We start from the raw sequence: 49,257 nt of genomic DNA, 5'->3' as shown, positions 1-49,257 counted from the left end.
GCGGCTACACAAACAATGTCCGCCTCCGCGGACTAATGAAGCCCCGGCGATTGAAATCGCGGCTACACAAACAATGTCCGCCTCCGCGGACTAATGAAGTTCTATAGTTACAGGGCTCTGCCTATCAGTGATACCAAATCTGGCTAGAATACCCCTTTTATTTCTTAGTCTGCGGAGGCAGACTTCGTTTGTGTAGTAGCGGTTTCAACCGCCGAATCATCTTTTATTTCTTAGTCTGCGGAGGCAGACTTCGTTTGTGTAGTAGCGGTTTCAACCGCCGAATCTTAATGCAAAACGCAACCGAGAACGAGTTATTTCCAATCACCAACTCACACTTATTATGGCAGAAGGATTGATTGCAGGTTTAGTGGTGTTTACCCTAGCATCGTTTGTGGGATTTGAAGTTATTAACAAAGTCCCACCGACGCTACATACACCTTTGATGTCGGGTTCTAATGCGATTTCAGGAATTGCGGTTTTAGGGGCGATTCTAATTTCAGGCCAAGGTAATGTGACTGTTACTTCGATTTTGGGGACGATCGCGATCGCCCTTGCCACAATTAACGTTGTTGCCGGTTTCTTAGTTACCGATCGAATGCTACAAATGTTCAAGAAAAAAGAGGTTAAAGCGTGAGTGATTTTCTGCCAAGTGCCATTCAACTAGGTTATTTAGTTGCCGCATCTTTGTTTATTGTCGGTTTGAAACAGTTGGGATCGCCCGCAACTGCGCGTCAAGGAAATGTGTTAGCTGCGATCGGGATGTTAATTGCGATCGTTGGTACATTACTAGAAAAGCAAGTAGTCAGCTACGAATTAATTGTAGTCGGAATTATCATTGGTTCGATCGCCGGAACAATCATGGCGAAAACCGTGGCGATGACGGATATGCCGCAGATGGTAGGTTTGCTTAACGGCTTTGGGGGCGCGGCTTCTGCCCTCGTTGCTGTGGGGGAATTCTGGCGCTATCTCAGCATCCCGGAATCGCCGGCACCTGATGCGACAATCACGATCCTTTTGGGCGTGTTGATTGGCGGAATCACTTTCACTGGAAGCCTTGTGGCGTTTGCGAAGCTGCAAGAATTGCTACCAGGTGCGCCGATGACGTTTCCGCTACAACAGCCGTTTAATGCCATGCTGGCGATCGCGCTTTTAGCCGGCAGCGGTTATATGCTGGCGAATCCCGAAAATGTCCCGGTATTCCTCGGTTTGGTGGCGATTTCCAATATCCTGGGAATCATGTTTGTGCTCCCGATTGGTGGCGGTGATATGCCCGTGGTGGTGTCGCTACTTAACTCTTATTCGGGGATTGCGGCGAGTGTGGCTGGGTTCATTTTGATGAACAATATGCTGATTATCGCTGGTGCACTTGTTGGCGCGTCGGGGATTATTTTGACGCAAATTATGTGCAAGGGGATGAATCGATCGCTTTCTAGCGTGCTGTTTAGCGCCTTTGGTAGTGGTGGCGGAAGTGCTGCGGCTGCTGGGGCTGCTGCTGGGGCGATCGACAAAACTGTTCGCAGCATTAATCTCGAAGAAAGTGCGATGATGTTAGGCTATGCGCGATCGGTTGTGATCATTCCGGGTTACGGGATGGCTGTAGCGCAAGCACAGCACGCGGTACGCGAGTTAGCCGACGGTTTGGAAAAAATGGGTGTTGACGTGAAATACGCGATTCACCCGGTGGCTGGGCGGATGCCGGGGCACATGAATGTGTTGCTGGCGGAAGCAAACGTGCCTTATCCGCAGTTGTACGATATGGATGACATCAATCCGCAGTTTGAAGAGACGGATGTGGCGTTGGTGATTGGTGCGAATGATGTGGTGAATCCGGCGGCGCGTCACGATACCGCTAGCCCGATTTATGGGATGCCGATTTTGGAGGTTGATAAGGCTAAACATACGATCGTAATTAAGCGCGGAATGAGTGCTGGTTTTTCGGGTGTTGACAATGAGTTGTTTTATAAGGATAAGACGATGATGTTGTTTGGTAGCGCTAAGGATGTGGTTGCGAAGTTGGTTGCTGAGGTGAAGCAGTTGTAGGATTTTGCAACCGCAGATTAAGGCGGATTAACGCTGATTAACGCTGATGATTAAACCCGGTTTCTCCAATAAACCGGGTTTTTGTTTTGAGTTTGTAGAGATGCTAATCTAGGCTACTCGTTCACTTCAAAAAGATATCGAGGTAATCCTGACTGCCGAATAATAGACTGCAAAGTGCCAATTTTGATTTCTGAATAATTTGGTACAGGAACCGTTACAGTTGTATTGGGTAGTCGCTGCTGCATAATAATATGACTGCCACGCTGTCGGACTTGAACAAAGTCATATTGTTCTAAAATCTGACAAACCTGAGCCGCTGATAAAACTCGCAGTTTACCCAACGCTCACCTCTACACGAGTCACAAAAAATTCACTATGCAGTCGATTCTTGACTTCAGAAGGATCTGCTGTCTCAAAAAATAGTTCCAACGCTTCGATTAGATTTTGTCGCGCTTCTTCTATATTGTCACCTTGGCTGGCAATATCAAGTTCTGGGCAAAGGGATATATATCCGTCGCCTTCTCGTTCAATAATTGCTGTAAACTGTTGTGTTGACTTCATAATTTGAAGTGGCGGACTGCCAAGCTCAAACAATTATAGTTTTACTTGATATTATATCGCATCTTTTGCACTTTTGTTCGGTGTGTGTGAAAAGCCTTGTTCTTTGGCTTTTTGAAACCAGTGATCTGCTTCAGTGCGATCGGCTGCTACGCCATCAGCACCGCACAGATAAATGCCTGCTAAGTTGTTTGAGGCAACACCATAGCCCTGCTCAGCGGATTTGATGTACCATTTAATTGCTTCTAATATCATCCTTTCTCGACCTAATCCTAAATGGTACATATTCGCAATGATGCACTGGGATTCGGCATTTCCTTGTTCTGCTAGTGGTTTTAACAAGCTAAAGGCTTGGGTATAATCTTGGGTATTAAAGGTGGCTATCCCTTTTTCTAAGTCAGACATTAACGATGATTAATAAATTCTATATATTATAATAGCATTAAACGAATTCAGGAAACATTTCCATGAACAAGCCAAAAATACTCCTAGATCCAATTGAGCAAGATATGACTGTTGAAGCAACTGCAAGTTTGCTGAATGTGTCGCCAGAATTTGTGGTCAAATTACTCGATAACGGGGAAATTCCCTATGGAAAAGTAGGAAGCCAGCGGCGGATTAGCTTGGCAAGTGCGATCGCATATAAACAGCAGCGTACTGTTCAGCGCCGTGAAATTCTCAAGGAATTAGCTGAGTTTAGCCAGGAAGAGGAGTTGCATGAGACTAGAGTATACAGCTAGCAAGTTGATTCCTTATCCTGTTGTTTTGGATTCCATCGTAAAAAACCCGGTTTCTTGGAGAAACCGGGTTTTTGTTTTGGGGATTTATATCTATCTAGCGGTTCTTATCCTCGTAGTCCTTAATTAAATAGTAAACAGTCATTGGGCTGATAGTAGTGAGTAGAGTTGTGAACCATACGACACCTATAACAGCTATTTCATTTTGTCTTCCCGGTAGTATAAACTTGTAGTTTCCAGCAAGTGATGTAACGAAGTCAAAAACAACGCAGAGAAACCAAAGTCCTGCTAATGTCCATTGTCCCTCACGAGCTTCATTCCAGACATTTTTAGTAATGAGGTTGAAGCAAAAGACTATAACTGTACCAACAAAAGCTATTCCGTAGACTCCAAAAGTATTAGTATCAATGTTCTTCAGAGAAATAGAAAAATTCGGTCCCGCAAGTAGATATACTACTCCTAAAAATGTTGTTATAAAGTCCCATAGCATCCCACAACCAAACCCAAAAATTAAGATTTCTGATATTCCTTTATCTCTCATATATTCCTCAATTACGAATCAGTAGTAGGGTAGCAATCACGATTCCAAGCACTAATAAACAGGTTGCAAGAATGGCAAACTTAGTATCTGGAGACATATCCGGTAGTCTCATCCTCAAACTAAATCTGAATAAATTTGGCTTTTTTGGTTTGACCGGATAAACCTTTGGGTCTACGAACTGCGCCAATTCAAAGATAGTTTGTCTCCATACTGATAGCCAACTATCTCTCAAGCTATCTTGGTCATTTGCACTAGCAAGATGGTTGAGAGCATCAAACATCTTTATCACTACATCTTGATGTTGCAAAACTAGCTGCGAATGACTTGTTAACTGTTGCGGCTTACTGGTTTCTAGACTCTGGAGAAGAGCTTGATGCTGATATGACCAAACTTCAAAAGCTATTTTGTACAGTGGGTATAAGCTAAAGTTTGTAAAGCTTCTGTCATTGCGGTAACTATCGTCAATCTTCTTGACCACTTTCAAACCATCTGCAACTATGCGACATAGTTTAGACCTAGCCCATTCGCTTTTTCTAATTCTTCCCAATAGTTGAGCTAGATCACCCTCAAAAGTGTCTCCGCTATCAATATCTTGTCTAGCTTGTTGATTCATAAAACCACACTGCAAGTCTCACTATTTAGAATGTTGCCCTGTGCTACTAGGATGATGTAGTCGCTTACCTTTGCCGAACATTTATTTTCTTGCCAGATAGCTTTATCCATTGCTTCCTTCCCATAAAAAGCAGGTGTTACCACCAACTATCACTACTGCTAGAGCTACTATCAGATCCGCCACTATCGCCATAATCTCCACTTCCAGAATCACTATTTCCAGAATCGGAACCGTAGCTTGAGTCTGAATCGGAACTATAACTTGAGTCTGAGTCGGAACTATAGCTTGAGTCTGAATCGGAACTGTAGCTTGAGTCTGAATCACTGCCGCTGCAATCATAACTATCACTTGATTCGGAGTCAGAGCTACCGCCGAACAAATCCCAAGAGCCGCCACTATCTCCATAATCACTACTTCCAGAATCGGAACTATAGCTGGAGCCAGAGTCGGAACTGTAACTTGAGTCAGAGTCACTACTGCTGCAATCAGAACTATCATTTGATTCGGAGTCAGAGCTATCCCCAAACAAACCACCGAACCAAGAATTGTCACTATCGCCAGAATCACTGTTATTGGAATCAGAATTATCACTAGATTCGGAGTCAGAGCTATCACGGAACAAATTACCGAACCAAGAGCCGTCACTATCGCCAGAATAACTGCTATTGGAATCAGAAGTATCACTTGATTCAGAGTCTGGACTGCTCCCAAAAAACCCAACAAATGATGAAATAAAGCCACCAAGTAAGGATTCTCCTCCACCATCACTCGATGATGATTCTCCTCCACTGTCACTACTGTTGCTATTCCAGTGAGGTTTAATTTCAGGAGGAAGTCCCAGTGTAATGCCATTTTCTTTGACATCAGATGGATCGGCAAAGAAGATATTATCGGGAGAGATTACGAAGCACTGAGTTTCATTCAACACTTCTTTGACACGAGATCCGAAGCAGTCGGTAGTACCATCAGGAGTAGAAAAGATGAGGGGTATTCCTCTCTCATTTGCTACATGAACTAGCCGTTTAGCTTGATCTACAGCCTCGTCATTATTCCATTTAGATGTATAAGATTTGCACTCTATTATTGCTACTTCGTTGTCATTATTGTCATCAATGGTGACATCGACTTGAGTAGGTCTACCGTACTGTTCAAATGTCTCATTGTAAAGGAAGTTACGAGGAACCTGAACAGCATTAAATCCAAATATTGCGAGTTTTTCCTCTGTGTCTTCCTCAAATTTTTCTCCCTTTTCATAACTAGCTCTACCTATTTCTTGACTTCTGCTAGTGGTTGTTGCCTGTGCCTCCCCTAAGTTACTACCAGCAGCATCATCAGAACCGAAGGCTTCAGCGATCTCAGACCCTATCTCAGCAATCACTTCGCCAACCCAATCGAAGAGTCCTCCACTCATAGCTACTTTCTCCTGCCAAGCTACGTTTCATAACTTTACCCTCCATATAGTAGAGTTTTCTCTCACAATCTGAAAAGCGGAAAAAGACGGATCTTTTCTAACCTTTGATGTGCAAGTCGGATCTGGACGGATATAGACGGATAAAGTCGGGTATAATAACGCCAGTTCTCTCACATCTATGCTGATGGACATTCACCAGGTATTGGAATTTGTAGATAAAGTTGTCTATGCCAAGACAGGCAAACGTCTAAATGACTTGCAGCGTGGAATTATCGAGGGAACACTGAAGCAACAGAAGTATACTGAGATTGCAGATACTTATCGTCTTACACAAGGTCACGTTAAAGATGTGGGTTACGAACTTTTACAAATGTTATCTGACACCTTTGATGAACCTGTGGATAAAGGTAATCTTAAATCTGTTCTTGCTCGGCAAGACAATCTGAATATTAGTTTTGGTAATAGCAACATAATTGGCTATATCAACGTTTGTTCCGATCGCCCCACGGCTACCCCAGATCAAAATCAGCCTAAAACTCCTGACTTTCAGCAGGCAAAGGATGAAGCCAAGATTGAAAAAATTGGTAAGTTGCGGCAGTTTGGATTGAGCGACGAGCAAATCGCAGAGGTGCTGGGACTAACCTTGGAAGAGGTGAAGCAAGTGGATAAAGCGTTATAATTTAGCTAGGATATTCTATCTGTAAAAATGGGATAGTAAATAATGACACTCACCGAATTAAAAATCGATCTAGCATCCTTAAATTCAGCCGATAAAGCAGCGGCTATAGAAATTTTACTTCAAACCTTAAGCACTGGTGCTATAGGCATTAAAAAGACTCCCGGTGTCTGTGGCGGCGATGCTTGTGTTGGCAATACTCGCATACAAGTTTGGGTACTTGTGGGTTATCGCCGTCTCGGATGCAGCGATGCTGAACTTTTTAAGTGCTATCCCCATTTGACTGCTGCTGATTTAGTCAATGCTTGGGCTTATGCTGATGCTTACCCAGAAGAAATTGAACAAGCAATTAAAGAAAATGAGGAAGCCTAAAACATGGCGCGAATTTATGCAGATGAACAATATCCGTTGCCAGTAGTTGAGTTTCTTCGACCTTTAGGTTACGATATTTTAACAGTTCAAGAAGCCGGAAACGCAGGATCAGGAATTCCTGATGAGGATGTATTGGCTTTTGCAGTGATTAATGAGCGAGCAGTTTTGACTCTCAATCGAGGTGATTTTATTCGACTGCATCGCTCACAACCAGACCATGCTGGTATTATCATTTGTACTCAAGATAGCAACTGGGAAAGACAGGCGACCCGAATTAATGACGCTATTTCTGCTGAAGAAACATTGAGTGGCAAATTGATTCGAGTTAATCGTCCTTCAATGTAAAGAAAGCCAACCATATAAAATGATTGAGATTGTAAAAAATGGCACTGAAAGAATTAAAAAAACAACTCCTTGCCTTAACTCCCATTGAAAAAACTCAAGCAATACAGCTATTAGTTCAAAGTTTAAGCAATACTTGGCAAGGAATTGAAAAAACTCCGGGCGTATGTGGTGGCGATGCTAGAATTACCAAGACTCGCATACCTATTTGGTCGATCGCAAATTATCGCCTTCTGGGTGCAAATGATGTGCGGATTTTGCAAGACTTTCCTCATTTGAGTGCAGCGGATTTGGCGAATGCTAGGGCTTACACTGAGGCACACCCAGAAGAGATTGAAGCTGCGATCAGAGAAAATGAGGAAGCCTAAAACATGGCACAAATTTCTGCGATCGAAGATTTTAAATATAATAAAATCCTAAAGAATTAATCGAACTGCCAAAGTTGTACTAACCTTAGATCTAAAGTCAATTAAATTCAAAAAAAATCAACTATGTCAGATAAACCTTTTAACATCCGCCAACTAGACGGCCTAGACTATGACGAAGCAGAACCCCTCCTGGAAGATTATCAGGAAACTCTAATCGAGTTATTTGTCAATTCTCCCGAAGGAGAAGAATACGGTAAAACTTATCCAGACGTTGGATCTTGGATATCGCAGTTCATTTATTACGCTTTCAGCTATGAAGGTTTTACACTACCTTGCATGAAAGTGGCAGATGTGGAAACTGTAATCGAAGACTTATTTCCCAGGAAAGTGACTTTGCTTTCGCCGGAAGACGGTGAAAATGCTATCCCGGAATTATTGGCGTTATGGCAATTTTTGAAACGAGAATTTAAACTGCAAAATGCCACTTCAATTATCAAATACCTGCGGGATATTGAGCCGGAATTTCAGGAGATTATGGAAGATTCTTCTAAATTCGGATTTGCCAAATCCTTTGTAACGCTCGGTCATCAAGCAGGGTTTGATATGAGTACGGAGGAAGGTCTAAAACAATTTCAGCAGATATATAATGCTAAAATTGCCCCTACGCTTGCATCTGAAAACTCCGATCTATTTGGATGGTCAAGCAAACCGATCGGTGGTAGTCCTGTCAATGGCTCTAAGGCAAGTAAAGCAAAGCAAAAAAAAGCAAAAAATATGGCGGCTGAATCGAGAAAACGCAACCGCACTAAGAAAAAATAAGGGTTTAGCAAGTATCTATCCTCACTTCACTCTTCTTCTGATTCTTCTCGCCATCTTGCTCGCTGCTTCCCGCCCGCGAAACTTCCAAACTAACAAAAAATCCGGTTGATAAAGCTAAACTCATCAGCATCCTAACTCAAACTTTAACCAACGGTTCTCTAGGCGTTAAAAAAACTCCCGGCGTGTGTGGCGGCGATGCCTGTGTTGGCAATACTCGCATACAAGTTTGGGTACTTGTCGGGTATCGCCGTCTCGGATGCAGCGATGCTGAACTTTTGAAGTGCTATCCCCATTTGACTGCGGCTGATTTAGTCAATGCTTGGGCTTATGCTGATGCTTACCCAGACGAAATTGAAGCAGCAATAGTTAGAAATGAAGCAGCATAAAACATGGCGCAATTACCCATAACAGAAATTACCGACTCCGACAAAGAAACCGGGTTTTTTACAACAATACTTCGTTACTACCGACAGATTAGGTAAAAAACCCGGTTTCTGAACCCCATCCAAAAATCTTACAACTAAATCCCCCATTGAACCCAATATTAGGTAAAATCATCTGGGTGTCTGAGGATTAACTATATGCGCTGGGTTCGATATGTGGCGATCGCGATCGTCAATGCTTTCGGTGTCGTCATCGGTATAATTTGGGTTGCCATCCCTACGACAGTGGCTCAACCTACTCTAAACTACAAACTCGCACTCTCGGCGCGACAACCCGACGGCGACACTCCGCAATCCCTCCCGGAACTCTACAAATTGCGCGATCGCCTCAAGGTACGATTAGATAAACTTGCCCAAACTCCCGACAGCAGTCTGTTTTCTCCCGAATATTGGCAACCAGAAAGCCCCCGCAACCAATCCCAAACTCTTACGCAGCAACTCCAAAACCTTCAAAATCAGATTGAAATAGAAAAACAAGCCAAAAATAACTGGGACGAAGCTGCTAGATTAGCCTCCCAAGCCGTCGTCATTGGACGCACTTCTAAAGCCGATCCCGCTACTTGGGAACAGTCGCAACGCTTTTGGCAATTGGCTATCAATAACCTCCGGCTCATTCCCCACGGTTCTTTTTTGGCTGAACGGGCGATCGACAAAACCATCGAATATCAAGGAAACCTCACTCTCGCCACCTACGAATGGCAAGTAGCACGGTCTACACAGAAAATTAGAGCCGAGGAAGAACAGGTAAGAGAAATTGCCAGAAAAGAACAAGAGAAGATAGAATTTGCTCGCCGCGAAATAGAGAGACAAGAACAAGAGAAAAAAGAACTCGCCCGCAGAGAAATAGAAAGACAAGAATTTGCAAGGCAAGAATTAGTCCGCAAAGAACAAGAAAAACAAGAACTCGCCCGCCAAGCAAAAGAAAGGGAAGAATTAGCACTAAAAGAACTCACAAGACAAGAATTAGAAAAGCAAGAACTCGCCCTAAAAGAACAACAAAGACAACAATTAGAACTCAATCAACAACCAACTCCTCAACCAACTCCCGAGTCAACCGCAACACCAACTCCCGAATCAACCGCAACCGCAACTCCCACCCCAGTTACGCCCGCAACCTCAGCGACCAACTTCTTCTTTGCCGGAGATACTAACAGAGACGGCAAAATTAATCAGGTAGACGAAGCCGGAAAAGAACAATGGTCATTGTCCAGCGGCGCGCTGATTGTGTATAACGATCGCAATAACGATCGCCGCAGCAAAATACCGACTTGGCAAGAAACCAAGGTTAGCGTCCCTCGCCGCGCAGCAATGCTTTCTCAAGTTAACTTAATCCTGTCGGAAAAATTCAAAAATTCTCAATTATTTATCACCGCTGACAGCATTGGCAGCCCTTACGTCAGCGTTTTTCAGAAAACTGCCGGCGGCTGGCTACCTGTAGATATATCCGGTACTAAACCCATAATTTTCAGCACCAATATTGTTTTAGGAGTGGAAGCCAAACAATTTGCCGATCGCAATTGGAACGGCACTGTTAATCTCAAAGCAACCGCCGAAAATAACGGTCAACAAATCGCCGCCGCGACCATCCAAATGGGCGTTAGTCCTTGGATGATAGCACCAAATACAGCACCAGTAACAGAAGTTCAGGTCAGCGATCGAGGCTCGGCTAACAGTGAATTCATCTCCCAACTCAAACAAGCCGTAGAACCCACGGGCGCTCAAGTAAAAATCATCCAGGGTGATAATGCTTGGATGCAAGACAGTCATAAAAATGGCTACGTTCAAGTTCCAGAAAAATCCGATATGCGTCAAGTTAATGTCGCGATTAAAAGCCCTAGCAATCCAGCACTCGACAAGCCGGCTAAGTCAAATCAAGAGCGGGATTTGAGAGTATTTAAAATTGGCAAACCTCGCTCTTTAGACCCTGTGAATCAGTGGTCTGATGGATACGGAAATTTGCAGGTGACGCCGCCGATTCCCGGACATCCAATGGGTCGAGTTTATTACGGAAATTCGGGGAATGCTGGTTTTAATTCTGAGGTACTTGATTTTATTCAAGCTCAAAGAATTCAAGGCCCAGCGGTGGATATTGACACTTCTTGGCTTTTGACTCGCCAAGTCGATGAAATTATCAATTTTATTCCCACTCAAACTCCCGGGAAGTATATAATGGCGATCGCCAGTCCAGAAGCCGGAGTTAGGCTGTTGGAAGAATTGGCGGGAAAAGGTTATGGTGATGTTACAATCAATCGCGGCTTGAGCACCGAAACTACAGTCAGGGCTGCATTGAATAATCCTGCTTTAATTCAACACAATCTCAATCTGCAAAAGCAGAAAATCTATCCGATTTTAGAGAAGTTGAAAAGAGAGTTTTCCCTCGCAGACGACCAAATCGTTCAGGTTCCAGCGATGTTTGGCTACAGCGGTTATGCTTGGTGGCCGAATATGGTCAATTCGGTGCCTGTTAACGGTAAGTTGTTAGTCTCAAATCCGCGCGGCCCGATAATTGATGGTCTAGATTACACTCAAGAAAGATTGCGCCAATTGCTGCTTCCTGCTGGTGTTAGCATGAGTTTTCTGGACGATAGATATTATCAAGAATTGAAAGGAAATGTACAGTCGGCGACGAATACTGTGAGGAAGCCTGAACCCCGGCCTTTTTGGCAATCTTTGCCTAATAATTGAGTATCTTGTAGGGGCTGGTTCGCCAAAAATTCCCGCCAAAAACCCACAATCTCAAAAACCCGCCCCCACCCAACGATAAATTCAAATGTACCAATTTTGTAGTCAAAGTAGGGTACGTCGCTACGATAATCTAGGTAATTTACGACAATATATGAGCGACGCACCCGCGCCGCGAGTGATATCGTTTCCGGTTGTATGGAAATGATTTAACCGCAGAGGGCGCAGAGGACACAGAGAGAGAATAGAGAGATTAATAATTCCTATGCAACGGGATTTGATATGAAAGTAGGGTGTGTCGCTGCGATAATCTCGGTAATTGACGACAATATATGAGCGACGCACCCGCGCCGCTGTTACAAACGAACGGGCAGTTTTGACACTAAATCGTATCGATTTTATTCGACTGCACGCTTCACAGCCTAACCATGCTGGTATCATTGTCTGTAAAGACGACCAACAGGACAGACAGAGGATGGCTACACGAATTTCGGAGGCTATTTCTAATGTGGAAACATTGACAGGGAGGCTCCTTAGAGTCAATCGTCCATCTCGATAAATATCAGAGGTTTTAAAAGTTGGTAAATTTGCGATCGCCCCAGCCGACAAATTTCTCATAAAATTGGCTTGTAGTGAGGACTTCAGTCCTAAGTGCGAAGGGGACGCTCGCGCCCTCAGCATCATTCGACCATCACCAGATTTAATATAACGTAAAATGTCTAAAAGCAGTATTTGTACAAAAAATTTAGTCCCATGAGTAACGAACAGGAAAAAAATCAAATTTTGACTCAGCAACCGGAAACAATTGCTACTGACAGCGATGAGTTCGCGAATACTGTCATTACCAATCCCCATACAACCTCCGAACCCGCAGAAACTCTCGCTGAAATCCCCCCAATTGAAGATGCTTTAGCAGCAACTTCCGAACCCCCAGAAACTCCTACAGAAAATCTCCCCAGTGAAAATGTTTTAGCAGCAACTTCCGAACCCCCAGAAACTCCTACAGAAAATCTCCCCAGTGAAAATGTTTTAACAGCAACTTCCCAACCCCCAGAAACTTCCGATGAAATTGCCGCACCCGAAAATATTTTAACGGCAATAGACGAAACAGAAACAATTCCAATTTCCGCCGAAAATGCCCCGGAAACCAGTCAAAATATCGGTGATTTACCTGTTACAAATTACACCGCAAATCCCGATCGCAAACCAAGTCGAATCTGGCAAATATTGGCAATTTTTCTGAGCGGAATGTTAGTCGGTTCCACGATAAGTCTCGGCAGTTTGCTCGCGTGGAGAATGTATCAAGAAAGAGCGAACCTTCAAATCAGATTGCCTTCCGACGTACCCCTACCGGAAAGCGCTCCCCCTGTTCCAACAGCGCGCGCCTACCGCCAGCCCGGAGTGCCCCCAGCACCCCAGCAGACACTGCCCGCCAACAGCGCACCATCGCCGAATCCGACTCAAGTACCATCGCTCTCAGGCGTTCCGCAACTTGCTTCCCCGTCACCGTTACCTTCTCCGGCGGCGTCTCCCGCTGCGGTGGAAACCCCTGTAACTGAGCGAGTTAGCTTTCCAGCAGGTGCTACCGGAACTACTCTCAGCAATAGTTTGCCAGCCAACAAATCGAAGCGCTACTTGCTAGAATGCAATAGCGGCCAAAGCATGACAGTAAAGGTTCAAGAAGGTCAAGTTAGTGCAGATATTATTGCTCCTAACGGTGAAAAAGTAGGTACTGTTGATAGCACAGGTCAGTGGCAAGGTCAACTAGCCAGCAGCGGCGATTATACTATTGAAATTTCGGGCGATCGCCAAGCAAACTACGGAGTGAAAATTGAAGTCAAATAGCCAGTATAATTGTATCAGGGGGTAGTTGCACAATAGATCGACCCGCCCTGGTTGCCAATGGGAGCATCTCAGTTTTGTAAAAAGCATTTTTTTTATTGTAGTGCGAGCGTCCCCGCTCGCGTATTGTACAATACGCGAGCGGGGACGCTCGCACTGTAAATGCAAAAGTGAGATGCTCCCGTTGCCAATTACCCATTACCAATTACTAATTACCAATGGTCGCACAAGTATCTCCAAGCATCTACGAAGCAAAGACTCAGGAAATTGCTAAAGAAATCCTTAAGGCAACTCAAGACAAAAAGCGATCGTTTTTCGGTCAATTGCAAGACCAAATGCGTTGGGACGATAAACTGATGGATTGGGCAATGGCTAGCCCCGGACTGCGCGTGCAATTGTTTCGATTTATTGACTGTTTACCCGCACTCCGCAGCAAGCCGGAAATTGCCCGCCACTTGCAAGAATACCTGACTGTGGAAGAGGTAGAATTGCCGGAAGCTTTGAAAAAATTGCTAAGTTTTACTAACGCTGATTCGATTCCTGGACAATTGGCGGCGACGACGGTTGCACCTGCTGTAGAAACTTTGGCGCACAAGTATATTTCTGGGGAAAATATCAAGCAGGTAATTAAAACCTTAGAACGACTTCGCAAAGATAAAATGGGTTTTACAGTTGACCTTTTGGGCGAAGCTGTGATTACTGAAACTGAGGCGGAAGTTTATCTGAATCGCTATTTGGAATTGATGACCGAATTGAGCAGTGCAGCTAAGAATTGGTCGCAGGTAGATGCGATTGATAAGGCTGACGGCGAAACTCTGCCGCGAGTGCAAGTATCTGTCAAGTTAACGGCTTTTTATTCTCAGTTCGATCCGCTGGATGCGAAAGGCAGCGAGGAAAAAGTTAGCGAGAGAATTCGCCTGTTATTGCGGCGCGCTAAAGAGTTGGGTGCGGCTGTTCACTTCGACATGGAACAGTACGAATATAAGAGTTTAACTCTCAGCATTCTCAAAGACTTATTGTTAGAGGAAGAGTTCCGCAGTCGCACAGATGTCGGAATTACAATGCAGGCATATTTGCGTGATAGCAAACAAGATTTGCAAGGCATTATTGCTTGGGCGAAAAAACGCGGAAATCCGGTAACGGTGCGTGTGGTGAAAGGCGCTTACTGGGATCAGGAAACTATCAAGGCGATGCAGAAGGATTGGCCGCAGCCTGTCTACAATGACAAGGTTGCTACGGATGCAAATTTTGAGCAGATGACTCAGTTACTGCTGGAAAATCACGAATATTTGTATGCTGCGATCGCAAGTCACAACGTCCGATCGCAAGCCAGGGCGATCGCGATTGCCGAGACTCTCAATATACCGCGCCGCCGCTTTGAGATGCAAGTGCTGTACGGTATGGGCGACAAACTGGCTAAGCTTTTAGTCGATCGCGGTTATCGCGTCCGAGTATACTGTCCCTACGGCGATTTGCTCCCAGGAATGGCTTATTTGATCCGCCGATTGCTGGAAAATACCGCCAACAGTTCGTTTATACGGCAAAGTTCCGAAGAAATGCCGATCGAACAATTATTAGCCGCACCAGTCGCTAATGGCAACGACCAGATAGCTTACAGCAAAGTATTTCCCAACGTCGCCGATACCGACTACGCCAATACCAAATTGCGGCAACAAGCAGAAGCAGCCATCAAATCAGTGCGCGCCAACCTAGGTAAAACTTATTTACCCCTAATCGATGGCGAGTACCAAAACACCGAAACAACAGTTAATTCCCTCAACCCTTCCAATCCCGCAGAAGTAGTCGGAAAAATCGGATTGCTGTCTGAAGAACAAGCCAAACAAGCCCTAGAAGCAGCCAAAGCAGCCTCCACAAGTTGGCGCAAAACCCCCGTTCGCCAGCGCGCCGGAGTCCTCCGCAAAGCAGCCGAATTGATGGAACAGCGGCGCCACGAACTGTCAGCTTGGATGGTGTTTGAAGTCGGCAAACCAGTTAGAGAATGCGATGCCGAAGTTTCCGAAGCCATTGATTTTTGTCGCTACTACGCCGACGAAATGGAACGGTTGGAACAAGGGCAAAATTACGACATCCCCGGAGAAAACAACCGCTATACCTATCAACCGCGCGGCATTTCTCTGATTATTTCACCTTGGAATTTTCCCCTGGCAATTCCCGTCGGGATGACAGTTGCATCGCTAGTTGCAGGTAACTGTACCTTACTCAAGCCTGCGGAATTTTCCACAGTAATTGCTGCAAAGATAGCTGAAATTTTGCTAGAAGCTGGCATCCCCAAAGGCGTATTTCAATACGTACCTTGCAAAGGTTCAACCGTCGGCGCTTACATGGTGAAACATCCCGACGTTCACATGATTACCTTCACAGGTTCTCAGGAAGTTGGCTGTCAGATTTATGCCCAAGCTGCGATTTTGCAACCGGGACAAAAACACCTGAAGCGAGTAATTGCGGAAATGGGTGGCAAGAATGGAATTATTGTCGATGAAAGTGCGGATTTAGACCAAGCAGTTGCTGGCGTAGTTTATTCTGCCTTTGGATATAGCGGTCAAAAATGTTCCGCTTGTTCGCGAGTAATTGTGGTCGAGTCGGTGTACGATGCTTTTGTGGAAAGATTGGTAGAAGCAGCGCGATCGCTCAATGTCGGCCCTGCTGAAAATCCCGGCACTCAAGTCGGGCCTGTCATCGATGCTACGGCGCAGTCGCGCATCCGCGAATACATCGAAAAAGGTCGCGCTGAAGCTAAGATAGCCTTAGAAATGGCCGCGCCCCAAACCGGTTATTTTGTCGGCCCAGTGATTGTGACGGAAGTCGCGCCGACTGCAACTCTCGCCCAAGAAGAAATTTTCGGCCCAGTTTTGTCGGTGATTCGGGCTCATAATTTCGATGAGGCGATCGCAATTGCTAACGGTACAAATTTCGCTTTAACTGGCGGATTGTATTCTCGCACGCCTTCGCATATCGATCGCGCCAAAGCCGATTTTGAAGTCGGAAATCTGTACATCAATCGCGGAACCACCGGCGCTGTGGTATCGCGCCAACCCTTCGGAGGATTCAAACTTTCGGGAGTTGGTTCCAAAGCGGGCGGCCCGGATTATTTGCTGCAATTCCTCGAACCTCGTACTATAACTGAAAATATTCAGCGCCAAGGTTTTGCACCTATTGAAGGAGTAGACGATTAATCAGTTGACAGTTGACAGTTGACAGTTGACAGTTGACGATTTGTAGGGGCGAAGCATTTCGGCAGTAAATCTCTGATTCTCACTCATAAGTTATGTGCCGAAATGCTTCGCCCTCTGCAAAAACCAGATGCACCTGTCCTCACTACAAACCATGTTGTCTGTAAGGACTTCAGTCCTCTCTCTGGCTATTAAGAAAGAAAGAAGCACTAATACCATTTTTTTAAAGTTATGACAGACTTTAGAAAACAGGGAAAGGGGATCATCCCGATTGTACAAACATATCCGCAAGGGCGAAGCATTCGCGCCTGTATCCTATCGACTATAGGAGAGATTGTCAGCGCGAATGCTTCGCCCCTACAAAAACGGGATGCTCTGAGCGTGAAAGTGGATTAATTACAATGTCTTGTCGTCCTCGATCTCTATCGGATCTTTAGACAGAAGGACTAAAGTCCTCACTACGAACCGTGTTGTCTGTGGGTGACATCAAAAAAGTTCTGCGAGATTAGCTAGTTAAAAAATGGAATATACTAAAAATCGCGATCGACTAAATTCTCACAACCCTCCACTTGAGAAGTGGTTGCGATTTTTAATTATAGCCGTATTGGCGATCGGCATTTTATTTCGATTTGTCAATCTCGATCGCAAATTCTACTGGATCGACGAAAACTATACTTCCTTAAGAGTTTCCGGCTACACCGAAGCCGAAATTATCAAACAAATTTCATACCAGAAAATAACTTCGCCCTCGGATTTACAAAAATACCAGCAGATCAACTCCCAAAAAACTTTAAGCAATACCCTCAATTCCTTAACAACCGAAGACCCCCAACACCCGCCACTCTATTACATACTAGCGCGATTTTGGGCGCAATGGTTCGGCAGTTCCGTGGCAACAATGAGAAGTTTGGCCGCCGTCATTAGCTTGCTAGTATTTCCCGCCATTTATTGGCTGGCTTGGGAGTTATTTGAATCCTCTGCTGTGGCTTGGATGGCGATCGCAATTCTCGCCATTTCTCCCTACCACATTTTGTTTGCCCAAGAAGCCAGACAGTACAGTTTGTGGACATTAACTACCATTTTATCCAGTGCAGCCTTATTGCGAGCAATGCGCCCGGATGTCAATCAAAATCCAATGTTGCTGATTTATCACTGGACACTATACGCAGTCACAGCAGCAATGGGATTGTACACCCACTTATTATTTATCTGCGTAGCCGCAGCCCACGCAATCTACGTCGCAGTTATTGCCAACTGGCGCGATGTTAAAACATTTATTGCCTATTATGCAGCAGCAATGGTCGCCTTAATTGGCTTCATGCCTTCCCTCGTAAATATTGTCGAAAACTTCAATCAAGTTAGAAGTACCACAGTATGGGCAGAACAAACAAATCTCTTCAGATTAGTCAGCAGGTGGGTGGGTTCCATCAGCATAGGATTTTTTGATATTGGGATTGATGGCACTGCCAACGCCGCACAACTAGCCTTGGTAATTCCCGTTGGCATCCTGATTCTAGCTTTAGTCGGCTATTCCCTTTATTTTCTATGCCGGCAAACACCAAAACGGGTTTGGTTGTTGATATTATTGTTAATTGCCACAACTGCCTTATTTTTGGCAGTGCCCGATATACTTAAAGGCGGGAGGCGATCGGCAAATCCGCGATATTTAGTTCCTTGTTATGTGGGAATTCAGCTAGCAGTTGCTTACCTGCTGTCTGCGAAAATTAGCAACAATTTTGATAACTCAAAACTGCAAAGACTGTGGAAAATAGTTATAGTTGCACTGTTTTGTGCAGGCATCATCTCCGGTGGAGTTAGTTCTCAAGCCGATAGTTGGTGGAATAAAGGCAGCGGTTGGTTGCGTGCGGAATTAGAAGTCGCAGCGACTGTCAATTCTGCAAGCAATCCCTTAATTATCAGCGATGCGAATATCGCATACATCATGCCTTTAAGTTATCGCCTGCAACCAAAAGTCAAACTGCTAATCCAACCCCGCTGTTACACTTCTTGTTACACAAATCGAGAGTTGGCACGAAAAAAACCAGAACCTCCGAAAATTCCCAGCGGTTTGGGCGAGTTGTTTTTATACAGGCCTTCCTCAGATTTGCGATCGGCAATTGAACAGCAAAACTATCAAATAGATCCGGTTGGCGGTAATGTCGAACTCAATCTGTGGAAACTCACCAAAAAATAATTTATAGCGGTTCTCAAAAAAGTGAGGTACGTTGTTGGGATGGGAGCCCTCTTATATTTATTATATAGTAAGCGAGGTCGCATAAAAAACTCCATTTATAGTCATACCTCATCTTTCTGAGAAAGGCTATAAAAACATTAACTAATCAAAATCTGGTTTGCCGGGAAATACTGCCCAGAAACCTGGTTTTTGGAACTATGTCGCAAGTATAATAGAACATAATTACTTTTTGCGGTAAGCTATGATTTAAGAATCACAAACATAACATCAAAAATCTAAAATGACAGTAACTGAAACCTCCAATATTCGCAGACTGCTGTGCGATCCAGATTTAGGGCTAATCCCTCATCTAGAAAAGTGCCTGCAAGATTTGCACTCTTCCTCGATCGCCAATGGAGAGAAATTTAAGCTAGAACCTTACGATATCGAACTCAACAACTGCCACACTCAGAAGCATCCCAACGACCAAAAACCCCTTGTCACTCAGTCAGTGTTAATGAAAATTCCCCTGACTGGGAAAGTTCAAGACAAGATGCACCTGTATCTGATCGCAAGTGAGTTGCAGAACCAAATCGATATCAAAATTATCGACTGGAGTGCCTTAGAACGCCGCCAATACGACATTCACGGCATCCCCTTAAAGCAGCCGATTACCAAAATAGATGGCGAGATGAATTACGAGTTAGTATTCGATCGACCAGGCTACTGCTGCATCACCCTGTGCCGTCAATTTGACTTGACTTACGCCGCCAATTATTAAGTTTTTAGGTACGTTGTTGCGCTTGAGCGCTCTTATAGCGGTTATCAGAAAGATGAGGTATGTTGTTGGGCTTCAGCCCTCTTGGTTTAAGGGTTATATAAGCTGTCAGTTATACCTCATCTTTTTGAGAAAGGGTATATATATTTAGGCGCTCTGATATATATATTGAAAGAGCGCTGAAGCGCAACTACGTACCTTTGAAAGAGCGCTGAAGCGCAACTACGTACCTTTGAAAGAGCGCTTAAGCGCAACAACGTACCTTTTTAAACCGATCGACTCGCCGTTTCCGCCAGAATCTGCTTAATTTGAGCAGGAGTCAGACTGGGATTGGCTTGCAACATCAAAGCTATCACCCCGGATACGTGCGGCACTCCCATGGAAGTACCCGCAAAATATCGATAGGGAACCCCCGGTTGAGAAAGCGACACCGTTGAATAAACGTCCCCAGCATCAGCCCTGCCGCCGTCGCCACCCGGAGCGACAAAATAACTAATTGTGTTAGATCCCGCCCGGTTAGAATAATCGGTAAACAAGCCATTCCGGTTAACTCCACCGACAGTAATGCCTACCTCAGTTGCAAACCTACCCGGATAATCTACATCCGGGCGAGCATCATTTCCTGCCGCCGAAATCACCACCACGCCCTTAGCTTCCGCCGCTTGAATCGCGCTCAACTCTTGCTCGTTGAACTGTTGACCGCCAAAACTTACATTAATTATCTTTGCCCCATTTGCCACCGCATAATTAATCGCATTAATTTCATCCCTAATTTTGCCTACTCCTGTGCTGTTGAGTATTTTCAAAGGCATAATCTTGGCAGTCGGAGCCGTTCCAGTTATTCCCACCCCATCCTTTTTCGCCGCAACTAAACCCGAGATATGAGTGCCATGATTGTTATCATCCATTGGATCGTTATCGTTGTTGGCAAAATCCCATCCCCGGAAATCATCTACAAAGCCATTGCCATCATCATCTACGCCGTTGCTAGCTTTATTTCTACCTGTGGCATCAACGCCATTTTCCCCTCCATTGCTCCAAACATTCCCTGTTAAATCCGGGTGATTGTAGTCAATGCCGCTGTCGATAACTGCTACGATAATGCCATCTCCAGTCAAACCCTTCGCCCAAACTTCTGGAGCTTTAATTAAGTCTCTGCCCCACTCATCGCCGCCCAAGTCGGGAACATCAGGAAAAGTTGGCACACCTTGAGCTTTAGCAACTGCCGCCGCTGCATTCACCAAACCGAACCCAAAACGAGAGTCAAAACCCGGTGAGTTGCTGGGATTGTCAGGAACAATAGTTGCAGGAGTTGCAGATAAATTTAGGGTAAAATTTGTATTACCTTGGTTTTGATAAACTCGGACAAAGTATGTTCCGGCTGCCAAATTTTTGAGATCGATAGACTCTGGCGATAAACCGGGTTCTTTAGCAGAAGCAATAATATCGGTAAAGTCAATAGAATTGTCGCCGTTAATATCTTTAATCACAGCCACGTCAACATCGGCACTAAAACCGCTGACAGTTAATTTAAAGTCGTTATTTGCAGGCAAAGTAAAGCGATAAAGGTTGTCTGGGCGGGCGTTGCTAACCGAGTCAGCGATGGTTTGAGTGCTGCTCAAAACACCTAAATCTCGGGCTTGGCTGAGTTGGTTGCCCAATACGGTATTTGCAGAGATGAACTTACCGCTGAGGTTTTGTGGTGATGTGTTGGCGACTAAGCCTAAAATAGCACCGGATTGGCGAATTTTAATTACTGTATTGGGAGTGCCGGAAACTGTTTCTAAAGTGAGGTCTGCTTCGGTAAGATTGTCAGTTAGTCCGATCGCATCCTCAAAACTGTTAAAGTCAGCGATCGCGTCTGCAACAGCCGGATCAGAGACTGGGGAGTTGCTGCGAAGGACAAAGGTATCTGCGCCCAAACCCCCTGTCAGCGTATCTTTGCCTCCATCGCCCATTAAAACGTCGCTACCGTTGCCGCCGTTGAGGCTATCATCTCCCCTACCTCCTTGCAAGGTATCGCTGCCCTTACCGCCAAATAGGAAGTCATTGCCGGCACCGCCGTTAAGCAAGTCATTCCCGACACCACCGAAGAGAGTATCGGAATTGCCACCGCCGAGGAGTCTGTCGTTACCATTATCACCGCTGAGGCGATCGGCATCCGAGGCACCGACAATAAAATCATTACCTCCGAGGGCAAAAAGTCCGTTACGATAAGGAGTCAAAAAGCCCGGAGTTAATGCGAAACTATTGGCGCTATCATCTAAAAGATAGGAAAATCCGTCGGGGCTCGGGCCGGCCATAAAAATTTACTCCTTAAATTGCGATCGATCTAAATTTTAGATTTCAAACATGAAATTGTCCTTAATAAATCTACCATCCCAAATTCATTAATCAGGATCGGAAAATGGGAAAACAACACTTGCATCGAATTCAGAATTTTTTCAACCTTGCGAAATCACGTTTAAAGCCTTATTTGCGCTATGTGATTTTGGGCGGCACGTTTTTATTTATTGCCAAAGCTTTTGTAACTCACTGGCGAGAAGTGGCTAATATCCGAATTCGAGCCGAAAGTTTTCCGTTATTGGCGATCGCGCTTGGTGTCACGTTACTGTCTCTAATTTTTGTCGGCTGGGTGTGGATGTTGATTTTGCGCGAATTCCGCCAATCTGTCAATGCCGCGTGGGCGATTCAAGTTTTTCTCAAGACTAATATTGCCAAGTATTTACCGGGGAATATTTGGCATTTTTGGGGTCGCATCTTGGAGGCCAAAAAGGCAGGCATTGCGCCGAAAGCTGCTACTCTCAGCGTCTTGCTGGAACCGTTGCTGATGGCTTCTGCGGGCGTGCTGATTGGGTTGATTTGTTTTGAGGGCGCCGATGGCTATTTGCGAATTGTCGGCTGTGCTGCTATTTTAATAGCCATTCATCCCCGAATTTTAAATCCGATCGTCCTATTTGTAGAGCGGTTGAAGTTATCCAAGAACAAGGGGGAAAATTCAGAGGTTGGGGATGCTGCGGGCGATCGACTAATTTCGCCTTTAGAGTCTAGCTCCAATCTAGCTAAAAAAATATCTAATGTCAAGTCCGAGCGCCAAAATAATTTGCCAATTAAACGCTATCCTTTAGTGCCGTTAATCGGACAAATCTGTTTTATCGGATTGCGGGGCAGCGGTTTTTTGCTAACGGTAATGGCTTTAAATCCGGTAAATTTTATCGATATTCCCAACTTGTTCGGTGCTTTTGCTTTGGCGTTTGTTGTGGGTTTGGTTGTACCGGGTGCGCCTGGAGGGATGGGAGTATTTGAAGCAACGGCGATCGCCCTGCTTGGCGATCGCTTTTCTGTGGGTATAATTTTGAGTGCGGTCGCTTTGTATCGGATTATCAGCATTCTGGCGGATGTTTCCGGTGCTGTTTTGGCGAAAATTGATCGGAGGCGCGATCGGTTTATGTAGGGGCAGTGGATGGTGCGTGTCCGCCCAGTTTTTGTATAAAAGCGATCGCTGTTTCGGATGAAAGGGCGATCGCTGAGTACGATCTGAAGTTGTTGGTATACGACCCTACTAATGAGGTGATTTTGGAATGGATCGATTAGCTAAATATCGGCAGATTGTTCGCACTTTCCTGATGGAATATAGTAAGACTAAACCCATCAATGGCGACATTGAAGTTCAGGTATTATTTGACACCGAACATGACCATTATCAGATATTAGATTTAGGTTGGGACGGTCATAATCGGATTTATAGTTGCCCGATTCACTTAGACATCCGCAATGAAAAAGTCTGGATTCAACGCAATCAAACTGATGAACTGATTGCTGAGGAGTTAGTGCTGATGGGTGTGGCGCGGGAGGATATTGTTTTGGGGCTTCAGCCTCCCTATGCAAGACCATTTACGAGCTATGGAGTTGCTTAGGCTGTTTGGAAAATGCTGTTTTACTCTCGATCGCGCGATCGGCTATAATCAAACAAGATTGCACAATGTGCTTCCTTTTTTCAACTTAACTATTTAGGGATTTTAGTTTGGGATGTAATTATGCTATCGATCGAGCAACTGATGAAAGAAGCTTTATCTTTGCCAAATGCGTTGAGAGCGCAGTTAGCAGAGAGGCTAGTTGAGAGTCTTGAATTTGATATAGACGGAACAGTTCAAAAGTTGTGGACTGCGGAAGCTAAGCAGCGTCGCGATGAAATCCGAAGCGGTATGGTTGAGCCAATTCCAGGAGAAGAAGCGTTAGCTCAGATTAGGCAGATTATAGCACAATGATAGAATTAATCAGATCGCCCTTCAATTAGATTAGTTTGTATAGGGGCGATCGTCTGAATCTATATCTTCTGTTCTTTGGTATTCTGAAAATGATGGAAGTGATACCCGAATGTTGATATCAATTGTTCCTGTATTAGTATCAAAACATATATTTCCGATCTTTACTAATAGCTCATTCGGCAAATAATTCCTTGAGTCAGATTGAACAGATGACTTAGTTTTATATCCTTCTTCCTCTAGCCAGTTAGGAATATTTCTCCAGTTGCCTACTGTTTCATTAGGCACATCTTTAATTTTTTTAAAGTATTGATATAAAGTTTTAGAGACATAGACCTCAACACCCTTGCGACTTTGATGTACTTGGTTAGCTATTTCAGCCGGACTGTAGCCACACAGCAAACCGCGCAAAAAAAGCTTTTCCCGTTCTGTGAGTCCCTTTCTGGCACGAGGAGATACTTGCCACTTGGCTTCTGCCATAGCTTTGTAGAGCCTTTCCAAGTCCCAGTTATTCGCGGCATCGGCAAAAATATCGTCGTTAGATGTCATCGCAGGGCATTGTGGTAAGTTGATAGCTAGAGCCTAACCAAAATTTATAGCTATGGCTAGTTGCTAGCTGGGTATAGCTAGTTTATCATCGTATTAGCTACTCAGATTTAGCTTATTTGGACTAACAAGGCATTATACCCACCCAAAGCTTTGCTAAATCATGCTTTCAGGCTATGTACGGTTAAAAAAATTCAGGGTAAAAGAGGAATTGAGAAATCGTTAGCTTGACAGAGTAAGCTTTTAGAGTTCTTGCTAATTTGCAATAACTTCAGAATTTGTTACTTAAGTAAGTAAGTCAAGATTAATTGCTCCCTTTGCCCGAATGACTAAGTTAGGAGTAGCTAAAGCTGTTTTTCACGGGTTAATCAAATGCCAAATGATTTTGACGATATAGTCGATGGAATTACGGAAGGAGTAATTAGTGCTGCTGCTAGAGGCGTTGGCAGATCAATTGCAAATATGGCAGAAAGAGCCTTTAACGCTCAAGAAGAAGATGAGTTTGTAGAAATCGATTCAGATGGTGTAGTTCGTCCACTCGAACCCAATCAATCTCCAAAAGGAGTGGCACTGCGCGATCCAAAAGGTGAGTATTAGTTGCCTAACCTCAAAAGTAGTTATTAAACAATAATAAATAATGACAAATATTGCGATTAATCGTGGACTTATATTTCTCGAAAATGATTTATCTAGAGATAGGATGGCTGTTGAGAGTGAGAAAATTAAGCGCTACTATCCACAGTTTAATTTTAAAGCATCTAAAGGCTCTATCAAGGCTGTAGAGGGGTATTTAAAGACAGCGGACGAAAACTATTACCGAGTTAGAATAGAAATTCCTTCAAACTATCCTTACAATATGCCATTGATTAAGTTGCTTGAAAGAACCATTGAACCTGATTGTCCTCACAGGTATTCGAGTGGCAATTTATGTGTGATGAAGCCAGAGCAATGGACTTCAAACTATTCATTGGCATATATGGTATCTAAGGCTGCAATCTGGGTTAACAAATATGATGTTTGGCAACGTACTAAAAATTGGCCAGGAAAAGAGCAAGCACATTAATCAATAAAGTCATGTCCACCCCTGACTTGCATTTAATTCGACTTTTTCATGATCCTTAGCCTGTAAAGCTTGTAGTATCGTTCCAAGAACTGTCCGGAGTATTGTTAATGAAAGATCAAAATTATTCACTTGAGTTTGATAGAATTAGCTATCTACTTAATCCAGAGATTTTTTCAGATAAGCGGATCACTGTTGTTGGTTTAGGTAGCGGTGGTACACCAGCTTGCGATCACCTTGTAATGAATGGTATTCGGATTTGGGAACTTTACGATCCAGATACTCTAGAACCTGAAAATCTTGTCAAGCATCCTAGAATGCGTAAAGATTTAGGACGACTCAAAGTAGACATACAAAAGGAGTGGATAGAAGACAGAAATCCTGATGTAGAAGTTAAAACTTTTGCAGAGGATGTGATGCAATCTCCGAACTTTATTGAGTCGGTTCGTCGCTCCGATCTCGTTCTTTCTTGTTCAGATAAAAAGAGTGTCAGAGAGTTTGTCAGTGACCAGTGTGTGGCAGCAAAAGTTCCTTTTGTAACAGCATCCGTGTTTCGGACAGGCATAGGAGGTGAAGTTTTTGGCTACATTCCAACTCTGACTGGTTGTTACAAGTGTTTACAACTTTTCTCCGAACTCAATCAACTTGACTTATCAGACGAGGTTTTGGGACTTACGGAAGATGAAGAAAGTAGAATTTATGGTCTTGATGAAAAAGAATTTCGTGCATCAGGACTCTCAATTGATATCCAAATGATTGCATTGATTCAAGTTAGGATGGCTCTCTCTATTTTGCTTAGAGAGTCAACTCAGTCCATGCCTACATTAAAAAGTAACTGGATTGTGTATGGAAATAGACCAGCCCCAGGAATATTCCGCAGTCATTTTGAAGCAAAGCAAATGCTTTTAAAACCTCAAAAAGTATGCTACTGCACTAATGTCAATCATCAAATGGAGGATTAATATGTCGGGAGTTTTATCTTGGTTTGGAATAGGTAGATCAGATTATAGGCCTTCTAATCTAGACGTATCAGTTGAAATTTTTGAGACTGTCATTGCCAGAATAAGTCATGCAGTATCAGTTTCTAACCGTGAGGAAGGTGGAAAGTTTATTGGAAAAATTAGTCAAAATGGCAATCATATAAAAATCCGAGTAGAAACTTATATAGACTCTGGGCCTCGTGTCAATAACTCAGTAGGTCACTTGATGCCAGATGGTGAGTATCAAGAAGCAATGTTTCGCGTGTTGGAGACATTTGACCAAGATATTAATTACCTGGGTTCTTGGCATACTCATCACTGCAATGGACTAGCAGAATTGAGTCAAGGTGACATTAGGGGTTATACAGAAACTGTGAATAGCCGTCAATATGATTTGGACTATTTCTTTGCTCTATTGATTACAGATTTGTGTGGCTCGGAACTTCGGAAGCGTTACTACTTATTTGTCAGAAGTCAAGGCTCTGCGGAAATCCCTGATTCTGCCGTACATATTATTAAAGGATCATCACCTTTAGAGCAAATTTTGAAAAGTGCCGAAGAAGCTGCATTTGCTCATCGTAGAAGTCAAGCAAATTTCTATAGAGGTGCTTCTGAACATAGACCTCAGATGGAGGTAGCCACAGATTTTATGCAAAAAATACGGAGTGAAGATAGAGGATGGATTTTGAATAACTTTCCTGCGGCACAGACACTCGAAGCCAAAAGGGATGGAGCTATATATTGGAGGTGGTTAATACCTTTAGATAATGGTGAACTTAACGTTCGTTATCAATATCCTATCTATTCTTCTTCTAAGCCAGCACATTTAGAAATTATCTATGACAGCGAGGAAGTTATCTCAGAAAATATACTATTAAATTCTTCTCGGTTTGAGCAAATTGATAAATATTTAGCTCTGGCAATGAAGAATGCGAAGTCAATAGCATCAAGAAACACAAAATGAAAAAAATAGGGTAGAAGATGAGTTATCTGTTATGTCCCAAATTGTCAAAAGTGCGATCGCCCTTTTCCCCCAAACAACAAAAAGTGCGATCGCCTTACAATCATGTCAAATATATTCAATCCTCCCGATCATTTCTTCAGGTGCATACACTTCATAAATTAAAATCAAACTACGGATAATCTCGCCCACAGAACGAGAATTAGGAGGACAATAGACAATACCCGGATAATCGGTGGTATCGCTTGCCATAATTAAAAAATCGTCATCGTGAGTTACTATCACGCGCTGCTCAAAGCGAATAAATTCCAGGTGTGACTCATCGCTTTTTGTACGCAATCCTGCATCAACTGTTGTTGTAATATCTATGCCGTAACGACGCAAACCGCGCGCAATGTTAGAGTCAATATGTTCGTCTCAATGAAAACGAATTTGCTCACTCACCTCTAATTGCTCTCAATTTTTCTTGTAACGGAGATGGTGGACTCTTGCGCTTTAATTCTTCCACAATAGCTCGACTTTCAGCAGTGCGACGATCGATTTCTTCTCTCCGATCGTAATAATAGGTCATTGCTGCATGAACCGAGGCAAGTTGCAAATCATACTTGCCCGCGATTTCTTCTATAGACATCCCCATTTTCAGATACATTTCGGCGATGTGTGCTACAGCAATTCGATGGCCCGCAATGCGTGGCTTACCACCAAGTACCCCAGGCGTAATTTCGATATGTTCTGTGATGACTGATTCCTTAGACATCTTAGTTAAAGGCTCTTAATCAGTAATGTTTAAGCTCTTTAATCTTAGCACAAAAGGTTTTTGCAGTAATTTGAGTATGCCGTCAAGCTTATGCTGATCGAGAGTCATAGCTACCTTCGATCGGCATCTATTCTGGTTTTAACCAGAAATCACTCGTTGTCGAAATTCCTTAACTGCTGCGAGCGAATTCGGATATCGGACATATTCCGCCAACAATTCTATATCTAAATCAGGGAGAATTTCGCTCCGATAGATTTGCTCATAACCGCAGGTTTGGACAAATTGAACTGGAATTTCTTCTCTCAGGTAGTAGAGGCTAAAACGTTCATTTTGCCAAAACCAAACCTCTTTAACATTTAACCTTCTGTAAACTTCCAATTTGTTCAGACCACCACTGGTAACAACAACCTCAATTGCCAAATCGGGAAATTCTTTGTCTGTACCAATGCAGTAAGCTTCATCGGGTTCCGTCCCGCCTCTTTTTTCCTCTTGCCGCAGGGTGGTAGAACCAAAGGGAAAATAGTCGATATCTGCTTCTAAAAAGTAGATTTCCAAGAGATTTCCAATGCGAGTTTTTCTGTTTTCATGGCGACGGGAAGGTGACATAATTTCTAAGGCTCCATCTAAATAAGTGACTCGATATGCCGAACTATCCCCATTTCTGGTGAGCAAGGTTTCATATTGCTCCCAGTTAACGCGATCGGTAATATAGCGACATTCGGAATCTTGGCGTTGGAGTGCTTGTTGGTCAAGTAGAGCATTGAGATCGCTTGTCAACATAGTATTACCTCCTTTAGGTTGTCTTGATTATAATGAGAGTTAATGCGATAAATCTTGTTAAAAAAATTTGCCTTAAAAAAGAAGTATTACCTATTGACTAGGCTAGAATTACTGTGGTATATTTTAGATAATGGGAGTGGTAACTTAAATTTTAAAATTGCCACTATTTCCATTATCTAATTGTACTTCCTTTGCTGCCAGGAGTCAAGCATTTAACCCGAAAAAAAAGGGCGATTTTTTTTAATTCACGCAACTAAAATTAATCGATGCTCATTACCAATTCCCCGTTACCGTCAATAACTTCGCCGATCGCAAACGCACCAATTCCCTGAGACTCAAACCACTTCACAGCCTGCTCAACTTCCCGGCGATCGAGCAACAGCACAAAGCCAATACCCATATTAAAAGTATTGAACATATCGGCAGTCGCCACAGAGCCAGCCTCAGCAATCCAGTCAAAAATTGGCAAACTCGGCCAGCTATTACTGTCAATTTTCACAGATTGATTGGCTCCCAAACAGCGGGGCAAATTTTCCGGCAAACCGCCGCCAGTAATGTGAGCCATACCGTGAATTTCTAAACCGCTCTTAAGGGCTTCGAGGACTGGTTTCACATAAATTGTAGTCGGAGTCAGCAGCACTTCTCCTAAACTTTGACCGCCCAATCTTTCCGGTTGGGAATTCCAATCAAAACCTAGATCGCCGGCAATTTTTCGCACCAAACTAAAACCGTTGCTGTGCACCCCGGAACTAGCCAGCCCCACAGCGATATCTCCCACCCGTACCTGGGAAGCGTCGAGCAATTTGCTCTTTTCGACAATTCCCACGCAAAAACCAGCCAAATCGTACTCACCCGCTTGGTAAAAACCGGGCATTTCTGCGGTTTCCCCTCCGAGCAAAGCACAGCCCGCTTGTTTGCAACCGTCAGCAATTCCTGTCACCACCCCAGCTAATTGTTCGGAGTTTAACTTTCCGGTTGCTAAATAATCGAGAAAAAAGAGGGGCTCGGCGCCGGATGTCAGCACGTCGTTGACGCACATCGCCACCAAGTCGATACCTACCGTGTCGTGCCGATCGAGATCGTGGGCCAATTTCAACTTAGTTCCCACGCCGTCAGTGCCCGAAACCATCACTGGCTCTTTTAAACCCTCCGGAACGCTGAAAAACCCGCTAAATCCGCCGAATCCGCCCAAAACTCCCGATCGGTGGGTGCTTTTGACTGTATTTTTGATGCGATCGACAAAAGCTCTGCCCGCCTCAACATCCACACCTGCTGCTCGATAATCCATAAGTCCCCCAAATCCATTTGTAAGTTTTAGTTTATTCCCAAGAGTCAGCCGATTTTGGATTTTGGATTTTGGATTTTGGATTGGGGATTGGGGATTGAGAATTGGGCATTGGGCATTGGGCATTGGGCATTGGGCATTGGGCATTGGGCATTGGGCATTGCGGATTTTGGATTGAGGATTGGGGATTTTGGATTGAGGATTGGGGATTTTGGATTGAGGATTGGGGATTGCCGATTGCGGATTGAGGATTGCCGATTGCGGATTGGGGATTGGGGATTGCCGATTGCGGATTTTAGGCTTCCAGGTAAGCGCCAAGGTTGAACGAGCTCTGGAGCTGGGATCTCGAACAGAAGTATAAAATTTTGCGATCGCAGCAAGTATCCATTTGGGGGCGAACTCAACATTTAATACTTGACAAACAGATTTTTTCAGGCTAATCCTTCGGCAGCCATAAAATACACGAATTTTTTGTAAATTTTTGTAAAAATTTCTGGAATTCTGAAAATGGCTGTAACCACTGCAATTAAAGGACTTTATTAGACAGAGTTCTGAGAAAATTTGAGCAATATTGCTCAAATGTATCGAAACAGCGATCCCCAAGCGCAAAAGTTTGTGGTAGTCTGTTGCAGTTCGTTACCAAAACACAAATTGCAGATCGAGTATTGAGTTGTCAAAGATCGGGGAAGTTTCAGCCAAAATTTTTTTTTCGCTGAAGCATTACAGCAAAAACGCACCCGGATACTTTGCTTTGACTCACGGGGGAATAGCGAAGGGATCGAGAAAAATCCTTGACGCCTGCCGCCAAATGGCCAATCCTCCAATCTCGGTTGGCAATGGCTCTTCACAAAAATGGACGTATGAAGGAAAAATTTGTTGGTGGTTTACTCGCTGTCCTGTTAGTTCCTGTGGTAGGAACGGCCTCTTCTTGTCACGCACAAGCGACAGACGCTCTGAAGCCAGACTCTCAGGGCTCCAAGCAGCAAGTAATTGCCACCCAACCGTCCCCGCAGTTAAACGCAACTCGGGCCGAAGCACAAAAAGTTGGACAGTATCAGTACCAAGCAAGAGCTGACATTGACCAAGACTCGATCGTCAAAATTCAGCCCCACGACTTGGAGGGGCGACAAGCAGTGACAGTCTACGTGCGAAACATTCCAGTCATCACCTTTCTGAACCCAAGCCAGGAAACCAACACCAAAATTGGAGAAACTGGCGATCGCAAAGCCAGTGGTAGCAGTCAGTCAAAAGTAGCCGGCACAAAAGAAAATCCCAAAGCCGGAAACACTGCCAGCAATTCCACCAATCAAGAACCAGATCCAATGTGGCGGGCATCTAGCTTAGCAGCAAGACTCAACCAGCTAAACCGCAACAACATCGATCCCAACAGCATTACCGTTAAGTGGGAAAAAGGCGATCGCTACATAATCCAGGCAAACGGCGAGGATTTGGTAAGCATCAACGCTCAAAACATCCTCCCCGACACCACGAGCAACTTCAGCCGAGATGCTCTGCAAGTAACCAATCGCCTCCGCCGACTCCTGGGCAACGCCCCACCCTTGGAAGCAGTCGCAGGCCAACCCCAACCCGAACCAGAAGCCCCCGTGCTATCTTTGGGCCCACTTCAAGTGCGGCTCAGCGGCTTGGCTTCCTGGTACGGCCCCGGATTTGATGGCAACCTCAGCGCCAGCGGCGAGCGTTTTAACCAAAATGCCTTGACTGCTGCACACCGCCACTTGCCCTTCGGCACTCTAGTCATGGTGCGAAATCTTGACAACGGCCGCTCCGTCGTCGTTCGGATTAACGATCGCGGCCCCTACGTGGGCGATCGGCTGATTGACTTGTCGGCCGGCGCAGCCAACGTGCTCGGAATGATGAGCAGCGGCGTTGCGAGAGTGGAAATCCAAGTAATCGAACCGAAAAAGTAAACAACAGTTGACAGTTGACAGTTGACAGTTGACAGTTGACAGTTGACAGTTGACAGTTGACAGTTGACAGCTTGAGGGCGACCTCTACCGACCTCTTGCAAAAATCGGAAAACACCCTGAAATCATCTGCGTTTATCTGTGTTTATCTGTCTGACATCTGCGGTTGAAGGATCGCTCAAAGACTTATGCAAGAAGTCTAATGAATAGTCTGCTTTTAATTTCTCCCTACAAGGGTTGCGGCTTTAAACCAATTCTTTCTGGTAAGGCAGAATACAAAAGTTATCCGAACTGTAGAAAGCAGAAACTAGAATAAAACTTGTCCGGGCTTGAAGTATCTGACATCTTGCACTCGTCGCCATAGTCTCGCGCCCCACCATAGTTTATTTGTTGTGGAACTCGCACGCGAGGCAAGTTGCTAACATTGGTGCCAGATGTCCGATCGAACAAATTCAGACAAATAAATTCTGCATTCTGCCGAATGCCTTGAGGAGATTGTATCGGTGCAACTGTTTACTAGCATTGCAGCACTTCGCTGCTACTTAAATTCACAAAAGTCTGCTGCACCTCACGTGACAGTCGGTTTGGTGCCGACGATGGGAGCTTTGCACGCCGGACATCTCAGCTTGATCCAGCGGGCAAGACAAGACAATGCGATCGTCCTAGTCAGCATTTTTGTCAACCCGCTGCAATTTGGGCCGACAGAAGATTTTCAAGATTATCCCCGGAATTTGGATCGAGACCGGCTGCTGTGCGAACAAGCTGGCGTTGATGCCATTTTTGCTCCCCCAGCAACAGAAATGTTTGGGAACCCAGGGGGCGATCGCACAGCAACCGACAAAACCGCCCAAACACAAAATCAACTTTCATCCTTAACTCAAGTAGTGCCGCCACCCGCGATGACATCGGTGTTGTGCGGCAAGTCTCGGCCCGGTCATTTTCAGGGCGTCGCGACAATTGTTACCAAACTTTTGAGTTTGGTGCAGCCGACAAAAGCTTATTTTGGTCAGAAAGACGCCCAGCAGCTAGCAATTATCCGCAAGCTCGCCTGGGATTTTAACTTGCCTGTAGAGATTGTTGCTTGCCCGATCGTCCGCGAAGAATCAGGACTAGCAATGAGTTCTCGAAATCAGTATTTAACAACAGAGCAAAAACAGCAAGCCTGCGCCCTCTACCGCGCGCTGCAACAAGCCTCAAAAACTTTTGCTTCAGGCGACCGCACCTGGGCCGCCACACTCGCTGCCGCGCGCGCCGAAGTCGCTGGAGAACCCGAAGTTAAGCTCGAATACGCCGAACTCGTCGATCCCGACACTCTGATGCCGTTGGAGGTGGTGGAAACAGCGGGACTTTTAGCGGTAGCAGCCAGAGTTGGCTCTACTCGCTTGATTGATAATATAATTCTCAGGAACCGCAGGCCAATTGTGGCGATCGACGGCCCGGCGGGCGCTGGCAAATCTACCGTAACTCGCCAAGCAGCAAAAGCTTTGGGCTTGTTTTATCTCGATACTGGCGCGATGTACCGGGCGCTGACTTGGCTGGCTTTGAAAACAAACACGCCGATGTCGGATGAATGTGCGATCGCCGAATTAATTAGTTACAGCTATTTGGAATACAATCTCGATCCGGCATCTTTCATGCTGAAGATTAACGGCGAAGACATAACCGAGGCAATTCGCAGTTTGGAAGTGACATCTCGCGTCTCGGAAATGGCGGCAATTCCCGCTGTGCGCCAGTTTCTAGTAGATGAACAGCGGCGCTGCGGTACAAAAGGTGGGATTGTGGCAGAAGGCCGCGATATAGGAACTAATGTTTTTCCCGATGCGGAATTGAAGATTTATTTGACGGCTTCGGTACAAGAGCGATCGCGCCGGCGGATGTTAGAACTTAAAGACGCCGATCGGGCTAATATTAGTTTGGCCCAGTTAGAACAAGACATCGCTCTGCGGGACTCCAAGGACAGCACTCGCCTGATAGCACCTTTACGGAAAGCTGCTGATGCTGTGGAAATTCAAACAGATAATCTGACTGTTGACGAAGTTATCGATCGGATTGTCGGCTTGTATCAAGAAAGAATCGGCCCTAAAAGTTAATTTGAAGACGCTGGGGCGGGCGATCGGCCCGTAGTGTCAGTTAGCGGCCCGGCTTTTTGGGTCTGAGCCCCTAACTATATAGAATAGAACGTGCAATTAACGGGATTTAACTACCTTCCGGAAGATTGCCACTATTCCCCGTTTTGATCGGTTAGGGGAACTCTCGGTGAAAATTCTTAAACTTGTTAATCCTGCCGGACTTCCCCGCGATCGGTCATTTGCAGTAACATTTCTATGGACAATCGCATTTAATACGATCGTCCTGAGTGGATTAACTTGATATCAAAATAAAATCTAGAATTAATTTTCCAAGGTGTGAAGGAGATAATGACGTGACAAATATGAAACGGCTTTTGAGGCGGCAAAAAAAATTAATCGTTGCTTTTCTGGCCGCCGCAGGAAGTTTTTTGCTGGGTGTGACGTTACCAATGAACTTGCGGGCCAATCAACCAGCGCCACCGATGCAGCCACAAGTCTTGGCTGTATCCTCGCCAGAACCAAAACTGATATCTAATGTTAGTGGGATCGCAGGAGCGATCGCCCATCGAGTAGAAGTTTCCCAAAAAGCTCTAGCTCAACAGCAGGAAACTCGTTTTCAATCATCCCTACCATCCCAGTTTAAAGGTACCATGCTGCGTCAGGCAAAACTGGACCAGCAGCACAAGGCGATCGCCCTAACATTTGACGACGGGCCCTGGCCGACAACTACTAGACAAATCCTAGAGATTCTCAAGAAAAACAATATTAAGGCTACATTTTTTTGGGTAGGAAGATACCTGCAAACATATCCCGAACTTGGCAAACAAGTTGCGTCAGCCGGTCACGCGATCGGCAACCACACTTGGAACCACCAATACATTAAATATAACGAAGACGGTGCGGCTCGCGAGATCGATCGCACGTCATCATTAATTGAGGAAGTAACCGGGGTAAAAACATCACTGTTTCGGCCACCAGGAGGCATTTTAAACAATGGCTTGGCAGCCTACGCACAGAAGAAAAATTATGCAGTTATCATGTGGTCTGCTGATTCTTTAGATTGGCGGACTGCGACGCAATCGTTGATGGACAACGTGATGCGGCAGGCAAATTCTGGCGGCATTGTGTTGATGCACGACGGCGGTGGCAATCGATCGAGAACTGTACAAGCTTTGCCGGATATTATTGCTAAACTGAGAAAAGAAGGGTACAAATTTGTAACAGTTCCAGAGTTATTGCAGATGCAAGAACAAGCTTTGAAAAAGCAGGAGACAGCACAAAAATAAAAAATGGGGAAAGTGGCAATTTACACCATTTCCCAGGTTTTTGTAAGTCATATCAATTCCGGCTGCGCCGGAATGATATAGAGGACACTCAAGATGCCGTTTCCCTACCGCGATCAATTGTAGGGACTAAGGCACTCGCGGTATCCTCCGTTTATATGATTCCGATGAAGAGCGGATTTGATATCATTCGATCTATTTTTTAGAGCAATAGCTGAATGAATAACGAAGAAGTAGCAACCACGCCCGGTTCCACCGGATGTTCTTTTGCTAAAATCATTGCTTTAATTGCCTTCTTCCTCTGCACAAATCGATCGACAATCGCTATGCTGTGGTAATAGAGCATCAGTCCGATCGCTAGGTCGATCGCGTACCAGTCATGACCCAAAGTCTCAGTACGACAGGCTTACCCCCCGCCTTCCCGGATCACACGCAACTCCCCGAATCTGATGGCACTTTTGTGAAAAATTTCCAAGAGCATCCCCAAAGCATCTTGCTCACAGACTCCCTAGAAATCACACTGCAAAGGCTTCACCCCGACGGACAATATGCGATCGGGCAAGATTGTGGCATCTACTGGCGCGAAACCGACCCACCAGAAAAGGGTGCCGAAGCGCCTGACTGGTTCTACGTCCCCAACGTTGGGCCCCTCGTGGACGGCGAAATTCGTCGCTCTTACGTGATTTGGCGCGAGTATATGGTGCCAATAATTGCGATCGAGTTTGCCAGCGGAAATGGTTCTGAAGAACGTGACAACACGCCTTTATCCCGTTTGCCAGAAGGCACTACTCAGAAACCAGGGAAGTTTTGGGTATACGAACAGATTATCCGCATTCCCTACTACGCCATTTATGTAATTAAAACCAGCCAACTGGAAGTCTACAACTGGGTGAATGGTTGCTATTGCCGATTGGAACCGAACGATCGCGGACATTACCCGATCGACCGTATGGGCATAGAATTAGGCCTATGGGAAGGCAGCTATCAAAATCAGACACAGCGGTGGTTGCGCTGGTGGGATAACCAGGGAAATTTGTTGCTCACCGGAAGCGAGCAAGCTCGACTCGAACGCCTCCATACCGAACAGGAACGCCAGCGGGCGGAAGCTGAGAGTCAGCGGGCGGAAGCTGAAAGCCAGCGGGCGGAAGCTGAAAGCCAGCGGGCCGAAGCTGAGAGTCAACGGGCCGATCGCGCACAGCAAACACAACAAGATGCGATTCCGCAACTGCTGGCAATGGGTTTGACTGTCGAACAAGTCGCTCAGGCGCTTTCGCTGTCGGTGGAGGAGGTGCAGCGTTTGGGATAAAGGGCGATCGGGCTGAGGATATTACCAATTTAGACTGGAATCTAACGGCAAATTTTGCAACTGAGAATTCACCCAATTAGCCGCCGCTAAGCCCGATCGCAAAGCAGCTTCTATTTGACCTTCCCCGCACAAATCTCCCGCACAAACCAAGGGCAAAGTCCCCGCAGCAGGCAAACAAGAAACAGGCAAAGGATTGCGACAAAAAGCATAGCGCCAGCGGTGAACCTGGAGCCATTCCGGCTCTTTCAGCCAAGGGATTAAATGTTCAGAAGCGCGATCGAGCAATTCTTGACCGATAATATTCAAATCAGTAGCTTCTAAAAAGCGATCGGCAAAATTGGCGCTGCTGTGAACCACAAACACAGGCTGCTGGGACTCGCTGCGCTTGCTGCTGTCGAGCCCAATCCAACTTAAATCAGAATCATCGGGAAAAGAAACCGATTTCCACTGCGGATTTAGATTGCTCAAATCAGAATTTCGTTCCGCAGAATAGCCAGCCATAACTGTAATGCAAGCGTCGTATTCTACAGAGCGCAATTTGTCAATAAAATCAGAGGAAAAACCAAGTTCTGCATTCAAAAATATTAAAGCTTGAGGAGCAGGAATTCCCACCACCACAGCCCTAGCAATTAATTCTTGAGGTAGATCTAAATTGTCGTCGGTAACTTCCAGAGAAAGATGCCACATTTCACTCTCAGTACGAGAAATCGCTTTGACTCGGCGGCCGTACCAAATGTCTAAACCCTCTGCGATATACTTACCGACAGCATTCATCCCAGCCGGTGCGACATAACAAGAACTAGGAACCGAAGATATTTCTCCTTCTCGAAATTCTCCCACGCTATCCGTCCAAAGTTTCAGGATCTGGCGATCGACCAAAACATCAATTAACGCCTGCACCGCATCCCCCTGCGGCTCCAAATAGCGGGCCCCGTGATCGGCTCTAGTCCCCTGCACGCGACGAGTAGCGACTCGTCCGCCGGGGCCGCGAGATTTCTCAACAACCGCCACAGAATAGCCAGCCAGACGCAACTGTCGAGCACAAATCAGCCCCGCCATCCCCGCACCGATCGCCACAACATCGAACATAGTTAAACTGTCAGGTATTTTTGATTTACCAATCAGCATAAAGGCTGCGGGGCAAAAGATGCTCTGCACCACGAACATAAAAGCCCAAAGCCGTAGCGGGGCGTAAGCCATCGCCCTCCGCCAGGTAGTAAAATAATCGACAGGTAAGATTAGTTAAAAAAATGTAGCGATCGGCAAGTTCCAAAAGCGCGCTACTCAGCGACAATCTAAAATCTAAAATCTAAAATCTAAAATAGTATGACGGGAGGGCAAAATCTTGGACGAACTCAGAGCAGCACTAGAATTGACAACAGAAGAAGAATTGCAGCAACTAACCGAACTTCTGTTCAGTCGCAAGTTTAACCCTTTAGATTACGTGCAAACCCCCGCACCCCTAGACGTACAAAGCCGCGATCGCGAAGCATGGCTAGACGCCGTAGAACAAAGGTTTCGGTATCTTGCCGCCGACGGGTTGACGGTACTGAGAGGGCGAACCGAACAAGTAACCTACAGACAAGCACTAATTCAAGTTTGCCGCTATCTCAAAATCCCTTATCCCAAACAGTTGTCAACCACCGACTTAGAGGCAGAAGTATTTCTGCATTTAATGGGCCGCACCTGGAAGCGTTTACCGAAAGACGAACAGCAAGCCCTGACAGTCCGCGTACAGCGAGCAATTGTCGATGCTAAACTTTCTGAACCGTTGCCAATTTCTGCTGAAAAAGACCCGCTCGGTTTGCTGTTCAAAGGTGGCAGCGCTTTAGCCGTTAGTTCAATTTTAAAACCCATGTTGCTGAAATTGATGGCCAATCAATTTGCGCTGCACTTTGCTACCTATCAAATGGCCACACAAGTAGCGATCGCAGGGACTGCAACCGCAGCAACCCAGTTTCAAAATTATGTCGCAATTCAGACGGCGCGGCGGGGGATGGCCGTGACTGCGGCTCGTTACGGTGCGACACGGAGCGTGTTTTCATTGCTCGGCCCGGTGATGTGGACTTGGTTTTTAGCAGATTTGGGTTGGCGATCGATTTCTACGAACTACGGGCGCATTATCCCGACCATTTTTGCCTTGGCTCAAATTCGCTTAACGCGATCGGAATGCGTTTGGGAACTAGCATAGCGATTTTGGATTTTGGATTTTGGAGTGAAGAATTGAAGAATTGGGAGTTTGGGTGAATATCAAAAAAACGTGGAAATTAGCTGTAAAACAGACAGCAAAAAATCTTAATTCTCACCTGCAAAAACATCCCGATCGCCGCCTGCAAATCCCTTGGAATTTCGCTCAAATCGGGATGCTAATTTTTCCGACAATTCCAATCTTGGGAGCTTTAGGAATATTCCTGGGATTGGCCGGCACTTGTCAGCAAAAGTTCCGGCAAATCTGCCGCAGCCCGCTGAATCGAGGATTCGCAATTTTGAGTGTGCTGCTAGTCATCACAACGATTTTTGCCAACAACCGTATCGAGGCTGTTTTAGGCTTGTGCAATTTTTGGCCATTCTTTATATTGTTTGCTGCTTTTAGCAGTTTAATTCAAACTCCAGCTCAGTTACGACAATTGTCTTGGATAATAGCAATTAGTGCAATTCCCGTCATAATTTTAGGTTTGGGACAGCAATTTTTAGGTTGGAGCGGCATCGATCAATTGCAGCCTATTTTTGGCTGGGTACTCGAACCGAAAGGCAATCCCCCCGGCCGCATGGCTTCTGTATTTATGTACGCTAATATTTTAGCCGGCTATTTAACAATCGCTTTTATTTTAACACTCGGATTGTGGATGGAAGAACGAGGAAGGAAGAAGGAAGAAGGAAGAGGGAAGAAGGGAGAGGGGGAAAGGGGGAGAGGGGGAGAGGGGGAGACGGGGAGAGGGGGAGAATTGCCCAATTACCAATTACCAATGCCCAATGCCCAATCCCCAATGCCCAATGCCCAATGCCCAATGCCCAATGCCCAATGCCCAATGCCCAATACCCAATTCATATTTTTAAGTTTTGCAGTAGTAGGAAATGCTGTTGCTTTGATTTTTACTAATTCTCGGAATGCTTGGGGATTGGCAGTTTTGGCAGTTTTGGCTTTTGCATTTTATGCGGGTTATAAAAAAATATTAGCTGCGGTTTTTAGTGCAGTGGGTGCAGTGTTTTTGTCGGCGTTTGGCCCGGAACCTTTACGGCAATATTTGCGAATAATTATCCCGGCTTTTTTCTGGGCGAGACTTACGGATGAAATGTTTCCAAATCGCCCGACTGCTACTTTGAGAACTACTCAATGGGAATTTGCTTGGTCGATGGCTCAGCAGCGTCCTTGGACTGGTTGGGGATTGCGAAATTTTACGCCTCTCTATCAAGATAGAATGCACGAATGGCTGGGTCATCCTCACAGTTTGATGCTGATGTTGGCTGCGGAAACGGGATTCCCAACAACGCTTTTGTTATTTGGTTTAGTTGGCTGGGTTTTGGCTAGAGGTGTTTTGCTGTTGGCGAATTGGCAGGTTTCTGCTGTGGATATTAAACAAGAGCAAATAGCAACTCTCGAAGTACCAGAAAATAATTTAGTTCTCAATCAAAATTCAATATCTACTAGCACAAATCAGGTGGTTTGTCAAGATGTCGAAAATGCCGATCGCCTAATTTTCTTCAGTTATTTATTAGCCTTCGCCGCCTGTACGCTGTTTAACACTGTAGATGTAACTCTGTTTGATTTGCGGGTTAATACGATAAGTTGGGTGTTGTTGGCGGCGATTTGCGGAATCGGGAATAGGGAATAGGGAATCGGGCATCGGGAATCGGGCATCGGGAATCGGGCATCGGGAATCGGGCATCGGGAATCGGGCATCGGGTAATTGACAACAGTCAACAGTCAACAGTCAACTGTCAACTGTCAACAATTATTCCACCGTCACCGACTTCGCCAAATTGCGCGGCTGATCCACATCCAAACCTCGGCGCGCGGCAATGTGATAAGCCAACAATTGCAGCGGAATCACTGTCACAATCGGCGACAACAATTCATCCACCAAAGGCACCGGCAAAACGTGGTCAAAAATATCAGCTTCCGCCGCGCCATGCTTCGGCGTAACGCCAATTAAACGGGCGTCGCGGGCTTTGGCTTCCTGGGCGTTGGAAAGGACTTTTTCGTAGACGCTTCCGGGCATCGCGATCGCCACTACAGGCACTTTAGCATCCAAAAGGGCGATCGGGCCGTGTTTCATCTCTCCCGCCGGATATCCTTCGGCATGAATGTAACTAATTTCCTTAAGTTTCAGCGCCCCTTCCAAAGCAATCGGAAAGTTAATTCCCCGCCCCAAAAAGATAAAATCTTGGGTTTCTGTAAACTGGTGCGACAATTCCTCGACATACTGTTCTTGAATCTCCAAAAACTTCTCGATTTGGGCTGGTAACTGGCGCAAACCCGCAAGAATTTCTGCCAATCTCTCGGTGCTGATGGTTTGCCGCTGGTGCGCCAAATCCAAAGCTAAGAAATAGAAAGCCATCAACTGAGTGACAAAAGTTTTAGTTGCCGCCACCCCGATTTCTATACCAGCGTGGGTGTTGATGATGTGTGGCATCATGTGGGCGATCGAGCTTTCAGTCCTGTTAGTAATGCCCAACATTCGCGATCGAAATTTATCGGTAAAAGCCGCGCGACGCTGCTGTTCCATCCCCAAAGCAGCCAGCGTATCCGCCGTTTCTCCCGACTGAGTTACCCCAATAATTAAAGTATTTGCTGTCAGCGGTGCGGGCGCGTAACGGTACTCAGAAGCGTACTGCACAGCCGTGGGAATATTAGCTAACTGTTCCAACAAATATTTGCCAATTAGCGAGGCGTGCCAGCTCGTTCCGCAGGCGAGAATGGAAATTTGCTCGACATCGGCGCAAAGTTCTGGTGGCAAGTTGAGATTGATGGGAGAGCCTGGATTTCCGGGCTGCCAATCGCTGTCTAAATAAGTCTCCAAACAAGCTCGAACGACTGCCGGCTGTTCGTAAATTTCCTTGTGCATGAAGTGCTTGAAGCCCTGTTTCTCGACTGAAACTGGGTTCCAGCCGAGGATGCGCGGAGTTTTTTTCAGCCTTTGTCCTGCAAAGCTGTAAACTTCTACTCCCATCGGAGTTAGTCTTGCTAATTCGCCATTTTCGAGGGACAAAACAGCGCGGGTGTGAGATATTAACGCTGGCGTGTCGGAAGCACAGAAAAATTCACCTGCACCAAAGCCAATCACCAAAGGAGCTTGCTGTCTGGCGACAATTATTTCGTCTGGAAAATCTGCACAAATTGTGGCGATCGCAAAAGCTCCTTCTAGCCGATTCACCGCCTTTGAAACCACATCCAAAAACGACAACTCAGTAATTTCCTCTGCTGTTGGATCTTGTCCTTCTTCCTTCTTCCTTCTTCCTTCTTCCTTCTTCCTTCTTCCTTCTTGGAAAATTTCAGCTATTAAATGAGGGATAACTTCTGTATCCGTATCCGAGACAAATTTATGTCCCTTGGCTTTCAATTCTTCGCGCAACTCGCGATAATTTTCGACAATTCCATTTTGAACTACGGCAATTCGCCCGCTATTATCTAGGTGAGGGTGAGCGTTATATTCCTCTGGTTTGCCGTGAGTTGCCCAGCGGGTATGTCCGATGCCGATGGGAGCGGGAGAGTCTATCTCTGCTAGCTTTTCCCGGAGGTTGTGCAATTTGCCTTTTGCTCGGATGCAGGTAATTTTTCCTTCGGAGATGGTAGCGAGGCCTGATGAATCGTAACCCCGGTATTCCAGTTTCTCCAATCCTGATAGCAAAATCTCGCTTGCTGCTTGCGTGCCGATATAACCAACGATTCCGCACATTTAAGGTACTACTCCTGCTTAGCGATCGCGATAAAACCCAATTTTTATCATTTTTACACCAGTTGCAAAAAAGAATGCAACTGTAGGGAAGATCCCAACCATGATACTCAGTCGATTTTAGATTGTAGATTTTAGATTTGACTTGCAACTTTGAATTTGGAAGCTGGAACTAGGATCTAACTGAGATCTTGCACGCCTTGTCAATAAGAGGATTTTTCGTGGGGTCGGGCGGGTTTATAGAACCTGTTTGCTACCTTTAAGGCTACTGGCGAACCCGCCCCTACGGCTAATTGAGAATGGTGCAAGATCTCAGATCTAATATTTTGCTTTTGATCCTGACACTCGCGTCGGGGGCTTGTGTCCGTTTGTTGCCGATCGTCGAAAATCCCAAATCCCAAATCCCAAATTGTATTACCTTCTTCCTGTCGCAGAATGCAGATTCCGCGACAAAAAGAGAGGGGGCAATTTAATCGCCCCCTCTCCTGTGCCCGTAACTCGATCGACAGTTCGATCGATATTTAGTAAGCTAGACCCATACTGCGAGTGGTTTCTGCTCCCAGGTAAACCCGGATGCTCAGAAAATCGGTAGGACAAGCTGTTTCGCAACGTTTGCAACCGACACAGTCTTCTGTGCGGGGAGACGAGGCAATCTGAGCCGCTTTGCAGCCATCCCAGGGTACCATCTCCAAAACGTCAGTCGGACAAGCGCGGACGCATTGAGTGCAGCCGATGCAGGTATCGTAGATTTTGACTGAATGAGACATTGAATAAAGGCTCCCAACGAGTCACTAAAAATTTGCGGGCTCTGCGAGTTAAAAGATTTGACGGCGAGGTACCACCGCTTATGCCTGCACAGAGAATTAAAGGTTAGTCTACCGCAGTGCTTGGAAGCACTTCGCGAAAAAGCGACAAAACTTCACAGTCGATCGTAGGTTCGTAGTGAGGACTTTAGTCCTATCCGAGTTAGAAAGGACTAAAGTCCTCACTACGAACTTTAGAAAAACTAAAACCCTAATTTTTCTAACACGGGCTTAGTTGAAACAATATGCCGATCGAGTCCCAGTTTTTTGGGCTCCACACCCAAAGCCAAAGCCATCAATTGTGGCAGATGCAGCACAGGCAAACCCAATTTTCGCCCGATTACTTTTTCCACCTCCGGCTGCCGCGAATCCAAATTTAAATGACAAAGCGGACAAGGAGTCACCATGCAATCAGCACCATTGTCAAGCGCATCTACAATATGTTTGCCGGCCATCTGAAAAGATTGGTTAGTGGCATAACTCGCCAGAGGCCACCCGCAACACTGCGTCCTTCCGCGATAATAAACCGGAGTTGCCCCGATCGCCCGAAACACATTTTCCATCGATTCCGGTTGGTGCGGGTCGTCGTAAACCAAGTTATCCTGAGCTCGCAGCAGGTAACAGCCGTAAAAAGCCGCGCACTTCAAACCCGAAAGCTTGTGAGTGACTCGCTTTTGGACTTCCTCCAAACCGTAATCAGCAACGATCGCCCACAGGAGATGTTTCACTTCCGTACTGCCTTGATAAGGCGAACAGCCTTGTTTTTCGAGTAAACCGTTTACTTTTTCGAGGTAAGGTCGATCGGTCTTTTGGGATTCCTTGAGGCGATCGTCCACATGACCGATTACCCCTTGACAAGTGCTGCAATGCGTGAGTAAAGGCAGATTAAGTTGTTCAGCCAAAGCAATATTGCGGGCGTTAACAGTATCTTCCAACAACTGTGAATCTTCCTTAAAAGTGCCAGAACCGCAGCAGGAAGCTTTTTTGAGTTCCACCAGTTCAATCCCCAAAGCTTGAGTCAGCGCTTGGGTAGAAAGGTAAAGTTCGCGGGCGGCCCCTTGGGCGACACAACCGGGAAAGTAAGCATATTTGAGATTTGGGGATAGCATAATTGTTTCTGCTGGGGACATAAGGCAAGGGACAAGACAGGAGGGCGATCCTCTTCGAGGGCTGCGCTAACGAAGTTGGGATGCTTCCTCTCCATATCCTTACCCAGTTTTAAACGATTATGAGTCAATCGTTGAGGCGGGTAGCTATTAACCAACACGATCTAGCCCAGAGTATGTTGGTCAACTTTAGTCTCCTTCCCTGCAATCACCTCAACCGTGCGGAATCCCAACACCGCCAATAGATTTTTCTCAGGGAGTTTGATGGGAGTAGGTTGCTCGCCATTACCAGGGGCGGGTAGAGGAAAAGCCGTCGCCGCAGCGGTGTGGAAGCGAATATTGCCTTCGGTATGCTCAATTACTTGATGGATGTGACCCGTCAATACTGTGACCGACGCAAAGCGAGATAGCAGCGAAAGCAACTTGGCAGAATCAGCAGTTGCCCATCCCCATTTAGGATAAAGGTCATATAGGGGAAGATGGCTGAAAACAACGAGAGGCGTATCCTGTTTCTGTGCTGCCAAATCTTTCGCCAGCAAGTCCAGTTGCGCCTGACCTAGTTTACCTGTTCCAGTCTCCCCAAATTCCAGCACATTGGTCAAAGAGACAAAGTGTATTCCCGCCTGATCCCAAACCTGTAAACCTTCCCTGACATCCTTTCGGGGAAAGGCTTCCTCGTAGGCTTTGCCCCGATCGCCGATCGTATCGTGTTCTCCTGGTAGAGTAAACAACGGGACTTTTAATTGAGAAAGCAGTTGTTTCGCGCGATCGAATTCTTCTGGTTTAGATAAATGGGAAATATCACCCGTGTGCATCACAAATGCTGGCGGAGTGGGTAAAGCATTAATCGCATCGATCGTTTTCTGAAGCGTGTCGGTAACATGGTCATTTGCCGGTTTGTTGAAACCGATGTGCGTATCGCTAATTTGAACGAAGGAAAACGGTGCAGCCGTGGATGATTTTTGAGCATTTGATTCTCCTACCTGACAAGCAGTCAATAAGCCATTAGAATTGACTGCCCACACGATTCCTAATCCTGTCCAGCTAACGTGTTCGATAAATTTTCTGCGTTGCATGAGTGTTCCTCTGGTTAGTTTTCGATCGGTTTTTCTAAGGTGTGACTGTCAGCGTTCCTTTCATAAAAGGGTGAACTGCACAAATGTAGGGATAGGTTCCTGGTTTTGTGGCGGTGTAGTTCCAGGTTTGATCGGTATCCAGTCCTTTAGAGTTGAAAGCACCATCCATAGATGTTGCTGTGTGGGGATCTTCATCAAGATTGATAAATTGAACAGTTTTACCAACTGCGATCGTCAAATTCGCTGGCTCAAATTTGAAATTACTAATTTTGACCGTGACATCGGCAATTTGTTGGCTAGCCGGGGATTTTGCCGGAGTCTGACTGGGAGTTGCTTTGGGTTGATCTTTCATCACCATTGGTTGATTCGTTGCCTGATGGTTCGGACTACAGGATGACAACGACAACATAATAACCAGGAATCCACTGGCAATTGCCATGAAAAAATAAGCAATATATTTCACGATCGATCTCCTATCTGCCTCGGTTGATGGCGTTTGGTAAATAATCCGGTCATACTGATTCCAGTAGCCACTAAGCAAATCAAACCCAACCCATTCAAAATTGGCATGATTGCATCAAGTTTGAAGATTTGAAATGTATGAACAGAGATTAAAAAAGCAGCGAGTCTTGCTTGATGTAGCCATGTATCCGCGATCGCAATGCTAATGCCAGTTAGAGCAGTGAAAAGTAGTGGCAAACAAAAGAATGTGGCAATCATCCGATGGTACTTGCGAAAATCTTTTTTCATCATTTTAGTTTCGTGTAATGGTATGGAAACGCCTTATAATTTGAGTAGGAGAGGCAAATTCCTTGAGAGCATTCCGTATTTGCAAATATATCGGTAGGGGCGAAGCACCTGACGGCCGTAAATCTCTGGTTTTTACCAATAAATTGTCTGTCGGTATGCTTCGCCCTTACACTTAAATTTGGGATGTTCCATTATTTTGTCTGCTGGCAGTCTATTTGCAAAATTGGGATGATCCTTCTTCCTTCTTCCTGCTTCCTGCGGTTATAAATCCGGCGGCTTGTCACCAAATTGCTTGCGGTCAAAAAGAAGAAGGACTTTGTTAATTGCCATACTGGCAACGATTTAAACCCTCAGAATACTCAAACAAACTCACCTTACCTGATGATGGGAACAGATAGCGACAGTATTCTGGGCTAATATCCTTAACGTTGATTTCGTTATCTTTTTGAGTCTTTGTCGAGGCTTGAGACTGCTGCATTTGCGGAGAGATGGCTTGAGGGGTTTCTGGTTGAGATTGCTGCGTCTCTGGAGAGATGTCTTGAGGGTTTTCTGGTTGAGAAGCTTCTACTTGAACGCTATTCTTTTGGTTGAGAGCGTCAAAGCGATGATTGGCAAAAGCTGTGCTTTGTAATCCTGCGACTGTAGAGATAGTTAATAAAGTCGCAAACGTGATTTTGTGGAAGTTCATAGTTTTTCAGGGATTTAGTTGCAAACGCTCCCTGGGAAGAATGCTAACCAGGCTATTTGCTTGTCTGTACTATGAAGACGACTGCGGATCAATTTTGGATTTGAATTCTGTAAAATTTCTTACTAAACTGCTGTGCGCGGTTTGTTCGGCTTGAGACATTAGCTAATGTCAACGGATCGGATCGAAATCACCACTTCGACAAAAAATCGATGCTAGACTCATCCAATTAGCTCGATCAATCGTTTTATAAATAAACCGAAATCACCACTTCGACAAAAAATCGAGGCTAGACTCATCCAATTAGCTCGATCAATCGTTTTATAAATGACAGGAAGTTTGCTCTATGCTCAAAAAAAGTTGTTACATCAGGGTTGGCACTCATACTGCAAGAGGCATCGGGCATTTTTGCAGAGAAATTAACCTCGGTCTACTTACCTGAATCTATGCCGTCGAGTTCTCCCGATCGCAATTTCTCAGAGCCTTTAACTCCCAGTGATGCCACACTATTGGATAGCCTGAAGGCAAAGCAACCAGAGGCATTAGGGTGTCTCTACGATCGCTATGGCAGCGTGGTGTATGGAGTAGCGCTAAAAGTGTTACAAAGCCAGCAGGAAGCCGAAGACTTGACACAGGAAATTTTTCTGTCGCTGTGGCAGCGTCCGATCGATCCTGCTAAACACGGTCATTTGGTGCGCTATCTAATTGCCATGACTCGATCGCGGGCGATCGACAAATTGCGATCGCGCAGTCGTATCCTTAATTTGGTGCAACGTTGGGGGCAGAACGTCACCGCTGCAACCCCCGCGCCTACTCCGTTTGAGGAGGCTGTTTTCAATGAGCGATCGCAGCAAGTGCGACAGGCATTGACCCAGCTTTCAGAACAGCAACGGCAGGCGATCGAACTAGCCTATGATGCTGGACTCAGCCAATCAGAAATTGCCCAACAACTGGATAAACCCCTGGGAACCGTGAAAAGCTGGACTCGCCAGGGACTCGTCAAACTGAAGCAACTTTTACAGGATTCAATTGACTTATGACCAATAATTTCTTGATAGTGCAAGCCCCCGGATTTATCCGTGGAATCAATCGAAAATCCTTGCATCCTCAAGCCCCCGAATTTATCCCTGGGGTAAATCCAAAATCCAAAATCTAAAATCTAAAATCTAAAATCGAATGACTGAATCTCTGACTCCCGAAGCAATCGAAATCTTGGCAGCAGGCTATGTCATCGGCGATCTCGATCGCGCCGAAGTAGAGGTATTCGAGCAAATGTTGGCAGAAAATCCAGCATTAGTGACAGAAGTGAAGCAGCTTCAGGCAACCTTAGACCAAGTTGTTTACAGCTTAAACAGCGTTGAACCGCCTCCTCATCTCCAATCTGTCATCCTGGCTGCCGCTACCACGACTTTCCAACCCTCCCAACAAAAACAGTCTCGACTCCCCTGGCGCACCGTCATGGGTGGTGTCGCGGCACTTCTGATTCTGTATTTAGGAGTAGATAACTATCGCTTGCGACAGGATTTCCGCATGGCTCAAGATATCAATACCCTACTGCAACAGTCCCAGACGCAACTTTTCTCTCTCAAGGCTGTGAATGCGTCGGATACTGCTGCGGGTAGCTTTGTGGTGAATCTAGGAAAACGGCAGGGGATTCTAGCCGTGCAAAATCTGGTGACTCCACCCAAAGGTAAAGTCTATCGACTTTGGGCGATCGCGGATGGCGAAAAAATTCCCTGTGGCACTCTAAAAATTAATTCCCAGGGAAAGGTGCTAGATAAATTCTGGATGCCTGCCGACTTTTATGACGCAGGTATTTCCGGGTTATTCGTGACGTTGGAATCGTCTGAAACTAGCCGTTATCCCACCGGAGCGATCGTGATGCAGAGTAACTCAACTAACAAGATCTAACCTCAGGAACTCATGATCTGTTCAAAACCTTGCCTAGTAAGTCTTTCAACTTGTTTTTCACCAGGTCAAAGAGTTTATGCGCCCAGGACTAAGGAATGAAAATTTAATAACTTTAGCGTTTGTTAAATAATCGGCACTGCACGATAATTCCATTTTGGCAGATATTCATCAAAAATAATTTTCATTGTTTCTTTAAATCCATTAGCTACTTTTCGACCAGTTTCATAGA

General features: G+C 45.4%; 54 protein-coding genes. 33 read left to right on the top strand and 21 right to left on the bottom strand.

Features of this window, described 5'->3' with window-relative positions; genetic code table 11:
- Positions 1 to 340 precede the first annotated feature (340 nt).
- Together JGK16_RS24565 and JGK16_RS24560 are read left to right on the top strand one after the other, a co-directional pair.
- A complete protein-coding gene (locus tag JGK16_RS24565) occupies positions 341 to 634 on the top strand; it encodes an NAD(P) transhydrogenase subunit alpha (protein WP_106150865.1) in 294 nt (97 codons plus the stop codon).
- On the top strand, positions 631 to 2,040 hold the full coding sequence (locus JGK16_RS24560) for an NAD(P)(+) transhydrogenase (Re/Si-specific) subunit beta (protein WP_293178165.1): 1,410 nt from the start codon (positions 631 to 633) through the stop codon (positions 2,038 to 2,040). The genes JGK16_RS24565 and JGK16_RS24560 overlap by 4 nt, the downstream gene beginning before the upstream one ends.
- Positions 2,041 to 2,153: 113 nt before the next feature.
- Here JGK16_RS24560 and JGK16_RS24555 read toward each other — a convergent pair whose 3' ends face one another.
- From JGK16_RS24555 to JGK16_RS24545, 3 genes are read right to left on the bottom strand one after another with little or no spacing between them, the layout of a single operon-like run.
- On the bottom strand, positions 2,154 to 2,381 hold the full coding sequence (locus tag JGK16_RS24555) for a type II toxin-antitoxin system HicA family toxin (protein WP_293192941.1): 228 nt from the start codon (positions 2,379 to 2,381) through the stop codon (positions 2,154 to 2,156).
- A complete protein-coding gene (locus tag JGK16_RS24550; RefSeq protein WP_293192939.1) occupies positions 2,374 to 2,601 on the bottom strand; it encodes a type II toxin-antitoxin system HicB family antitoxin in 228 nt (75 codons plus the stop codon). Before JGK16_RS24550 ends, JGK16_RS24555 begins: the two co-directional genes overlap by 8 nt.
- A gap of 51 nt (positions 2,602 to 2,652) precedes the next feature.
- Positions 2,653 to 3,003 carry a tetratricopeptide repeat protein gene (locus JGK16_RS24545; RefSeq protein ID WP_293192937.1) on the bottom strand — a complete coding sequence of 117 codons (351 nt, stop codon included), beginning with the start codon at positions 3,001 to 3,003 and terminating at the stop codon, positions 2,653 to 2,655.
- 62 nt (positions 3,004 to 3,065) lie between these two features.
- On the opposite strand from JGK16_RS24545, the gene JGK16_RS24540 reads away from it, so the two are divergent.
- Positions 3,066 to 3,338, top strand: coding sequence for an excisionase family DNA-binding protein (locus tag JGK16_RS24540; RefSeq protein WP_293192935.1), 273 nt, complete (start codon positions 3,066 to 3,068; stop codon positions 3,336 to 3,338).
- A 94-nt stretch (positions 3,339 to 3,432) separates the two neighbouring features.
- Here JGK16_RS24540 and JGK16_RS24535 read toward each other — a convergent pair whose 3' ends face one another.
- The 3 genes from JGK16_RS24535 to JGK16_RS24525 all read right to left on the bottom strand — a co-directional run bounded on the left by JGK16_RS24535 (position 3,433) and on the right by JGK16_RS24525 (position 5,900).
- Positions 3,433 to 3,876: a hypothetical protein gene (locus JGK16_RS24535; protein WP_293192933.1), complete on the bottom strand. Its 444-nt coding sequence runs from the start codon at positions 3,874 to 3,876 to the stop codon at positions 3,433 to 3,435.
- Positions 3,877 to 3,883: 7 nt separating this feature from the next.
- Positions 3,884 to 4,489, bottom strand: coding sequence for a hypothetical protein (locus JGK16_RS24530; RefSeq protein ID WP_293192931.1), 606 nt, complete (start codon positions 4,487 to 4,489; stop codon positions 3,884 to 3,886).
- A gap of 136 nt (positions 4,490 to 4,625) precedes the next feature.
- A complete protein-coding gene (locus JGK16_RS24525; RefSeq protein ID WP_293192929.1) occupies positions 4,626 to 5,900 on the bottom strand; it encodes a hypothetical protein in 1,275 nt (424 codons plus the stop codon).
- A 184-nt stretch (positions 5,901 to 6,084) separates the two neighbouring features.
- Between JGK16_RS24525 and JGK16_RS24520 the strand changes: the two genes are divergently transcribed.
- From JGK16_RS24520 to JGK16_RS24460, 13 genes are all read left to right on the top strand, one after another.
- Complete coding sequence (locus tag JGK16_RS24520; RefSeq protein ID WP_293192926.1) at positions 6,085 to 6,579, top strand: hypothetical protein; 495 nt, start codon at positions 6,085 to 6,087, stop codon at positions 6,577 to 6,579.
- A 42-nt stretch (positions 6,580 to 6,621) separates the two neighbouring features.
- Positions 6,622 to 6,948: a DUF433 domain-containing protein gene (locus JGK16_RS24515; RefSeq protein WP_096829719.1), complete on the top strand. Its 327-nt coding sequence runs from the start codon at positions 6,622 to 6,624 to the stop codon at positions 6,946 to 6,948.
- Positions 6,949 to 6,951: 3 nt separating this feature from the next.
- The gene (locus JGK16_RS24510) at positions 6,952 to 7,293 is read left to right on the top strand and encodes a DUF5615 family PIN-like protein (RefSeq protein WP_293192923.1); all 342 of its coding nucleotides are present in this window, start codon (positions 6,952 to 6,954) and stop codon (positions 7,291 to 7,293) included.
- A 38-nt stretch (positions 7,294 to 7,331) separates the two neighbouring features.
- A complete protein-coding gene (locus JGK16_RS24505) occupies positions 7,332 to 7,658 on the top strand; it encodes a DUF433 domain-containing protein (protein WP_293178179.1) in 327 nt (108 codons plus the stop codon).
- Between the two features lie 123 nt (positions 7,659 to 7,781).
- Positions 7,782 to 8,477 (top strand): hypothetical protein, encoded by a 696-nt coding sequence (locus JGK16_RS24500; RefSeq protein WP_293178182.1) that lies wholly within the window; start codon positions 7,782 to 7,784, stop codon positions 8,475 to 8,477.
- Between the two features lie 62 nt (positions 8,478 to 8,539).
- The gene (locus JGK16_RS24495; protein ID WP_293178245.1) at positions 8,540 to 8,863 is read left to right on the top strand and encodes a DUF433 domain-containing protein; all 324 of its coding nucleotides are present in this window, start codon (positions 8,540 to 8,542) and stop codon (positions 8,861 to 8,863) included.
- Between the two features lie 195 nt (positions 8,864 to 9,058).
- A complete protein-coding gene (locus JGK16_RS24490; protein WP_293192920.1) occupies positions 9,059 to 11,605 on the top strand; it encodes a protein-arginine deiminase family protein in 2,547 nt (848 codons plus the stop codon).
- A 316-nt stretch (positions 11,606 to 11,921) separates the two neighbouring features.
- A complete protein-coding gene (locus tag JGK16_RS24485; protein ID WP_293192917.1) occupies positions 11,922 to 12,161 on the top strand; it encodes a DUF5615 family PIN-like protein in 240 nt (79 codons plus the stop codon).
- 194 nt (positions 12,162 to 12,355) lie between these two features.
- Positions 12,356 to 13,447 (top strand): hypothetical protein, encoded by a 1,092-nt coding sequence (locus JGK16_RS24480; RefSeq protein ID WP_293178188.1) that lies wholly within the window; start codon positions 12,356 to 12,358, stop codon positions 13,445 to 13,447.
- A 215-nt stretch (positions 13,448 to 13,662) separates the two neighbouring features.
- On the top strand, positions 13,663 to 16,638 hold the full coding sequence (gene pruA, locus JGK16_RS24475) for an L-glutamate gamma-semialdehyde dehydrogenase (protein ID WP_293178191.1): 2,976 nt from the start codon (positions 13,663 to 13,665) through the stop codon (positions 16,636 to 16,638).
- A gap of 228 nt (positions 16,639 to 16,866) precedes the next feature.
- A complete protein-coding gene (locus tag JGK16_RS24470) occupies positions 16,867 to 17,031 on the top strand; it encodes a hypothetical protein (RefSeq protein WP_293203459.1) in 165 nt (54 codons plus the stop codon).
- Between the two features lie 124 nt (positions 17,032 to 17,155).
- Positions 17,156 to 18,829, top strand: coding sequence for a glycosyltransferase family 39 protein (locus JGK16_RS24465; RefSeq protein WP_293192914.1), 1,674 nt, complete (start codon positions 17,156 to 17,158; stop codon positions 18,827 to 18,829).
- A 280-nt stretch (positions 18,830 to 19,109) separates the two neighbouring features.
- Positions 19,110 to 19,589, top strand: a complete 480-nt coding sequence (locus tag JGK16_RS24460; RefSeq protein WP_293178197.1) for a hypothetical protein — start codon at positions 19,110 to 19,112, stop codon at positions 19,587 to 19,589.
- Positions 19,590 to 19,852: 263 nt separating this feature from the next.
- Here JGK16_RS24460 and JGK16_RS24455 read toward each other — a convergent pair whose 3' ends face one another.
- Positions 19,853 to 21,889, bottom strand: a complete 2,037-nt coding sequence (locus JGK16_RS24455; RefSeq protein WP_293192912.1) for a S8 family serine peptidase — start codon at positions 21,887 to 21,889, stop codon at positions 19,853 to 19,855.
- Between the two features lie 104 nt (positions 21,890 to 21,993).
- Here JGK16_RS24455 and JGK16_RS24450 point away from each other — a divergent pair, with 104 nt between their 5' ends.
- From JGK16_RS24450 to JGK16_RS24435, 4 genes are all read left to right on the top strand, one after another.
- Positions 21,994 to 23,040, top strand: coding sequence for a UPF0104 family protein (locus JGK16_RS24450; RefSeq protein ID WP_293192910.1), 1,047 nt, complete (start codon positions 21,994 to 21,996; stop codon positions 23,038 to 23,040).
- Positions 23,041 to 23,045: 5 nt separating this feature from the next.
- Positions 23,046 to 23,180 (top strand): hypothetical protein, encoded by a 135-nt coding sequence (locus JGK16_RS24445; protein ID WP_293192908.1) that lies wholly within the window; start codon positions 23,046 to 23,048, stop codon positions 23,178 to 23,180.
- The gene (locus JGK16_RS24440) at positions 23,168 to 23,503 is read left to right on the top strand and encodes a XisI protein (protein ID WP_293147098.1); all 336 of its coding nucleotides are present in this window, start codon (positions 23,168 to 23,170) and stop codon (positions 23,501 to 23,503) included. Before JGK16_RS24445 ends, JGK16_RS24440 begins: the two co-directional genes overlap by 13 nt.
- A gap of 120 nt (positions 23,504 to 23,623) precedes the next feature.
- Positions 23,624 to 23,854: an addiction module protein gene (locus JGK16_RS24435; RefSeq protein WP_293192906.1), complete on the top strand. Its 231-nt coding sequence runs from the start codon at positions 23,624 to 23,626 to the stop codon at positions 23,852 to 23,854.
- A gap of 30 nt (positions 23,855 to 23,884) precedes the next feature.
- Here the strand turns inward: JGK16_RS24435 and JGK16_RS24430 are convergent, their stop codons facing one another.
- Complete coding sequence (locus JGK16_RS24430) at positions 23,885 to 24,400, bottom strand: LuxR C-terminal-related transcriptional regulator (RefSeq protein WP_293192904.1); 516 nt, start codon at positions 24,398 to 24,400, stop codon at positions 23,885 to 23,887.
- A 369-nt stretch (positions 24,401 to 24,769) separates the two neighbouring features.
- Between JGK16_RS24430 and JGK16_RS24425 the strand changes: the two genes are divergently transcribed.
- The 4 genes from JGK16_RS24425 (at position 24,770) to JGK16_RS24410 (ending at position 27,401) form a co-directional block, all read left to right on the top strand.
- Positions 24,770 to 24,994, top strand: coding sequence for a hypothetical protein (locus tag JGK16_RS24425; RefSeq protein WP_293192902.1), 225 nt, complete (start codon positions 24,770 to 24,772; stop codon positions 24,992 to 24,994).
- A gap of 40 nt (positions 24,995 to 25,034) precedes the next feature.
- A complete protein-coding gene (locus tag JGK16_RS24420) occupies positions 25,035 to 25,460 on the top strand; it encodes a ubiquitin-conjugating enzyme E2 (RefSeq protein ID WP_293192899.1) in 426 nt (141 codons plus the stop codon).
- 107 nt (positions 25,461 to 25,567) lie between these two features.
- The gene (locus tag JGK16_RS24415) at positions 25,568 to 26,419 is read left to right on the top strand and encodes a ThiF family adenylyltransferase (RefSeq protein WP_293192897.1); all 852 of its coding nucleotides are present in this window, start codon (positions 25,568 to 25,570) and stop codon (positions 26,417 to 26,419) included.
- Position 26,420: 1 nt separating this feature from the next.
- Positions 26,421 to 27,401 carry a hypothetical protein gene (locus JGK16_RS24410; RefSeq protein WP_293192895.1) on the top strand — a complete coding sequence of 327 codons (981 nt, stop codon included), beginning with the start codon at positions 26,421 to 26,423 and terminating at the stop codon, positions 27,399 to 27,401.
- A gap of 105 nt (positions 27,402 to 27,506) precedes the next feature.
- On the opposite strand, the gene JGK16_RS24405 is transcribed toward JGK16_RS24410, so the two are convergent.
- From JGK16_RS24405 to purM, 4 genes are all read right to left on the bottom strand, one after another.
- Positions 27,507 to 27,806: a DUF5615 family PIN-like protein gene (locus tag JGK16_RS24405; RefSeq protein ID WP_293192984.1), complete on the bottom strand. Its 300-nt coding sequence runs from the start codon at positions 27,804 to 27,806 to the stop codon at positions 27,507 to 27,509.
- Positions 27,807 to 27,834: 28 nt separating this feature from the next.
- Positions 27,835 to 28,155: a DUF433 domain-containing protein gene (locus tag JGK16_RS24400; protein ID WP_293192892.1), complete on the bottom strand. Its 321-nt coding sequence runs from the start codon at positions 28,153 to 28,155 to the stop codon at positions 27,835 to 27,837.
- A gap of 138 nt (positions 28,156 to 28,293) precedes the next feature.
- Positions 28,294 to 28,935 (bottom strand): Uma2 family endonuclease, encoded by a 642-nt coding sequence (locus tag JGK16_RS24395; protein WP_293192889.1) that lies wholly within the window; start codon positions 28,933 to 28,935, stop codon positions 28,294 to 28,296.
- Positions 28,936 to 29,194: 259 nt separating this feature from the next.
- Entirely contained in the window at positions 29,195 to 30,223 is a 1,029-nt protein-coding gene (gene purM, locus JGK16_RS24390) for a phosphoribosylformylglycinamidine cyclo-ligase (protein WP_293192886.1), read from the bottom strand.
- A gap of 54 nt (positions 30,224 to 30,277) precedes the next feature.
- Between purM and JGK16_RS24385 the strand changes: the two genes are divergently transcribed.
- The 4 genes from JGK16_RS24385 to JGK16_RS24370 all read left to right on the top strand — a co-directional run bounded on the left by JGK16_RS24385 (position 30,278) and on the right by JGK16_RS24370 (position 35,500).
- Positions 30,278 to 30,544 carry a hypothetical protein gene (locus JGK16_RS24385; RefSeq protein WP_293185425.1) on the top strand — a complete coding sequence of 89 codons (267 nt, stop codon included), beginning with the start codon at positions 30,278 to 30,280 and terminating at the stop codon, positions 30,542 to 30,544.
- Positions 30,545 to 31,080: 536 nt separating this feature from the next.
- A complete protein-coding gene (locus tag JGK16_RS24380) occupies positions 31,081 to 32,148 on the top strand; it encodes a septal ring lytic transglycosylase RlpA family protein (protein ID WP_293185424.1) in 1,068 nt (355 codons plus the stop codon).
- Positions 32,149 to 32,648: 500 nt separating this feature from the next.
- Entirely contained in the window at positions 32,649 to 34,235 is a 1,587-nt protein-coding gene (locus JGK16_RS24375; protein WP_293185422.1) for a bifunctional pantoate--beta-alanine ligase/(d)CMP kinase, read from the top strand.
- Positions 34,236 to 34,576: 341 nt separating this feature from the next.
- Positions 34,577 to 35,500, top strand: coding sequence for a polysaccharide deacetylase family protein (locus JGK16_RS24370; protein ID WP_293185445.1), 924 nt, complete (start codon positions 34,577 to 34,579; stop codon positions 35,498 to 35,500).
- A gap of 199 nt (positions 35,501 to 35,699) precedes the next feature.
- Here the strand turns inward: JGK16_RS24370 and JGK16_RS24365 are convergent, their stop codons facing one another.
- Positions 35,700 to 35,885, bottom strand: coding sequence for a hypothetical protein (locus JGK16_RS24365; protein WP_293185421.1), 186 nt, complete (start codon positions 35,883 to 35,885; stop codon positions 35,700 to 35,702).
- Here JGK16_RS24365 and JGK16_RS24360 point away from each other — a divergent pair.
- Positions 35,877 to 36,803, top strand: a complete 927-nt coding sequence (locus JGK16_RS24360; protein ID WP_293192884.1) for a Uma2 family endonuclease — start codon at positions 35,877 to 35,879, stop codon at positions 36,801 to 36,803. The two genes, JGK16_RS24365 and JGK16_RS24360, sit on opposite strands and share 9 nt — an antisense overlap.
- A gap of 21 nt (positions 36,804 to 36,824) precedes the next feature.
- Here JGK16_RS24360 and JGK16_RS24355 read toward each other — a convergent pair whose 3' ends face one another.
- A complete protein-coding gene (locus JGK16_RS24355) occupies positions 36,825 to 37,892 on the bottom strand; it encodes an FAD-dependent oxidoreductase (RefSeq protein WP_293192981.1) in 1,068 nt (355 codons plus the stop codon).
- A 256-nt stretch (positions 37,893 to 38,148) separates the two neighbouring features.
- Here JGK16_RS24355 and JGK16_RS24350 point away from each other — a divergent pair, with 256 nt between their 5' ends.
- Positions 38,149 to 38,994, top strand: a complete 846-nt coding sequence (locus tag JGK16_RS24350) for a YaaW family protein (protein ID WP_293185418.1) — start codon at positions 38,149 to 38,151, stop codon at positions 38,992 to 38,994.
- A gap of 52 nt (positions 38,995 to 39,046) precedes the next feature.
- On the top strand, positions 39,047 to 40,636 hold the full coding sequence (locus JGK16_RS24345) for an O-antigen ligase family protein (RefSeq protein WP_293192882.1): 1,590 nt from the start codon (positions 39,047 to 39,049) through the stop codon (positions 40,634 to 40,636).
- Between the two features lie 120 nt (positions 40,637 to 40,756).
- Here the strand turns inward: JGK16_RS24345 and glmS are convergent, their stop codons facing one another.
- The 7 genes from glmS to JGK16_RS24310 all read right to left on the bottom strand — a co-directional run bounded on the left by glmS (position 40,757) and on the right by JGK16_RS24310 (position 47,120).
- A complete protein-coding gene (glmS, locus tag JGK16_RS24340; RefSeq protein ID WP_293192880.1) occupies positions 40,757 to 42,700 on the bottom strand; it encodes a glutamine--fructose-6-phosphate transaminase (isomerizing) in 1,944 nt (647 codons plus the stop codon).
- Between the two features lie 518 nt (positions 42,701 to 43,218).
- Positions 43,219 to 43,464 carry a photosystem I iron-sulfur center protein PsaC gene (gene psaC / locus JGK16_RS24335; RefSeq protein ID WP_015175986.1) on the bottom strand — a complete coding sequence of 82 codons (246 nt, stop codon included), beginning with the start codon at positions 43,462 to 43,464 and terminating at the stop codon, positions 43,219 to 43,221.
- A gap of 239 nt (positions 43,465 to 43,703) precedes the next feature.
- Positions 43,704 to 44,609, bottom strand: a complete 906-nt coding sequence (locus JGK16_RS24330) for a CoB--CoM heterodisulfide reductase iron-sulfur subunit B family protein (protein WP_293185413.1) — start codon at positions 44,607 to 44,609, stop codon at positions 43,704 to 43,706.
- Positions 44,610 to 44,770: 161 nt separating this feature from the next.
- Positions 44,771 to 45,682, bottom strand: a complete 912-nt coding sequence (locus tag JGK16_RS24325) for a metallophosphoesterase (RefSeq protein ID WP_293192878.1) — start codon at positions 45,680 to 45,682, stop codon at positions 44,771 to 44,773.
- 34 nt (positions 45,683 to 45,716) lie between these two features.
- Positions 45,717 to 46,034, bottom strand: a complete 318-nt coding sequence (locus JGK16_RS24320) for a cupredoxin family copper-binding protein (protein ID WP_293192876.1) — start codon at positions 46,032 to 46,034, stop codon at positions 45,717 to 45,719.
- Positions 46,035 to 46,141: 107 nt separating this feature from the next.
- On the bottom strand, positions 46,142 to 46,435 hold the full coding sequence (locus tag JGK16_RS24315) for a peptidase (RefSeq protein WP_293192874.1): 294 nt from the start codon (positions 46,433 to 46,435) through the stop codon (positions 46,142 to 46,144).
- A 316-nt stretch (positions 46,436 to 46,751) separates the two neighbouring features.
- Positions 46,752 to 47,120 (bottom strand): hypothetical protein, encoded by a 369-nt coding sequence (locus JGK16_RS24310; RefSeq protein WP_293192872.1) that lies wholly within the window; start codon positions 47,118 to 47,120, stop codon positions 46,752 to 46,754.
- A gap of 443 nt (positions 47,121 to 47,563) precedes the next feature.
- Between JGK16_RS24310 and JGK16_RS24305 the strand changes: the two genes are divergently transcribed.
- Both JGK16_RS24305 and JGK16_RS24300 read left to right on the top strand, forming a co-directional pair.
- Entirely contained in the window at positions 47,564 to 48,157 is a 594-nt protein-coding gene (locus tag JGK16_RS24305; RefSeq protein ID WP_293192869.1) for a sigma-70 family RNA polymerase sigma factor, read from the top strand.
- Between the two features lie 136 nt (positions 48,158 to 48,293).
- Positions 48,294 to 49,028 (top strand): anti-sigma factor, encoded by a 735-nt coding sequence (locus JGK16_RS24300; protein ID WP_293192866.1) that lies wholly within the window; start codon positions 48,294 to 48,296, stop codon positions 49,026 to 49,028.
- Positions 49,029 to 49,257 lie beyond the last annotated feature (229 nt).

This window comes from Microcoleus sp. PH2017_09_SFU_O_A, assembly GCF_020738625.1.
Classification (GTDB): domain Bacteria; phylum Cyanobacteriota; class Cyanobacteriia; order Cyanobacteriales; family Microcoleaceae; genus Microcoleus.
Note: the sequence above shows the minus strand (reverse complement) of the source record. Positions and strands in the feature narration are given on the sequence as shown.

Excerpts from the sequence above, each read along its gene's own strand:
- JGK16_RS24565 (WP_106150865.1), top strand. The coding sequence starts at position 341 with ATGGCAGAAGGATTGATTGCAGGTTTAGTGGTGTTTACCCTAGCATCG.
- JGK16_RS24550 (WP_293192939.1), bottom strand. The coding sequence starts at position 2,601 with ATGAAGTCAACACAACAGTTTACAGCAATTATTGAACGAGAAGGCGAC.
- JGK16_RS24545 (WP_293192937.1), bottom strand. The coding sequence starts at position 3,003 with ATGTCTGACTTAGAAAAAGGGATAGCCACCTTTAATACCCAAGATTAT.
- JGK16_RS24540 (WP_293192935.1), top strand. The coding sequence starts at position 3,066 with ATGAACAAGCCAAAAATACTCCTAGATCCAATTGAGCAAGATATGACT.
- JGK16_RS24535 (WP_293192933.1), bottom strand. The coding sequence starts at position 3,876 with ATGAGAGATAAAGGAATATCAGAAATCTTAATTTTTGGGTTTGGTTGT.
- JGK16_RS24530 (WP_293192931.1), bottom strand. The coding sequence starts at position 4,489 with ATGAATCAACAAGCTAGACAAGATATTGATAGCGGAGACACTTTTGAG.
- JGK16_RS24525 (WP_293192929.1), bottom strand. The coding sequence starts at position 5,900 with ATGAGTGGAGGACTCTTCGATTGGGTTGGCGAAGTGATTGCTGAGATA.
- JGK16_RS24520 (WP_293192926.1), top strand. The coding sequence starts at position 6,085 with ATGGACATTCACCAGGTATTGGAATTTGTAGATAAAGTTGTCTATGCC.
- JGK16_RS24515 (WP_096829719.1), top strand. The coding sequence starts at position 6,622 with ATGACACTCACCGAATTAAAAATCGATCTAGCATCCTTAAATTCAGCC.
- JGK16_RS24510 (WP_293192923.1), top strand. The coding sequence starts at position 6,952 with ATGGCGCGAATTTATGCAGATGAACAATATCCGTTGCCAGTAGTTGAG.
- JGK16_RS24505 (WP_293178179.1), top strand. The coding sequence starts at position 7,332 with ATGGCACTGAAAGAATTAAAAAAACAACTCCTTGCCTTAACTCCCATT.
- JGK16_RS24500 (WP_293178182.1), top strand. The coding sequence starts at position 7,782 with ATGTCAGATAAACCTTTTAACATCCGCCAACTAGACGGCCTAGACTAT.
- JGK16_RS24490 (WP_293192920.1), top strand. The coding sequence starts at position 9,059 with ATGCGCTGGGTTCGATATGTGGCGATCGCGATCGTCAATGCTTTCGGT.
- JGK16_RS24480 (WP_293178188.1), top strand. The coding sequence starts at position 12,356 with ATGAGTAACGAACAGGAAAAAAATCAAATTTTGACTCAGCAACCGGAA.
- pruA (WP_293178191.1), top strand. The coding sequence starts at position 13,663 with ATGGTCGCACAAGTATCTCCAAGCATCTACGAAGCAAAGACTCAGGAA.
- JGK16_RS24470 (WP_293203459.1), top strand. The coding sequence starts at position 16,867 with ATGACAGACTTTAGAAAACAGGGAAAGGGGATCATCCCGATTGTACAA.
- JGK16_RS24465 (WP_293192914.1), top strand. The coding sequence starts at position 17,156 with ATGGAATATACTAAAAATCGCGATCGACTAAATTCTCACAACCCTCCA.
- JGK16_RS24460 (WP_293178197.1), top strand. The coding sequence starts at position 19,110 with ATGACAGTAACTGAAACCTCCAATATTCGCAGACTGCTGTGCGATCCA.
- JGK16_RS24455 (WP_293192912.1), bottom strand. The coding sequence starts at position 21,889 with ATGGCCGGCCCGAGCCCCGACGGATTTTCCTATCTTTTAGATGATAGC.
- JGK16_RS24450 (WP_293192910.1), top strand. The coding sequence starts at position 21,994 with ATGGGAAAACAACACTTGCATCGAATTCAGAATTTTTTCAACCTTGCG.
- JGK16_RS24440 (WP_293147098.1), top strand. The coding sequence starts at position 23,168 with ATGGATCGATTAGCTAAATATCGGCAGATTGTTCGCACTTTCCTGATG.
- JGK16_RS24435 (WP_293192906.1), top strand. The coding sequence starts at position 23,624 with ATGCTATCGATCGAGCAACTGATGAAAGAAGCTTTATCTTTGCCAAAT.
- JGK16_RS24430 (WP_293192904.1), bottom strand. The coding sequence starts at position 24,400 with ATGACATCTAACGACGATATTTTTGCCGATGCCGCGAATAACTGGGAC.
- JGK16_RS24425 (WP_293192902.1), top strand. The coding sequence starts at position 24,770 with ATGCCAAATGATTTTGACGATATAGTCGATGGAATTACGGAAGGAGTA.
- JGK16_RS24420 (WP_293192899.1), top strand. The coding sequence starts at position 25,035 with ATGACAAATATTGCGATTAATCGTGGACTTATATTTCTCGAAAATGAT.
- JGK16_RS24415 (WP_293192897.1), top strand. The coding sequence starts at position 25,568 with ATGAAAGATCAAAATTATTCACTTGAGTTTGATAGAATTAGCTATCTA.
- JGK16_RS24410 (WP_293192895.1), top strand. The coding sequence starts at position 26,421 with ATGTCGGGAGTTTTATCTTGGTTTGGAATAGGTAGATCAGATTATAGG.
- JGK16_RS24400 (WP_293192892.1), bottom strand. The coding sequence starts at position 28,155 with ATGTCTAAGGAATCAGTCATCACAGAACATATCGAAATTACGCCTGGG.
- JGK16_RS24395 (WP_293192889.1), bottom strand. The coding sequence starts at position 28,935 with ATGTTGACAAGCGATCTCAATGCTCTACTTGACCAACAAGCACTCCAA.
- purM (WP_293192886.1), bottom strand. The coding sequence starts at position 30,223 with ATGGATTATCGAGCAGCAGGTGTGGATGTTGAGGCGGGCAGAGCTTTT.
- JGK16_RS24380 (WP_293185424.1), top strand. The coding sequence starts at position 31,081 with ATGAAGGAAAAATTTGTTGGTGGTTTACTCGCTGTCCTGTTAGTTCCT.
- JGK16_RS24370 (WP_293185445.1), top strand. The coding sequence starts at position 34,577 with ATGAAACGGCTTTTGAGGCGGCAAAAAAAATTAATCGTTGCTTTTCTG.
- JGK16_RS24360 (WP_293192884.1), top strand. The coding sequence starts at position 35,877 with ATGACCCAAAGTCTCAGTACGACAGGCTTACCCCCCGCCTTCCCGGAT.
- JGK16_RS24355 (WP_293192981.1), bottom strand. The coding sequence starts at position 37,892 with ATGTTCGATGTTGTGGCGATCGGTGCGGGGATGGCGGGGCTGATTTGT.
- glmS (WP_293192880.1), bottom strand. The coding sequence starts at position 42,700 with ATGTGCGGAATCGTTGGTTATATCGGCACGCAAGCAGCAAGCGAGATT.
- psaC (WP_015175986.1), bottom strand. The coding sequence starts at position 43,464 with ATGTCTCATTCAGTCAAAATCTACGATACCTGCATCGGCTGCACTCAA.
- JGK16_RS24330 (WP_293185413.1), bottom strand. The coding sequence starts at position 44,609 with ATGCTATCCCCAAATCTCAAATATGCTTACTTTCCCGGTTGTGTCGCC.
- JGK16_RS24325 (WP_293192878.1), bottom strand. The coding sequence starts at position 45,682 with ATGCAACGCAGAAAATTTATCGAACACGTTAGCTGGACAGGATTAGGA.
- JGK16_RS24320 (WP_293192876.1), bottom strand. The coding sequence starts at position 46,034 with ATGAAAGATCAACCCAAAGCAACTCCCAGTCAGACTCCGGCAAAATCC.
- JGK16_RS24315 (WP_293192874.1), bottom strand. The coding sequence starts at position 46,435 with ATGATGAAAAAAGATTTTCGCAAGTACCATCGGATGATTGCCACATTC.
- JGK16_RS24310 (WP_293192872.1), bottom strand. The coding sequence starts at position 47,120 with ATGAACTTCCACAAAATCACGTTTGCGACTTTATTAACTATCTCTACA.
- JGK16_RS24305 (WP_293192869.1), top strand. The coding sequence starts at position 47,564 with ATGCCGTCGAGTTCTCCCGATCGCAATTTCTCAGAGCCTTTAACTCCC.
- JGK16_RS24300 (WP_293192866.1), top strand. The coding sequence starts at position 48,294 with ATGACTGAATCTCTGACTCCCGAAGCAATCGAAATCTTGGCAGCAGGC.